The sequence below is a fragment of the Shewanella indica genome, from assembly GCF_002836975.1.
Lineage (GTDB): Bacteria > Pseudomonadota > Gammaproteobacteria > Enterobacterales > Shewanellaceae > Shewanella > Shewanella indica.
The window spans coordinates 1-57671 of the sequence record NZ_NIJK01000028.1; the positions used below are offsets into that span (position 1 = coordinate 1).

The window sequence follows — 57671 nt, forward strand, 5'->3', positions numbered from 1 at the left end:
CGCTCGACTTGCATGTGTTAGGCCTGCCGCCAGCGTTCAATCTGAGCCATGATCAAACTCTTCAATTAAAGTTTTGGTTGAACCCGAAGGTTCGACTCAATGAATTCTGTTCGTATGAACACTCTTCATCGAGTTAAATCGTTTTGTCGATTTCTCAATGCCTGTGAGTGTCCACACAGATTGCTTGATAGATTGTTAAAGAGCAGNTCGACTCAATGAATTCTGTTCGTATGAACACTCTTCATCGAGTTAAATCGTTTTGTCGATTTCTCAATGCCTGTGAGTGTCCACACAGATTGCTTGATAGATTGTTAAAGAGCAAAGGAAGCCAGCCAAACATCTTAGCTTAAAGCATTCGATGTTTGAACCTTTGACTTCCAGACCCTGTCGTGGGTCAGTGGTTGCGCATTATAGGGAGCCTGAATTTTTGCGCAACCCCTAAAAGGCGATTTTTCTTATCAAAGTCTTCAAGTGTTCACTATTGCGCCAAGGCGCGCACTAATCGACCAACTCAGGCCAATGATGCCAAGTATTTAGGTACATCGGCAATGCTATCCAGTACTACGCTCGCCTCATCCATAGCTTCCTGAGTCACCTCTTTACCACTTCTGACCAGGATCCGCACCGGGATCCCCGCCGCTTTGGCAGCGCGCATATCATCGGCCTTGTCACCGACCATTACACTGGCGGCAAGTTCCAGCTTAAGGAAACTGGCTGCACTGTTGATCATTCCCGCCTTGGGTTTACGACAGTCACAATCCTGTTTGTATTCACCTATGCCCTTCTCCGGGTGGTGCGGGCAGTAATAGATGCCATCGAGATCCACCCCCTTGTCGGCAAAGTTCCAATCCATCCATTCGGTGAGACTGGCAAACTGATCTTCAGTGTAGAGCCCACGGGCAATACCTGACTGATTGGTCACCACCACCAGCTTATAGCCTTGGCACTTCAACGCCAGGCAAGCATCGAAGACACCTTCAATATATTCAAAATCATCTATTTGATGTACATAGCCGTGATCGACATTGATTACACCATCTCTATCCAAAAAAACCGCTCGGTTCACTGTTTGCCTCCCAGAAAGCGAATGGCAATATTATTCCACTCATTGCGGCAAAATGCACTGTGAGAACAGGCTTATGTTGTGAGCTTGACGGCAGAGGATAAGAAAAACCGGGCATTGGAGCCCGGGATAGGTGCCTCGCCCGGATGTCTGATGCTCGGGAGCACGCCCGCAGGGAGGCATCAGACATCCAGACTCAGCATGACCATTCAAACGGGTCGTAATCAGCGAGCACTCTGGCATACTCAGGACTCAGACCATCGGTGGAGAAGTAATACCCCTTGCCATCGTTGCCTATGTCATAGCGTATGTCGTCATATTCCGGCATCGCCAATAACTGTTGTTGCAGCGCCTGCTGCGCTTCGGCATCCAAGCTATAAGGGGGATAGCCCAAAACCGAAGCCTCAAGCACAGCGGTATGGCGACAACTGGCTTCGCGTATCTGCTGCGCCAGGGTCGAGGCAACTTCCCCACGTTGCAGTGCCAACCAACGGTTGGCATAACTGTCTACCATGTAACGGTCTGAATAGAAGAAGTGTTCTCCCTCTGATACACGCATCTTCAGGTCCCTGTGTTCAGGCGCCAGAATCAAACGGATATACTCTTGCACCGCATCCACAGTCTTCTCTGAGTCATCCCCCGCCACAGCCAACAGCTGCGGCAGGGAAACCAGGCGTCCGTGCTGGCTGAACAACCGGATAAAGTCCACCAGTTCCAGCATGCTTTATCCCGGCAACAAGCCACGGGCCTCCAGCGCATCGGCTGCATAACCCAGGCCGAATTTTTCCAGGGTTGATCTCAGTGGTGCCCCGGTTTGCCTGTCCCAACCAAAATCGTCATAGAACATATCCAACGCCTTTTGAACATCGTCCCTGTCCATCTTGATGGTGCCTTCATCGCCGAAGGCCTTGTCGGGGTCCAGGTCGTAAACCCAATCGCAGAGCACATCGTGCTCATTGCGCATATTGATCTCATTCATTTGAATCATGGTCAGCGCCCGGTGCAGATGCAGTACCCGCTCGGCCATAAAGTCAAGCTCAGTCTCAGTCACTTCTTTACCTGTAACCAGAGAGAACATCTGGGATTCTATAGTGCTGTCTCCGCGGTAGTTACGATTCTTGTCCGGCGAAGCCAGCAAGGGGAACATCCAGTTACAGAGAGTCAATGAGTCGTGCAGCACGTTTTTCACCAAAGACCACTTGGCAAACTTAACCTTGGCCGGGTTTATTGGGGTATACCATTTCACCTTATCAAAAGCACCTTCGCCCCAGAATTCGGCGGCTATGGTTTCTATCATGTCCTGAGGCAAGCCACAGTTAACAATATTGATATGGGAGTGACACTGAGCATCGCGGTTGAACACCATATTGATCAGGGTGCCCACCTGCCCTGCGGTCTCACTGGCATGGTGCACAGCGGCGTTGGTCTTCTTATTGAAAATTTTCACCGAGGATTCTTTGTGGATATCCCAATAACCGAGATCCGGATTACGTCCATCCAGTTTCCAGCGCTCAATCAGATCCGACATGCCATCGGCCATATGGGCAATTTCCCCTTCGCGATAGGCGATACGGCGGTAAAAATCGATAAGAAACGCCGGATCTTTCTTGTCCCACAGATCCCATGGGATGCTGTCAAACTCCTCTTTAGGCAACAGATATTGGAACATATCGTGTTTTTTAAGATATTTGAACAGGTGCGAAATCAGACCATAGTTACACCAGATGCCATAATCGTCGATCAGGTTGCCCCCCAGAGCACCTGTCATCGCATGTTCTTCCGAGCCCTTCTTGGTATCCATCAGATACTGAGGCGCCAGGAATCCCATGCAGACGTTGGAGATATGTTCGCTCTTACGACCATATTTCTGTTTCAGCTCAGGCACCTTGAGTTCACAGAAGCAGCGAATGGGGCAGGCATGACAGCCACCGGTACGCTTCATCCATTTGTTGGCGTACTCTTCACCAAAGTACATCTCGGCCATTGAGGTACGGAAGCCTACCTTGTTACGTTCATTCCACGGCACCTCGCCCAGCTCAATCTGCTGATCCGACTGCCCCCATTTGAGCCCCGGACGCGCTTTCCAGCGGCTGATACCATTGGAATATTCGGCCCAGGATTGCGGAGTTGAAGGCACAACCCCTTGGTTGTTGGCACCTATTATCCCCAGAATATGGTCATCGAGCCGACGCATGTTGGCATTATCGGCGGCAATAGCCACAGCCCCTGTGCCTATGATGCCTATCCCTTTAAAATTCTTTGACCCGAGCACGGCACCATGCCCACCGGCAGAATGCCCTCCCTGAGTCATAATCACTGACAGCGGCACCTGATTCTCCCCCGCCTGGCCTATGGCAGCCACCTGGGCATTGGGGCCCATCATTTCGGCTATCATGGCGTGGGTATCAAAAATCCCCTTACCCCAGAGCGCGGCGGCTGATTCCAATGTAACTTTACCGTCTTCAACTCTGAGCCATACAGGTGCGGCGGCGCGACCTTCAATGGCGATGGCATCAAATCCGGCATATTTCATTGCCGGTGAAAAATGACCACCGAAATGTCCATCAGAAATCAGATGATCTTTAATCACCGGGCTGCGGGAAGTAATAGTTGTACGACCAGTACAAATCACCCCAGAACCGGTTAGCGGGCCGGCGGAGAATACAATAATATTTTCAGGATCTGTGGCCTTGATATTATCTTTATGGCCATCCCAAAGAATCTTATAGCCTATCCCCATACCACCAATATAATCATGATACTTATCTGTTGACTCTGTTGTAATATCACCGGTTGTTAAATTAACTCTTAATACTTTACCGGCCCATCCGCCAAGTTTATCTGTCATTTTCTATTACCTCATTAACCGATCAGGCCAGTATATTTTTCATATTGTTCGAGTGCAGCTTCCGCCTGTTCCCAGGTATAAAACTTAATCGCACCGGTTGGACAAACCTGGGCGCAAGCCGGTTCGCCCTGACACAGGTCGCATTTCACGGCTTTCATTTTGCTACGCACAACTTTGATCACTTGTTGCGGACATTTATCGGCACAATAACCACAGCCGACACAGCGCTTTTCATCTATCACTTTAGCGCCGGTTTCCGGATGAGTTGAAATAGCCTGCTGCGGACAGACCTCTGTACAAACCTCACAATGGCGACAAGTGGCCGGCACCACAGTGCGATCGCCGCACTCACCCCGCTGCTCTGTGTAATTGAATTGCACACCATGAGGCCCATAGTTCATGTTGTGTTCGACTTTGACCCTTGCCAGGGTTGGGCTGCAATCACCTTCATGGTTCCAGCCACAGGCGATTTCACAGCGACGGCAACTGACGCAGATAACCGGATTAACCACCATCAATCCACCGGGTAACACCTCAACCTTTTCATCGCTGTCGTTGTCGCTGCCACAACCGGTAAGAAAGCTGATAAGCGTTCCACCATAGACAGTGCCTACGGCAGCTCCCATACTCCCTTTCAGCATTCCTCGTCTGGTAATCATATTGCGTTCCTTAATTAGTTTAAGAAATATTATTTAAATATGCATACACCAAAAACCCGACGACTCATGCTAATTAAATCCAGACATTTTTTCCCAATCTGAGTCACATTTACTCACAGGTAAGCCAGCCAATCTCATTATCTAAAACCATAATCAAATATTAAAATTACAATCTTCTCAAAATAGAAAAATACAACTTAGACTGAATCTGCACTTATCAGTTATAGCTGGAACATATTGACGATGGTCACAGACAAATTATTCAAATCAAATAGATTAAGCCTCGCATACATTCCTAATTAGAAATCCCGACAGAATCTAAAAACTTAAAGGAATGGGAAATGATGAAATTCAAGCCTAAAAACGCCTGGTGGAAACTATCTCCACTGGTGGTTTGCTTATTGGCTGCATGTTCCGATGGCGATGACGGCCAGGTGGGTCCTCCGGGAGAAGTGGGGATCAATATTGCCAAAGCCAAATCACTGCAGGCCAATATCGAAGCCGTAACCATAGATGAGCAAACCCGGGTTTCGGTCGACTTTTTCTTAAGCGACGCCAACGGCGTTGCCGTGACCGGACTGGAACAACTGGAGCAGGTATCAGCCTTGGCCATGGGCATAGCCAAGCTGGGCAGCGCCCAGCCCATGTACGGCGATTCAAAGCCGGCAGAGGGGCGCTATGAGATAAGCCGCGCTCCCCAATGGATAAGCTATATCAATAAACTGGTTGAGCCGGGGACAGGTGCCACAGCCCAGGCCGCAGCGCAGTGGCAAGCCGGGATTGAGAGTGACTGCAAACTCGACTGCCTGCAGAGCCTGGGCCAGGGGCGTTACCGCTATCAATTCAGCAAGACGCTCAATCAATACCCAAGCTTTGAAGGGCTCGATACCCATTACGAGAGTGACAAGACTCACAGGGTCTATCTGGAACTCAAGCCCGCTGCCGACAGCTCACTGAGCAGCATGCTGATCAACAGTGTCTATGACTTTATTCCGGCAACCGGCCAAGCCGCCGCTACCGAAGACAGCCGGGTATTGATAGATCAGCAGCAGGCCTGCTATCGCTGCCACGGCAGTGACAGGGATAACAGTGAGGCGCGTTTGTTGATGCACGGCAGCAAGCGTTTTGCCTTTGAAGGCTGCGTCATGTGTCACACCAGTTACTCGGGCGACCCAGAAACCGGCTCGGCGCTTGATATGGCGACCCTGACTCACAAAATTCACCAAGGCGAGTACAAGGTCGTTGGCTATCAGGGCCATGAATATGACTACAGCCAATTGCACTATCCCGGTGATATCAAGGATTGTAACAGCTGTCATATTCCCGATGCGGCGCCGCAGGCCAACCAATACTTTATTCCCGGCAATAACAGCTGCCTGAGCTGCCACAGTAAAGATGCCCCGGATGACTGGAATGGCAGCGCCAGTGCTTTATTCCACGATAGAGAACTCTTCCCCAGAGGCTGGCAACAAAGCTGCTCAGGCTGCCATCCGGATGCCAGCAACCCAGAGGGCGCGGGTAAAATCCACCTGAGCCTTGGCAGGACAAGCAAACTCATCAAACAGGAGTACGCCTTTGCGATCTCCTCCGCCGCTATTGATGGCGACAAGCTGAGTATCAGCCTGGATTTTCGCAGTCAAGGCCGCCTGCCTGCAGACGATCCGGCCATTGAGTCTTTGTGGCTGACCGTCAGTGGCGATCCTGAGCCGCTTAATCGTCCGCTCAACAATGGTCAGCGCAAGATTTGGAATTTGACCAACCCTGGGGATGACGTCACCCTGGCCATGCAGGGGCACAGTCTCAACGCCGCCATAGGCCCGCTTCAGATAGCGGATTTCGGTGAGCCGGACAAGACTCAAGTTCGGGCAAAACTGGTTGTCTGTGCCGATCCCAATACAGGTTTTGCGGTGGCTTGCGATACCAGCTCTACCCGAATCGAAGTGATTGCCGCTAACCCCTTGTCGCTCATCGGCGCCCCGGCGAGCAGCAAAGCCATTGCCGATGAAACCGCTTGCCAGCGCTGTCATGACAACGATATGCAGCAGCGGGTTGTCAGTGCTCATACTCTGGCCAGTCATTTCCAGCCAGGTAATGACAGTTGCGGCAGTTGTCATGCGCCTCAAGGTGCCACGGCGCTGACCGACAAGAGCTGCAACGACTGCCACAACAATGACACCAATATGTACTTAAATGCCGGGCTGAAACACACTCCGGGCATGGAGCAGATAAAAGCTGTCCGTACCCTGAATAACAGCCTGAATTACAGGGAAATGGTGCATTCGCTGCACAGTGGTACCCGTACTGTGGCCGGTATGGGTGGCGATCGAGAAACAGCCACTTATCCCAAGCCAGCCAATGATTGCCGCGCCTGCCATAGCAAGGGTCAACTTACATTGGATGGACTGAGCCAGAGCGCCTCCGTGTTGGTCGCCACTCCCGGCGCCACCGAGAAAGGCCAAATAGCCGAGTATTCTCCCACAGTTGCAGCCTGTGGTGGTTGCCATGTCCAGGTGGACGATTGGGCCAGCCATGCCGAAGCCTTCGGTGGCGTTTTCCAAAAGGATGCCAGTGGTGGACCTGTATATCTGAGCGGCAGCGAAAGCTGCGCCATCTGTCATGCCGAGGGACGTAATAACGGTGTCGACAAGGTACACGGCCTCGGGGATTAAGCCTCATTGCCTTATCGGCCAAAACGGCGCTTCGGCGCCGTTTTTATATGCAGTTTTTATCAATTCAGGAGCTCAAACCTGCCAATCCGACACAGCTGCCATGATAGCGCCAACTGAGCACTGCTCTGCTCGAAATCCACCATCATCTTGATCGATGCAGAAACAGGAAGCCCTAGTGGTTTCCCTTTATTTATCTGAATATTCGCTGTAGTCTTAATCGGATCAAAACCGAATAACGTATACAAAGACGGGATCTATGAGTCGAACTACCCCCATCGTTCATAAAACGCGCACTCAGGTTGTGGTCGAAGTGTTGCGGGAAAAAATTCTTTCAGGGGAAATCGCAGCCGGTGAACCGTTGCGTCAAAGCGCCCTGGCAGAAGAGATGAATGTCAGCCGGATTCCGGTCAGGGAAGCCCTTTTGCAACTGGAAGCCGAGGGGTTGGTCAAGTTTGAAGCCCATAAAGGCGCCACGGCTACCGAACTATCGGTTGAACAAGTCAGCGAGTTATTTGAACTCAGAGCACTGATTGAAACTGATCTCCTTGCCAAAGCCATTCCAAACCTGCAGGATGAAGATCTGCGTCAGGCCGAAGCCGTACTGGACAAACTGGAATCCGCCTTTAAACAGGATGATGCCGTGGGCAGTTGGAGCGAACTCAACACAGAGTTCCACACAAGTTTGTACCGCGCCGCCAACCGTCCCCATACCATGGAAGTCGTACATGGTCTGAACACCAACTGTGATCGCTATATCCGCTTACAGTTGTTGCTGACAGGCGGGATCCCCCGAGCCGAACAGGATCACAGGGATCTACTGCAATTATGTCGGCAAAAGAAAATAGATGAGGCCGTGGTCCTGTTGAGGGCCCACATACTGCACGCTGCCAATGCCATTCGCGAATTGGTAGCCCAACAGGTGAGCTGAAAAATCACGACCCTTTCCAAGCAATAGCGCTTTAGTTGTCCAAAAGACAGATCTGGCTTCTGTCTTTTTATTTTGAGAGTAAATTCAATGCAGTACGCCACTATTACCGGCTGGGGAAAGTGCGTTCCCCCTGCCGTACTGACCAATCATGATCTGGCCACCTTTATCGATACTTCCGATGAATGGATTAAACCCAGAACAGGGATTAGCCAGCGTCATATAAGCCACGTCAACACTTCTGAATTGGCCACAGTCGCTGCCCAGCATGCACTGGCCGCCGCCGGCATAGAAGGTAGCGAACTGGACATGATTATCCTGGCCACCGCCAGCCCGGACACCCTGATCCCCAACATAGCCTCGACCGTGCAGGCCAATGTAGGCGCAACCTGTGCCGCCTTTGACATCAACGCCGCCTGCAGTGGCTTTCTCTATGGCGTAGGCCTGGCCACCGCCCAGATAAAGAGTGGTCAATGCAAGAAAGTCCTGGTTATCGGCGCCGAGCGTCTCAGCTTCTATCTCGACTGGTCAAGAAGAGAGACCGCAGTACTGTTCGGTGATGGTGCCGGTGCTGTGGTGCTGGAAGCAACAGACAGCCCATGTGGCGTACTGGGCTATGAGCTCAACAATGACCCAGGTGGCCGCGATATTTTGAAGGCCAGTTTCGGGACGGGTATGGATAGATTTGTCGCCGAGTCGCTGGACTTCTACATTCAGTTCGACGGCCAGGAGATTTTCAAACGTGCCATCAACGGTATGGGTAAACTCAGCGCCCAAGTATTGGATAAATGTGGCTTGGATAAAGAACAAGTCGATTGGGTAATCCCCCATCAGGCTAACGAGAGGATCATCGACACTCTGGTACACAGAATGAAGATCCCCAAAGAGAAGGCCTTCGTCAATATAGCCAACTATGGCAACACCTCGGCCGCGACCATTCCCATCGCTATCTGTGATGCGTTGGAAAAAGGCATGATCAAGCCAGGACAACACATTCTGTCCTGTGCCTTCGGCGCTGGCCTCACCAGCGCGGCCTTGCTGCTGAAATGGGGTGATAGAGTCACACCGCTGAAACAGAGCGATGCCGAGCTGCCGCCATGCGAGCAGACAGGTATTGAACTGGTAAAACGCGCAGTAGACTATTTCTGCCATCGCGATAAGGCTTAAACGAATTAAGCAGAACCCCAAACAAAATGCCGTTCACTTTCAATGAACGGCATTTTCGTTTTTAGATGCCATACTTGGCCAGGAATAACATGTCCGGTCGCAACAAAAAGTTGCGCTGACGAATATAGAGTAAAATGCTTGCCGAAATAAACTCACTCAATTATACCGCTTTCTAAAAAAGAGAAGGCCTCGAGGTCTTATTCGCACCTTCTCTTAGGTCAGTTCTTGGCCCTACTTGAGCGGTTTGCTTATCCGGATGACTACCCGACGGTTACGGACCCGTTCATCACTGGAATCATTGGATGCCACATGCCGCCGTTCGCCGTGTCCTTCAGTATGGATCCTGTCTCCCGGGATACCACGTGCGACAAAAAAATCTTTAACGGAATCAGCTCTCTGTTGTGAAACCTTCTGGTTAATGCTGCGGCCGCCATAACTATCGGTATAGGCATCAATCAGCACCAGCTCCACTTCAGGATCATAGGCCAGATACTCCTGCACCCGCGCCAGCTGCGCCTTGGAATAACGGGTCAACTCAGTACCGCCCATCTCATAGGTAAGCACGGTAAAGGCGATATCATCGAAACTGTAAGGCAGTAGATTGGCCAGACACTGCTTGAACTCGCGGTATTTCTGGGCAAAGTTGGCCGCGGAAAGGCCGACCGCCACCGTGTGGCTTTGGTTGTACCAATCGCTGTAGTAGAAAGTGGGTTCCATGCCGCGATCCAGCTCAGTCAGCATGGACCAGGCGGCCTGTTTCGGCACTTCGCCATTGAAGTATTTCTGGTAGCTCAACTCGGTAATCGCCTTTGATGTCACCCCGGGACGCCAGGCTGGCGCTTTGCTCATCAAGCGAGCATGAGTCACTGCATCAGGCTTTTGCCACATGTCCAGAGTAAACTGCAGATTCAGCTCTTTATCCGCATGACTGGAAAACACAGCTTTGCCGTAGGAGGGAATATCGTGCTCGAGGCTGCAACCTATGGGGGTGTTTTGCGCCACACGCCAATGAGAGTCGTCGAGAGACGCCACATAGTGCCTGAGATCCGCCATCGCCGACCACGGCAGACAAAGAGTCGACAGCAGAAACAGTTTACGCCACATAGAAATCTCTCTTTTCACACACCATGTTGTCTCTATCGGCAAAGAAATTAATTCCTTTAGCCTATAAAAACAACAATCGAACATGACACCCTGTTGATGTTTTAGCATAATAGCCGCTTCGTTATTTTCCAGGGGAAATGCATGACTCAGCCAAGCCTAGCCAACCAACTCAAGCACAGATTCAGGGGCTATTTCCCTGTGGTGATCGACGTGGAGACCGCTGGCTTCAATGCGCAGACAGACGCGCTGCTGGAGATTGCCGTCAGTCTGCTGAAGATGGATGCCGAGGGCAATCTGGGAATAGACAGAACCCTGCACTACCATATCGAACCTTTTGAAGGCGCCAACCTCGAGCCGGAGGCGCTGGCATTCAACGGCATAGATCCCAACAACCCCCTCAGGGGCGCCGTCAGCGAGAAAGAAGCTTTTCTGGAGATATTCAAGGCGGTGAAAAAAGCGCAGAAAGCAGCCGACTGCCACAGATCTATCATAGTGGCTCATAATGCCGCCTTCGATCACGGCTTTGTCAGCAAAGCAATCGAGCGCAATGATATCAAGCGCTCGCCGTTTCATCCCTTTGCTACTTTTGACACCGCCACGCTGGCCGGATTGGCCATAGGACACACAGTACTGGCCAAGGCCTGCAGCTTGGCCGGGATCCCCTTTGACAACAAAGAAGCCCATTCGGCGCTTTATGATACAGAGCGCACCGCCGAGCTGTTCTGCTACATAGTGAACCGCTGGAAAGCTCTTGGCGGCTGGCCTTTGCCTGCCACCGCCGAAACCGACACCCCGCAAGGGGATATCTAAACCGGCTCAGACATATAAGCCGACTAAAACCAGGGGATTGCCTGGCCTCAAGCCAAACTATTTGAGCATTTGGCTTGAGGGTGCATCAGCAACCACCGACCAGTGACCAGAAACCAAAGCCCCGGCTCAAAACCAAGGTCTTGAGCCTCATATTTAAAGCCCGGTGCGACTGTCGAGTTTAAGAGCCTTAATCAAATCGAACACTTCATGGATCTCTTTAAACACTTGCTCTATGTCTGCGCTGAGATCCAGCGGCTTGAGTAGATCAAGTTGCGGCTCAAAATAGCTATGCTGACAGGCTATTTTGACAAACAATCGCCCCTGTTTAAAACAGGCTTCCAGCTCACCTTGATAAAATCCTGATAGTGACAACAAACGTTCCATGGTCACTGTATTAAGCACATATCTGGCTTCGAGCTGATCGTCACTGTAAACTTCAAATCTACGCTCAAAGTCCGGGTCTTCCAGCTTTACCCGCGTGAGTTTGCTTCTAAACTGCGCCAAGCCATTGGCCATAAAACCTTTATCGCGGCGCACCTGGATGGTGGCGGAAAATCTCTTCGGCAGCTCGAACTCTATCACTATGCCATCGAACAGCGTCTTATATTGGGGACCATTATCGTTCTTGCCTGTGCGTTCGAGTAACGTCAGTTCCCTAAGCAGAAAAGGCACATTAAGATACTTGCCTCTGACTGAGTTTTGAAAATAACCTTTGTCATAGTCGGGAAATAGACCATAGTCTTTATAGCTTTCCAGTTCAGGCAATCCCGGAGGATTGAACGCAAAGCTTTTACCGAAATAACCCAGCAGTAAAGGATAAATCTCCTCAACTATCTGGGTACGCAGTTCACCTATCTCACTGCCTGCCCAGATATTGGCCAACACCACCAATCCCAGGGATACCACGGCGCCGCCAAAACCAATGAAAAACACCCCATCTTTAAAATCCAGCATGAAAGCGCCATAGAAACTCATGGCAAAAAACAGCAAAAATGCCGGAATGCCGATAAAGGTGAGAGGCGCAACTATCTTTCTACGCTCTTTATACCTGGCAGCGGCGGCCTCTCGCACCGACTCATAACGTCGGCACTTGGGGGCAATCTTTTTCCCGTAATACTGGCCGAAGGCCAGCTTGTCCTGCTCCGGGATCTCCAACTCCATTGAATTCATCCTGTTTTCTTTATTTTTGCCATTTTTGCCGAGCCAGCCCATGACTATCCGACAATAGTCTCTCAGCCTCAGACTAAGCAGTTGGCAAAATGCACAACGAACACTGAGACTAACACTTCCCCCATTTACCGCAGCAGTTCACCAAAGGTCTCTTTTATTCCGGTAACCCGGCGTGCTCCAGAGAACAAAAACGCTGTCGAATAAAACTATTCTTACGTAGGGCTTTAAAGAGACAAAAATCCGATGACTCTTGTCATCGGATAATATTTATTTCGATAATATTGACGGTATTACAGCTTTCCTTTTCAACAAGGAGCCACTGCGGGTTTTATACCCGGAACAACAACAAACTTGTCTCGCTACGCCGACAAAACTCAGGCGGCGATTCGTTGTTTCAGTTCTAACCAAGCGTTATCCACCAAACGATAGTCGGCATCTTCAAGCTCTTTGGCTGCCAGTTTCAGGCATTGCTGCATCCGCTCATTCAAGGCATCCGGCCCTTGCTCTGACTCGTTTTCCAGCTCGGCCAGCACCACGGCAAAATGCCCCTGCAGGTAACCACTGGCAAACAGGGCATCATCGTCACCGCCGGCCACTATCTCGCCAATCCACTGCTCCAATGCCTGTTCGTACTTCTCTAACATGCTCTACTCCGCTAAGTCTGGGTTGGCCACCTGATACATCACGTAATCCCGGTAACCTGTCACAATTCGATAATAGCCACTAAGTTCGCTATCCAATTTCTGGTCGCCACTATCCACGATAAGCGGCCTGCCTTCAAGTGCTTTTAGTTTGCTTTTGGTGGCAAGAATGATGATATTTTCCTTGCCAATGCGCCTGATAAGCTCGGGCGACAACTGCTGATTGCCACGGCCAAGAATGTGCCCTTGGCCGCCTATCAGGGTAATGACCAACTTAACCTTTTGATTTTCAGTGGCACTCAATAACTGCGCCGCATTAAGATCCGAGGCCAGCAGGGTCTTGTTCTGCACCAGATCTACCCCGAGCAAGGTGTTATCGAGCCCCAGCTCCTCCATCACGGCCGCCACTGTACTGCCGGAGCCCATAATGTAGAGCTCATCTTCCATATCGCCGACCACCTCGGCGGCAATATCCGCCAGCACTAGTTCATCCACCTCGCGGCCGCCCATCTTCACCGCCTGGATATATCGCGGCTCGGCAGGCACTGTCATTTCACCATAACGCCGCGCCCTGACCGTGCCTTGGCGGAAGGCCTCTTCATCTATATCCATCACATCGGCGCTCATCAGACTCACCAGGGCGCCTTCCAGCAGTTGCTTCAATACCAACCCGGATGCATGGGGAGTAATGCCGTAAACACCCGAATGAATTTTGACCCCGGCCGGTACACCGAGTACGGGGAAGTGCTCACCGACAACCCCATAGATATCCCTTGCCGTGCCATCGCCGCCGGCAAACAGCAGCAAGTCCAGCTCCTGCGCCATCAAGGCCTTGGCGGCAGCCTGGGTATCACTGCGACTGGTATCCGTCGCCGCCTGGTAACACACCTCGGTGCGAAAACCCAGCTTTTGCGCCAGGTCGGCGCCCATGTTACCCGAGGCGGTATAGATTTGCAGGCGCTCGGCAAAAGGCGTTATCACAGCCAAGGCCTGCTCCATTCGCAGCCCGGCCTTGGGGGTGGCGCCAAGGCTCAGCGCCTCTTTTGCCACACCGTCGCTGCCCTTGAGGGCCACACTGCCCCCAAGCCCGGCCAGCGGATTAATGATAAGGCCCAGTCGAAACATTTTACTCATAACTCTCTCCGGCAAATGATGCTCTGCTCTTGTAAGAAATCATCAGGCGTCAATGGGGTCACTCTGTGATTGACGCCTGGAGTCGCTACCCGGAATAGCCAGCACGGCCAACATGGACAGCAAGGCGCACGCGGCGGCAAATACCCAACACCAGAAGGCGCCACTGCCATCGCCCCAAATCAGGCCGCAGATCCAGGTGCCCAAAGCGCCGCCGACGCCAAAGCTCAAACTGGCGTAAAGTGCCTGGCCCTTGCTGCGGTGACTGATATCAAAATTACGGTGAACAAACTGGATGGATGCCGCATGGGTCAAACCGAAGGTAAAGGCATGCAGCAGTTGGCTGAGCCCCAAAAGCAACATGCTTTCGGCGCCAAAAGCCACCAGAAGCCAACGCAGCGCCGTCATGCCTATGCTCACCAGCAGCAGCGTCTTGACCCCATAGCGACCGAGTAACCTGGGCGCTATCATAAACATGAAGATTTCCGCCATTGCCCCGAGAGCCACAAAAATACCGGCGCTGGCCTCTGTGTAACCCACCTGCTTGAGATAAAGCACGAAAAAGCCGTAGAAAGGCCCGGCGCTGGCTTGAAGCAACATGGCAGACAGTAAAAACCACAGCAGCGGCCGCCCGAGTTTGAGTGCCGGCTTATTCTGCACGGCCCCCGCCGAGGCCCGATTCGATGGCAAGGGTAAGGCACAGCCCAGTAACCCAAGAAACAGACTCAGCCCCACATAAAGCAGCACCTCGGGGCCAAACTCCTTGATGGCCCAGCCTGTGCCCACCACCAGCACGATATAGCCGACACTGCCGAAACTGCGAATGAGGCCATACTTGTTGGCTTCAGCCCCCAGGGTTTCCAGGGTGATTACCTCAAGCTGCGCCAGAATCGCATTCCAGAAGAAGGTATAGAGGGCCAGACTCAGCGCCAGATAGAGAAAGCCACCATGATAAAAGAAACTCAGATAGGTCAAGGCGGCGGCAAAGGCGCCGAGCTTGATAAGCTCAGAGCGCATGCCGGTGCGATCCGCCACCAGCGCCCAGACATTGGGCGCGACTATGCGGGTTGCCATAAGTATGGCCAGCAGGAAGCCTATTTCGGCGGCGTCGAAACCACGGTTGTCAAAAAATACCCCCAGATAGGGCACCATGACACCGAGTATGCCAAAGAAGAAGAAATAGCAGGCAGAAAGCCAGGCGAGCTGTCCCCCTGCGGGAAACAGTCCGCGCATTTATCGCATTCCAAGTACAGGTGTAAGGCTGCTGACATCCTGGTTTTGGGCCCGATGACGCAACAAGTGATCCATCAAGACTATCGCCAACATGGCTTCGGCAATGGGCACGGCGCGGATCCCGACACAGGGGTCGTGCCGCCCCTTGGTCACCACTTCAGCCTCAGTGCCCTGCACTGTCATGCTCTTGCCTGGCACGCTGATACTGGAAGTGGGTTTCAGCGCCATATGCGCCACTATGGGTTGCCCGGAAGAGATACCCCCGAGCACGCCGCCGGCATGGTTGCTGTCAAACCCGGCTGGCGACATCAGATCTCTGTGCTCTGAGCCCTTTTGGTTGACGACGGCAAAGCCATCGCCGATTTCAACGCCCTTGACCGCATTAATTCCCATCAGCGCATGGGCAATATCGGCATCGAGACGGTCAAATACCGGCTCGCCAAGGCCGACCGGCACATTGGTGGCCACCACACTGACCTTGGCACCGATGGAATCACCGGATTTTTTCAGCTCGCGCATATAGTCATCCAGCGCTTCCAACTTGGAGGCATCGGGGAAGAAAAAGGGGTTCAGTTCCACCTGTGCCATATCCAGAGTGTCGGCGCAAATAGGCCCAAGCTGGGAGAGATAACCCTGGATCTCAATGCCGTGTACCGCCTTGAGGTATTTCTTCGCCACGGCCCCTGCCGCCACCCGCATGGCAGTTTCCCGCGCCGAGGAGCGGCCACCGCCGCGATAATCGCGCAGGCCATATTTTTGCTGATAGGTATAGTCGGCATGTCCGGGACGGAACAGATCTTTGATATTGGAGTAGTCCTGGCTGCGCTGATCGGTATTTTCAATCAACAGGCCGATGGAGGTGCCTGTGGTCTTGCCCTCAAACACGCCGGAGAGAATACGCACCTGATCCGGCTCGCGCCTGGCTGTGGTATAGCGGGAAGTACCCGGACGGCGACGGTCGAGATCCTGCTGCATATCGGCTTCGGTCAGCTCAAGCCCTGGCGGGCAGCCATCGATAATGCAGCCGAGTGCAAGCCCATGGCTTTCACCAAAAGTGGTGACGACAAAGTTCTGACCTATGCTGTTTCCCGACATCCGCTTAATTTCCCCCTAGAGATAAAGTGACCGGCCATAGAGGTTCGGCCATCCGAACCTCGGCTTTACAGGCCCATTGGCTAATGGGCCGCTTTATTATTCACTGTCTTTATAGATGGCGAACAGTGATTGATTTTCAACTAACTGATCTTTTGTCAGCACAAACACCCCATCGCCGCCATGTTCAAAGCTGACCCAGGTGAAAGGTACATCGGGGAAAAGCTCAATCAGATGCACCATGGAGTTGCCCACTTCCACCACCAGAATACCCTCATCTGTGAGGTAGTCGGCGGCGTTGGCCAGAATGCGCTTGGTGATATCCAGGCCGTCTCGACCGGACGCCAAACCAATTTCCGGCTCATGGCGATACTCATCCGGCATATCGGCAATATCTTCGGCATCGACATAAGGTGGGTTGGACACAATCAGATCGTACTGCGGCGCTCGTGGCACTGCGCTGAAAAGGTTGGACTGCATGGGAAACACCCTGTCCATCACACCGAGCGACTCAACGTTTATCTGTGCCACTTCCAGTGCATCCTCGCTGATATCCAGCGCATCGACCTCGGCTTCTTCAAACTGATAGGCACAGGCGATGGCAATACAGCCACTGCCGGTGCAAAGGTCGAGGATCCGTCTTACCGGCTTGTTGTACAGCCAGGGACCGAATCCGTTTTGGATCATCTCGGCAATCGGTGAACGCGGTACCAGAACCCTTTCATCCACATAGAAGTCCAGCCCGGCAAAACGGGCGGTGTTGGTCAGATAAGGCACGGGTAAACGCTCACGTACCCGGCGAATGATAAGCTCAACTATTTTGTGTTTTTCGCTGCTGGTGAGATTGGCGTGGATCACCTGCTGACCAATGTCATCGGGCAGATGCAGGGCGTGAAATACCAGGGAAACCGCTTCGTCCCACGCGTTATCTGTACCATGACCATAATAAACATTGGCGTCATTGAAACGGCTGACGGCCCAGCGCAACATGTCGCCTACCGTCCGCAATTCGGTGACGGCTTCATCCACAAAGATCTTATCCAAAATCTGACTCCGGCTTTATTCTTATTCCGCCCCCATTGTAACTGAAGTCTGTTCAGAAGAAACAGGATTCAATAAAATAGCCTAATGAACGAAGAAAACGACAAAGAAGGCCTGGCGGAATTTCAGGCGCTGGTATCCGGGATCACCCCGCTCGACCAGGATAAGCGCCATTTCCGCCCGCCGAGTAAAACCAAGAAGCAACTGGCTGAAAAAGAAGTTCAGATCCAGGCGGACAGTTATTTTTCAGACGTTTACCAGCCATTATTGCCAGTTAACGGCCCTATGCGTTGGTGTCGGGACGATGTAGACGCCATGGAAGTCAAACGTCTGCGTAGAGGCGATTATGTGCCTGACTTTCTTTTGGATCTGCATGGTTACCGCCAAACCGAAGCCAAGCTGGAACTGGCGGCCTTGATCCAGGCCTGTATCCGTGAACACAGCCCTTGCTGTAGTGTCATGCACGGCTACGGCACCGGCATTCTCAAACAACAGTTGCCCATGTGGCTGGCGCAGCACCCCAAGGTCAAAGCCTTTCATCAGGCCCCCAAAGAATGGGGCGGCGATGCGGCGCTGCTGATACTGATAGATATTGGCGAACATCCCCACCGACGCTAACCGCAGTTGAGCTGCCCCTTTACAGACTTAGCACTATAAATGCAAAGAACCCGGTCATGGCCGGGTTGCTTGTTTTGCTGATACTTTACCCAAGAGTCACCTTTTTAATCAGTTAAGGCGCTTGAGTTTAGGTTAATCGCCGCCCTGAAGGCAGCTTTAATCTGGAACCACTAGGCGATATTGTGCGGTCCTTGTTGCCACATCACACTTGCCTGCTGCCCATGCACATCGATAAGTGCCACTGACGAAGTCGCAAATAGCGGCGGCTCAATACCGGCCACCAATTCACTGACCATATAACCCAATAATGGCATGTGGCCTATCACCAACACCTTGTCTGCCTTAAATTGTTCGGCGTAAGCCTTAACCAGGCTGGCAGCCATTTCCGGGTCGGCCGATGGCACCAATTCATCCAATACCATCCATTTACGCGGTTCTGGAAAGTGTTTTCCCAGCTCCTGCCAGGTCTGCTGTGCTCTGAGATAAGGGCTCACCAGCACCAGATCAAAGGCAGAAACTGAATCATTCAGCCAGTTGCTCATCTGTATCGTATGGAGGCGTCCGGCATCAGTCAGTATTCGCTCCCGATCCGAGGGTGCGTCGAAACTGGCCTCACCATGGCGCATTAGAAAAAGCTGCATACATCACTCACTACAGAAAAAAGTTCTTATGGTTCTTTGTCAATTGTAGCCCTTTATAGCGCGGCAACAAACCGCACAGCTCTCAATCTTTAGTCGAAAAATCCAAGAGATATTTGCCAAAAAAGCATAAGGCTATCAATATATAACAATCTGTCTATACGGGAGTTATCCCTTGAGCACTTGCCAGTCTGTCATTTCCAGCCCCAATGACCACCGCAGCTATCGTCATCTGACTCTGACCAACGGCCTGCGGGTATTGCTGGTGCAAGATATGCATTCTGCCCAGGCCGCCGCATCCATGGCGGTTAATGTCGGCCACTTCGATGATCCCCAATCCCGCCCCGGAATGGCGCATTTTCTTGAACACATGTTGTTCTTGGGGACAGCCAAGTTTCCCGAGGCCGGAGGCTATCACAGTTTTATCAACCAACATGGTGGCAGCAATAATGCCTGGACGGGTACTGAGCACACCAACTTCTTCTTTGCCATAGATCCCTTGGTATTTGCCGAGGCGCTGGACAGATTCAGCCAGTTCTTTATTGCGCCGCTGTTCAATCAGGAATTGGTTGAAAGAGAAAGACACGCCATAGAATCTGAGTTCAGTCTCAAGCAGAAAGACGATATCCGCCGTATCTATCAGGTATTGAAAGAGACGGTTAATCCGGGACACCCTTTTTGCAAATTTTCCGTCGGGAATCTACAAACGCTGGGCGGAGACGAGCAACAGCTCAGGGAAGAACTGCTTGCCTTCTACAACAGCCATTACAGCGCCAACCTGATGACCCTGTGTCTGGTGGCTCCGATGGCAATTGATGAGCTGGAGCAGTATGCCAGACGCTATTTCTCGTCAATAAAAAATCATGACCTGCAAAAATCCTATCCCGAAGTGCCACTGTTCGCCAGTGAGCAACTGCAAAAGCAGATCCACATAGTGCCGCTTAAAGAGCAAAAGCGCCTGACCCTGAGCTTTGCCCTGCCCGCTATCGATCGCTTCTATCGCAGTAAACCACTGACCTTTATCAGTCACCTACTAGGAAGCGAGAGCCACGGCAGCCTGTTTTCCAAACTCAAGGACGCCGGCCTTATCAACGGACTATCTGCCGGTGGTGGCATCAACGGCTACAACTTCAAGGAATACAGCATCAGTATTCAGCTGACCGACAAAGGTTTGAACCAAACCGACAGGGTGGTTGCAGCCTGCTTCGGTTATATCAAACTCATTGCCGATAAGGGATTGGAAGATTGGCGCTATCAGGAAAGAGCCAATCTACTCAAACTGGCATTTCGCTACCAGGAACAGATAAAAGCACTGGATCTGGCTAGTCACCTAAGCATCAATATGCAGCACTATCAGGTTGAAGATACCGTCTATGGCGACTATCGCATGGATGGCCTGGATGTCGCTGAAGCCAGGGCACTGATGAGCCTGATGACTCCGGAAAATATGCGCCTGCAACTGGTGGCCCAGGATCTGGATACCGAACAACAGGCGGCCTGGTATCACACCCCGTATCAAATTAAGCCCATAGAAGACGCCAGGCTGGCACTGTGGCGCAGCGCCGAGGCTGAAACCGGAATGGAGCTGCCAAAACCCAATCCTTTCATCGTTGAAGACGCTATAGCCCGAAGTGAACCCAGTCGGCATCCTGAGCCGGTGATTGTCGCCGAAGGCGCCGGTTATCGTATCTGGCACAAGAAAGATGATGAATTCAATGTCCCCAAGGGGCATCTGTATCTGTCTCTCGATTCGGATCAGGCCAGCCCCACTCCAAGACATGCCGCCTTGACCCGGCTGTATGTGGAAATGCTGCTCGATCATCTGACCGAACACACCTACCAGGCGGAAGTGGCTGGCCTCAGCTACAACATCTACCCCCATCAAGGCGGACTGACCCTACATTTAACCGGTTTTACCGGCAATCAGGAAACCCTGCTGTCGCTGCTGATAAATAAGGCCCGGGAGCGCAGTTTTACCCAAGAGAGATTCAACCTTATCAAACGCCAGTTGCTACGCAGTTGGTATAACCATGCCCAGGCGAAACCCATCTCCCAGCTGTTCACAAGCTTGACGGTAACCCTGCAAAAACGCAGTTATGAACCACTGCGGATGGCAGAGTTATTGGAAGATATCACCCTGGACGATCTGCACGACCATGTGAGCGCCTTTTATGAAAAAATCTATCTGGAAGGCCTGGTCTATGGTGACTGGCTGGAGCAAGAAGCCCAGTCTCTGGGTAAACGTCTCAGCCATATTCTATCGCTGGTTTCCAAGCCCAGCCGTGAATCGGCAAGGGAATTGGTCAACCTTCAGGGTAAAGGCACCGTACTCAGGGAGCTGAACATAGCCCACCCGGACAGCGCCATCATAGTCTATTACCAATCCGTGTTTGCCACTCCGGAGAAAATGGCGTTGTTCAGCCTTTTGAATCACACCATGTCATCGACCTTCTTCCACGAGCTGCGAACCCAAAGGCAACTCGGTTATATGGTGGGCACTGGTTATCTGCCGCTGAACCGCCACCCGGGAATGATCTTCTATGTACAGTCACCGACCGCTGGGCCGCTGCAGTTATTGCAAGCCATAGATGAGTTTATCGCCGACTTTAATTACGCCGTGATGCAGATAACCAATGAACAGTGGGAAAGCACCAAGCAGGGATTGATCAACCAAGTCATGGAACATGACGCCAACCTCAAGACCCGCGGTCAACGTTATTGGGTCAGCATAGGCAATAAGGATTACCACTTTAATCAGCGCGAACTGGTGGTAGCACAAATCAAGCGCCAAACCCGGGCCGGGCTGATTAAGTTTATGATGGATAAAATGCGTACCAAACACAGTGACCGTCTGGTGCTGTTCAGCACAGGAGAGCAACACAGACACCTGGAACGCCTGCAAGCCGGCTCTTTGATCACTGATTTACGTGCCTTCAAACAGCAGGCTGAGCAGTTTAACCTTTAATCTCTGGGCTGCACTTGCTTAAACGGGGATTTTTTCATCCCCAATCGGTATCGCAGATTATCCCAAGAGTAAGTAAATCAGCAGCTGGAAACAAAAGGTATTATATTCAATATCAGCACAGCGTGCTTTTTAGCTGTCATTACAGTTCAATCTACCAACAGTAACATTGAACAAATTTGAGGTAAGCTTATGTGATAGAAAGGTTTAATTTTGACAATCAGGTAACTTTCTGAAAGAGTTATCACTCACGATACTGGCATCACTCATTATAAAATTTACTAAATTTATGCCTAATTTCCTGCTCTACCTCACAATGCTCTGGTGTTTGGTTATCGCCTTTGTCCCGGCTACAGTTGCAGCACTTCCTCTGATTGATACTCCCGCTCCGATCCTTCTAAAAGCAGAAACATACGGCGTTCCTGAAGGGCTCTCACAAAGCACAGTCACATCGATAACCGAGGATTCGGATGGTTATATCTGGGTAGGAACTCTCAATGGTCTTAACCGTTTCGATGGCAAGGAGTTCAAACAATATTTCGCCAATGACGGGACTGGTCTGAGAAGTTCATTCATCCAAAGTTTATACTCACACAAAGACCTTCTTTTAGTTGGCACCAACCATGGTCTCTATACCTATAATAAGGAAAAAAACACTTTTGTACCCATAAGCAGTATGAACAGTGCAGTTTGGTCTCTCCAACGAATGGAAGATTCAATATTAGTTGGTCTCAACGACAAAATAGCTAAAGTAGATCAGATAACTACTACAACCCCTAAAATCACATTATTGCAATCAGAAAATTTTCTTAATGTAAAACAGATTATCTCCTACAAAAATCTTTATATAACGCGCAATCACGATGGTTCTGTCTATCAGACAAATAAAGATTCGCAAGCAAGTAAATTAATATCAAAAGAGTCAATATCAATCAGCCAAGGAACGGAATGCATTTACATTTTAAAAGAAGATGGTATACACAGATGGAAAGATAATAAACTAACAAGCATATCTGTAGAAAAATACAATAACATATTCAGCTTGAGAAATGACTTATACGCCTTAAAAAATAACAAAGTATTCAACATTTCATCTAAAGGAGAAGAAAAGTTTCTAGGTCTAATCAAGGATGTGGCTCTCTCTACGTCAATGAGTTTCATTTATGCAGAAAAAGGCCGCATTTACATTCCATCTCTCAATAAAGGGTTTTCTGCGATAGATATTAAAAGCCAACTCGCTTCGACTCTTGCCAGTAATACTCAAAGCGTCTGGAATATACAAAAAAACCAGAAAAAAGACCTTCTAATATCAGATGACACACAAGTTCTTAAACTGCTGAATGAAGACCTCAACGTGATCTTATCTGTTGATACAGGACTAAAAGGCCCCAAAACAGCAGGACTTGTAAATGACACTATTTTCTACGGCTCTCTAAATGGATTGTATGCTATAAATGTCAATACTGGAACACGGTATCAAATAATTGATAGCCCTATAGTCGCATTAGCTGTCAATGAGGATGAAACACGAATTGCAATAAGTACTGCAAATTCCCTAATACATGAAGTTGATGTAAAAACACTCGGCATCGTCAGCCAATATGAAATAAGTGAAAAACCATCAATATTCAACATTGCTTACGAAAGCAATCAACTTTATATCGCAACTCAAGTTGGTGTCTTTACTGCCAGTAACACTACAGGCGTCAAACATATTTTTAGTGATGAGATCACTTACAGCATCGCACCAACAAAATCAGGCACATACTTAGGCACTGGGACAGGCCTAAAATTCTACAATAAAGCTACAAAAAAAATATCAACAACGTATATCGCCAACAGTCCCATTTACTCAATCGCAACTGATTCTGATGGTAATTATGTTGCCACATCCATCAGAAAAGTAATAATAGGAATCTCTGGTGAAACATATCTTTTAAATGAAGATTTCGGCAGTCAATATGAATACAATACACAAAGCGCTTCAACTTGGAGAAATGGATTCCTACTGGGAGGGATCTCCGGGTTAACCATTATTTCACCCAATGACATTGTTAACTTCAAAAATAGTCATGCGCCAAAAGCCAACCTCAATGAACTATTGATATTTAATATCCCCCAATTCGTCGATAATAGTAAACTCTCCTCAGTTCTTTCGCTGTCAAATGAGATCAAACTAAAATACTCCGATTACCCCTTCACTCTTAGATTCAATAGCCCAAAGTATTCTCATATTAAACTCGAGTACGAATACCGGCTACAAGGGCTTTCTGACGACTGGATCAGCTCCAAAGGCATTAATTCTGCAACCTATACCAATCTTTCTCCCGGAAGCTACACCTTTCAGCTCAGAGCAATAGATCCCATCACAGGTAAAAAAGGCCAAAATACCGAACTCCAAGTAGAAATAACCCCGCCTTGGTGGCTCTCCAACATTGCCAAGGCGCTCTATGTTTTGATAATGCTGCTAATACTGACGGTTATCACCAAAGCCGTGCTGCGCAAGAGAGAGATCCAGCGCCAAATAGCCTTGAGTGAGGAGAGGCTAAAGCTCTCCCTCTGGGGTAGCGGTGATGAGATGTGGGACTGGGATATAGAAACGGGTCAGATATACCGCTCCAATATCTGGGGCTCCCTCGAGTTTCCCCGCGACGGCCAGCGTTCCGGCCATCATGGTGAAGAGAGCAATATTCACCCTCAAGATAGAGAGCGGGTAAGAGAAGCGCTCAACAAACACTTTTACGGTGAAACAGATCATTTTGAAGCAACCTACAGGGTTAAAAGCAAAAATGGTGAATGGCTGTGGATCCTCGACAGAGCCAAAATTGTTGAGCGGGATGAGCATGACAATGCCCTGCGTATGACGGGAACCATCAAAAACATCAACAGTTTCAAGACAGCAGAAGAGCAGCTACGCCTATTCGAGCGGGCGATAGAGAATATCTCGGAAGGCATGTTTATTCTGGATGCCGATTTCCATTATGTTGAGGTTAACGAAGCCTGCTGTGAACTCACCCAACACAGCCGCAACCAGTTGCTCGGCACAACACTGCAATTCAGCCGTTATCCTGACAATTACAATCAACAAATAAAGCAGTTATTGCAGCAATACGGCCGCTGGAGTAACGATATAGAAGCCATTAAGGGCGACGGTTCAGAGTTCCTGATGGAGCTCACCATAGATGCGATTTACGATGAGCAAGGGATCCTGACCCATTATGTTGGGGTGTTTTCCGATATCTCCCGTCGTAAACAGCAGGAAGAAGAGCTGCGTAAGCTCACCAACAATGATCTCCTGACCGGTCTTCCCAACCGCTCCAACTTGCAAGTCACCCTGGGCAACCTGGTGAAGAAAGATCATCACCACACCCTGATGGTACTTGACCTGGATAATTTCAAAAAAATCAATGATTCACTTGGTCACCAGATAGGTGATGAGCTTTTGATCCTGGTTGCACAGAGGCTGCAGCAATCTATACCCGGACACACCAATCTTTATCGCCTAGGTGGGGATGAATTTGCCATTCTGGTGGACAAGAATCCGGACATAGGTTCCAGTGCAGTGATAGCCAGCCGGGTCATAGACGCCTTCGGTCAAGCCTTTGAACTGGTAGGCGAACAACTGGTTGTCGGCGTTAGTATAGGCATAGTGCTTTATCCCGAAGACGAGCAAAATGAGCAGGCACTGCTGAGAAAGGCCGATATTGCCATGTACCATGCCAAGTCTGCCGGAGGTAACCGCTATCAGTTCTACTCTGAATCCTTGAACCGCAATGCAATTAGGCAGTTGGAGGTAGAGAATCTCATCCGCGAAGGCCTGAAAGACGATCTGTTTGAAGTCTATTACCAGCCCAAAATAAATCTGCGTAGCGGTTTAGTGTCGGGTATGGAGGCCTTGGTCCGCTTGAATCATCCTCAGCATGGATTAATCCCACCCAATGACTTTATTCCGCTGGCAGAGGAAAATGGTCTAATTATTGAAATAGGCGACCTTGTTATGCGCAAGGCCTGCTTTGCCGCCCAGCAGTGGCGTGAACAGGGATTGTTTGATGGCCGTGTGGCTGTCAATTTGTCGTCGCGACAATTCGCCCTACCCGATCTGCAGCAAAGAATCGCGTCAATTTTACGTCTGACCCGCCTACCTGCTGCTAATCTGGAACTGGAAATCACTGAAGGGACTGTTATCAAGCATCCTGAAAAAGCCATTAAAGTCATGCAACAACTGGCAAAAATGGGAGTCTGTCTGGCACTTGATGACTTTGGCACCGGCTATTCGTCCCTGTCGTATCTGAAGCGATTCCCCATTCACAGCTTGAAAATAGATAAAGCCTTTGTTGACGATATCGATAAATCGGACAGAGATTTAAAGATGGTCGACTCCATCATCACCATAGCCCACAATATGGGGCTTTCCGTTGTGGGCGAAGGCGTAGAAGAACCCTCACAGCTGAGTATTTTAAAAGCATTAAATTGTGAAGAAATACAAGGATTTATTTATAGCAAGGCGGTTTCTGAGGCTGAATTTTCTGAATATTTGAAACAAAATATGCCTGAATTATCAAGTAAAAAGAACACAGTTTAGCAACCAAGCCAGAACAGCATAAAAACCAAAAAGTCACCAAAGAAAAACCAATTTAAAGTTAATACAACATTTCTGGCATGACTCCTGCTTTATCTCTCTCAGCGTCAAGAAGTTAACCGCTGACTGTTACCACTACCCTGAGAGAGATAAGATAATGATTAAATTTATAGTTGCTACCGCCGCCGTTGTTACCAGTTCACTGGCTTTTGCCGCTGCACCAAACGTCAAATTCAAACCTGTTGAACTTGCTGCCGCGCCTAATGTGAAGTTCAAGCCTGTCGAGCTGGCTGCTGCTCCGAACGTGAAATTCAAGCCTGTCGAGCTGGCTGCTGCTCCGAACGTAAAGTTCAAGCCTGTCGAGCTGGCTGCTGCTCCGAACGTAAAATTCAAGCCTGTTGAGCTGGCCGCAGCCCCGAACGTGAAGTTCAAACCTGTCGAGCTGGCTGCTGCTCCGAACGTGAAGTTCAAACCTGTCGAGCTGGCCGCCGCGCCTAATGTGAAGTTCAAACCTGTCGAGCTGGCCGCCGCCCCTAATGTGAAGTTCAAGCCTGTAGAGCTGGCCGCAGCTCCGAATGTGAAATTCAAGCCTGTCGAGCTGGCTGCCGCGCCTAATGTGAAATTCAAGCCTGTCGAGCTGGCCGCAGCCCCGAACGTGAAGTTCAAACCTGTCGAGCTGGCCGCCGCGCCTAATGTGAAATTTATATACGCCTGACCCCGGGCCTTGGAGGACTAATTATGATCATATCAATCAAAAAGTTATTGGGTCTGACCAAACCAGAGCGTAAAAGAGTGAAACTGCCGGAGGGTCTGTGTCACCTGGAAGTGGTGCCAGCCAGAGGCTGGTGGAACTAATGGAACAGCGAAAAAATAAGGGAGCATTTATGCTCCCTTTTGCTGTGATTTGGAATCAATAGACAACTCTAGAAAGCATGCTTGCTATCGCCGGGTCGAGTGGTTTTGCGGTGCGCCAATTGCCTATGTGCATTAAATAACAACATAGCGGCGGGTCCCAAAAACAACCCGGCAGCCACCCAACGTTTAACCCCCATTCCTGCCTTGAAAGCTGAATGTCCCAGAGTGTAAGCGGAGACGCCCATAGTCCCCGCCAAAGCCATCGCGCCTGCCAGTATCAGTGTCAACTCGCCTCACCTCACTTGTTGCAGCGCATCCCTTCACTGTCCAAAAGAAAGTCGGAATACTACCCCAGCAACGCTCAAAATAACAGCAAAAGGTCAGTAATTCGCCACCCGAGGCAGGCAAAAAAATGGTTCGACAAAATTGCCTGACAACCTACCCCCTGGCGCTACTCCAGCCTTAACAGCTCACCACAGGACTTTTGCAGCAGACTGCGACAACGCCACAAGCCAAGTAGTGCCACCAACAAGGCGCCACTGAGGGGAGCCAACAGCCACCATTGCCAGTGAGGACTGACTCTAAGTTCAAACACCTGAGTTTTCAAAAGCCAGAGCGCAAACTCCGCCACTGTGACCGCCAGAATGCCCGCCACGGCACCTAGCAGTGCAAACTCCAACGCCGTGGCAAGCTTAAGCAAGCTTCCCGGCGCGCCAAAGGTGCGTAGAACCGCCAGCTCTCGTTGGCGACTGGCCATGCCGGCTTCGGTCTGCGCTATCATCACCAGGGCACTGGCCAATACCACCAGCACCAACACCAGCGTCAGCGCCAAAGATACCTGGGCGACTATCTCTTTGAGCTGAGCCACCATGGCCCCCACATCTATGATAGAGACAGTGGGGAAATTACGGATAATCTCAAGCACAACGGCCTTTTGACCATCATCCAGATGAAAACTGGCCATTGAAGTATAAGCAAATGGCGCCAAGGCTTCCTGACTGAAAATCATAAAGAAGTTGGGTTGCAAAGTTTCCCACTGCACAGAACGAATACTGGCCACCTTGACAGTCAGCGTTTGGTTATCGATAACAAAACTCAGGCTGTCTCCGACAGTAATACCCAAACGCTCGGCCACCCCGGACTCCACTGACACCTCATCGGTTTGCCGATTAAAATGGCCGTCAAGGATCTCATTGTTGGGCGGCAAGGTATTTCGCCAGGTGAGATTCAGCTCCCTTGAAATCCCAAGGCGCCCTCTCTGCCCCTGTTCCTGCTCTTCGGCAGTAATCACCTCCTCACCATTGATGGCGCTGAGCCGACCGCGGATAACAGGATAGATATCTGTGGCAGCAATCTGGCGCTGAGCCATAAAGTCCGCCAGCGGCTCTACTTCGTCCGGGGCTATGTTAACCAGAAAATAGTTCGGCGCATCCTCAGGCAACTGCTTCTGCCATTCGCTGAGCAAGTCCTGACGCAACGCCATTATGGTCAGCAATAACACCAAGGCGCTGGAAAAGCCCACCAGTTGTACAGCGTTTTGTCTGGCGCGGCGCCGAAGGCCCGCCAGTGCCAGCGACAAGGGGTTGGTCGTGCGCATACCAACACTCTGCCCCAGGCGGATTAACAAAAAACCCATCAGGCTGAGCAGCCCCCCGAGCAACACCACACTGGCCACCACGGTCAGAGTTAAAGGCAAAGAGCGCGAGTAAAGCCAGCCGAGCAATCCCATAGCCGCCAAACTCAGCAGCAGATGCAACCACATACCCAGACGTATTCCTTCAAGCTGGCGTTGCAACACCCTGAGCGGCGGAATAGCCAGCAGCCGCATCAGCGGATAGGCACTGAACATAAAGGCGCTGATAAACCCTGTAGCCAGCCCCAAGAGAAGCGGTCTGAACATAGGCGGAGAATAGGCGGCAATTTCCGCAGGCAAGGCTCGGCTGATGAGATAATCCAGCACCAGACCACCGAAGATCCCCAAGATCACTCCAAGAAAGGTCACCAGCAGCAAGTGCAGACCGAACAATAAACGGATTTGTCTTGCACTGGCGCCAAAGGTTTTCAGCATGGCAACCACATCATAGTGACGCTGACAATAACGCTGGGCGGCAATGCCGATGGCGGCGCAGGCAAGGGCTATCCCCAATAAGCTCGCCAACAGCAAGAATCGCTCTGCCCGCTGCACCGCCCCGGCAATCGGCGAATCGCCGGATTGTACATCCACCCAACGTTGGCTACTGGTCAGCAGTGGCTTGGCATATTCTTCAAAACGGCTCAGCGCCTGGCTATCCCCGACAAACTGATAAAGATATGTCACCCGGCTGCCGGGCTGAATGACCCCGGTTGCCGCCACATCATCAAGGCGCATCAACACCAGGGGGGAAGAAGCAAATGGATTGAAACCGGCATCGGGCAGCCTGTCTATCTCCTTGGTCAACGCCATCTGGGCGTTACCCAGCTCAACACTCTTGGGATACCCCAGCAATCCCCCAAGACGCATTTCGAACCACAATTCACCAGGCTGCGGCAAGGTACTGGTTTCCCCTTGGCGCAAGACAATTTTGCCCTTGAGCGGATAGGCATTATCAACCGCTCTGACAGTGACCAACTGAAAGGCATCACCGCTGTAAACCATAGAGTTAAACTGCAAACTCTGCGATTGCTTCAGCCCTAACACATTGGCCTGCTGCAGTATGCCTGCATCTATGGGGATGGGTGAATTAATGATTCGATCGGCGGCAATGAATTTGGCCGCCTGGCCATTGATGGCGAGCTGCAATCTGTCACTGACCCGGGCCAGACCGGTCACAGACAACACCGCCAGGGTCAAGGCCAGCACTATCAATACCAACTGCCCTTGCTTGAGTTCGCGGCGAAACAGGCGCCATGCCAGCGTCCATTCCATCAGCGCCCCTCCTCTGCCATTACCTGTGCCGCCGGCACCTGGCTCTCTGTCTTGGCCTCATGCAAACCGGCCTCTTCCGGCAAGGTTTGCTGTCCCTGTTCATACAATCGCCCTTCATGCATCTCCAGCTGGCGCTCACAGCGACTGGCCAGTTGCATATCATGGGTCACCAAAATCAAGGTGGTCGAACTCTCGCGATTGAGCTCAAACAGCATATCGGCAACCCTGTCGGCGTTGTGTTTGTCCAGGTTGCCCGTGGGTTCATCGGCAAACAGCACCTTGGGTTCACTGATAAAGGCTCTGGCGATAGCGACCCGCTGCTGCTCACCACCGGAAAGCTGTTTCGGGTAATGATTGAGCCTGTGCCCAAGACCAACTCGCTCCAGCATGGCTTTGGCCCGCTCTCTGGCATCCCTGATACCCGCAAGTTCAGCCGGCAGCATGACGTTTTCCAGGGCATTGAGAGTATCAACCAACATAAAAGACTGAAAAATAAAGCTGACTTTTTGCTTACGCAGCGCAGCCTTCTGCTCTTCATTCAGCCCGGCCAGGGCACTGCCATCGAGCCAAATCTCACCGGACGAGGGGGTATCCAATGCAGCCAGTAGGCCCAGCAAGGTTGATTTTCCTGAACCTGAAGGCCCGAGAATGGCCACACTCTGGCCCGGCTTGACATCCAAATTGATGCCACTCAGGATAGTCAGGTCACCTTCCTGGGTAGTGACAGTTTTTACGAGATGGGAAACCTTAATGGCACTGTTCTTCAAAATTACTTCCTTATGCTTGCGTCAGCTGGCATTGATACCAGTCATATTCTTGTTCTCTGCGCTGCCCGTCAAGGCCGCTGATATACTGATCCTGGGTGACAGTCTGGGAGCCAGTTACGGCATGGCCGAGAAACAGGGTTGGGTCGAAGGGCTAAGACAAGCCCTGCCCGAGCATAACATTGTTAATGCCTCTGTCAGCGGCGAAACCACGGCTGGAGGCCTCAGAAGATTGCCTCAGTTGCTGGAGTCGGTAAAACCCTCGCTGCTGTTGGTGGAGCTAGGCGGCAATGATGGTCTCAGAGGCTTTTTGCCAACAGAGCTGAAAAACAATCTTACAAAAATCATTGCGTTGGCCCAGCAATCCGGCGCCAAAGTGCTGCTTTCCGAAGTCATGGTGCCGCCAAACTACGGCCCCAGATATGCCAACGCCTTCAGCGCCGTTTACAGTGAGCTGGCCAAGCAGCCCAACGTCACCCTGATGCCCTTCTTTATGACAGAGATAGCGCCCTTTCCCGAATTGATGCAGGCCGATGGGCTGCACCCGAACGAAAAGGCCCAGCCCAAGATCACCGCCTTTGTGCTGCCCTGGGTTGAATCGGCAATCGAAGCCATCAAAGCCCCCACCACAGACGCATCTGCGCCGGCAACAGGCGGATAAGGCAATCACCGGACATAATAGCAGCCGGACATAATAGCCGCAGGACGACATCGCTAAAAACGACTAAAGGCTGCAGCTGAATACCCTCACCTTGTGCCCCATCAGTTCACTTTCTTCCTGCGGCAGCATCCCTAACTTAAGGGCTATCGCTTCCGAGCCCAGGTTGCCATCCATGATCAGGGCTATCAACTCATCCACGGCGCAAATCGCTTTTATTTTTGGCAATGCATGGCTGGCGGCTTCATAACCCAGCCCCTGGCCCCAGTATTCAGGCAGATATCTGTATCCCAACTCAACCTTGCCGAACTCCGGCAGAAACTTAGGACCGCAAAAACCTATCACCTTGCCGTCGGCCTTATGCTCAACCGCCCAGCGACCATAACCATACTTGCGGTAGTCGGCAAAAATAACCTTTTCAAGCACCTGACTGGCCTCTTCAACATCCTTCAACGGCTCGCCGGGGATATATCTCAGGACTTCGGAAGTGCTGTTCATGGCGAATAAGGCCTGCTGATCACCATCACGGAACTGTCTCAAAATTAATCTGGGGCTTTCGATAATCAAGATTAATCACTCCTTGTGGTTCAGCTTGTTGCCTTAAGGTTGGCTAAATTTTATTAATGTTTAATAAATCATAACCATAGATTACACTAGGGCGGGCGCGATAAGTCTATAGCCGATCGGATTGAAAGTTGTTTTGTCGCAAAGAGAGTGCTGTGCAACCCGGCTAGTATGCCCATACCAGCGTGATAACATGAAACAAGGAAAGCATATGTCCCTGCAAAAAGTCTATATTCCCCTGGCCACCCGTACCAGCCAGTACATCATGGCTGAAATACTGATGACAGATGCGCTGCTCAGTCACTATGCCAGTTACGAAAACTGCTACCGCGAGATCAGCAAGTTGGTATTCCAGTTGGCAGAAAAGGAAGATCTGCACAACATTCATGTGATCGCCAATGACAAACTGCCTGTGGTGCGTTTTCACACCGAGGCCTACTGCTTCCAAACTGCCGAACAGATCCTGTTCTTTTACAACCCAGCCTACCATGAAGCCCAGAATCTTTTCTTCCAGCCGGACTACAAGGCCCGCAAGTTAAGACTGCTGTTTTTGGCTACAGGTAAGGAAATTCGCGCTAACGCCGCCAACTTCCACAACCGGGTTAACGCCGTACTGAATGGGGTGTTGGACAACCTGCCGGAGCAGGAGTTAAAGGTCAAAGTCCGCGATCACCAGCACATGGCCTACGATCTCTTCGCCCGTGCCAAGGGTGAGAAAAAGACCTATGGCTACAAACTAAGAGATATCTATCAGCGCTACAAGTCGCGCAGGTGCAAACTGCCGGAAGATCACAGCTCACTGGCCTATGTCACCGTCAGCCTGCCGTTGAGCCGCCGCCTGAAACAGAGCGTACTGGAAGAGGAGCATACCGAAGACTTCAGCCCGCTGTACCAGTTCCTTGAGGACAAGTTCCGCAGCGCGGCGGCAGGCAAGCAATTACACCGCACCGCCATGGTAGCCAATGGCTTGATGCCTTTGGTTCGCAACAGTAAGTTCGAGAAGGTGGAAAGCACTGCCGAAGCCCAGATGATAGGCTTTGATCCTGCGGCAACCGACACCCAGTTTGTCAGCCATTGGGATGGAGGTAACTTGGTGGAATCGGTGCACTTTTTGCTGGTCGCCGGTAAAGAGGATTACACAGAGCCAGGTTATGGCCGCTATATGAACCAGGTGGAAGCAGCTTTGAAAGACTTTGCCGAAGCCATAGGTTTGGATCCGGAGCGCCATGAACTGGTGCTGAGATTCCATCAGCACATCAGTTACAAGCGTTAAGACTCAAAAAAGCCGGGCTAGCCTGTACAATACCGCTCAGCCCGGCTTTTTACTTTGTTATTATGAGTGTGCTATGAATGAGTCCCCAGGGCTCGGCTATTTCCGCCCTGTGACCACATTGATTCTGGCAACATCCACCAGATCGCTCACCTGATACTTGTCGAACAGATCCAACAAAGCATCGCTGGCCTGCTCCAGTTTCAACATCATCTCTTCTTCATAAAGCGGCACCAGGCTATAAAAACTGATGCACTTGTCCTGGTCAATCTCCAAGGTGTGGAATGCATTATCAAGTAGCAGTGACGGCAGAACTATCATGCCGTTTTGACGGGTATTTTCGGCAAAGGGTTCGGCAGGATCACCATTGGGTATTGTGTGCCCCCAGCCCAGCCAGCTGTCGTATTTATGCGGAAAGCGCGCCAAAAACTTAAGCTGCCTTACAGGCCAGTACCACTTTTCATCGATAAAGGCTTCCTGACTTATCTGCCAATGCGCCGGCAAAGTGATCATCAGCTCCATAAACCTGGGGATATCCGCCCCTTCGGGGGTACTCATAGGCAAGTCACTCATGCCGGAAGTCACCAGAGTATGGAAAGGTCGCTCGTCTGTCGGTGCCACATAATGCACATCAATATGCACAGTATCCGAGATAACTTCATGAAAGACCCAGGTGACTTCACCAATATGGCGCTCAATATGTTCGCTTATCTGGACGATACACTCTTCACCCATAGGTGACTGCCATTCCTTTTCACCATCCGTGTATCTGAAAATGGGATCACCGGAAAGGCTGTATTCTTGTTCATCCTTACTCATGCCAACTCCTTTTGATTCTGACGCTTGAGGTTTTATCACTGCCTGCGAACGAAATCCAGAATAAATGATGAAAAACAAACTGTTGTTAAAATAGTGTTTATATATGGCGATAATGCCTCAATCTGTTATCTGCTGCTACTTGCATTATTTGACGCTAATTTGGCCGGATTTCACATTGTCAGTCGGGAAATGAATCGGGATCTTGTTAACGGAATAATAACAATTATCAGGAGAGATTATGTTCAACAAGAAAACCCCCCTGACTTTGGCGTTGCTGGCAGCCGGGTTAACCCTGGGACTCATTGCCTGCTCGGATGACGACAATACGTCTCAAACCACTGAACCACCGGTCGTGACGCCACCGCCGCTAACCAGCCCCTTCCCCGAAGGCGCCATCATGGTTGAAGCCGGAGACAATCTGACAACCCGAATTCAGGAAGCTCTGATCAACGCCCAGAGTGGTGCTGTGATCGTCTTGCCAAAGGGCCGATTTGAGATAGATGCCACCTTGTTGTTTGACGGCGATGTCGACGGTGACGGCAGCTATGCCAGCAATGTCACTGTCATGGGTTATGGCCGCGATGAAACCATTCTCGACTTTGCCAATGCCAACGCCGGTGACGGTATTTTTGTGCAAAACGCCCTCAATATCACCATCAAGGATCTGTCGGTCTATGAAGCCAAAAACAACGGCATCAAGCTGAAAAATACCAATGGCATCATACTGCGCAATGTCTCCGCCGTGTGGGAAGGTGAGCTGGATCAAGGCAATGGCGCCTACGGCCTTTACCCGGTGGAATGCGAGAATATTTTGATTGAAGACAGCTATGTCCGCGGCAGCGCCGATGCCGGTATCTATGTGGGCCAGTCTGAGTACATAGTCGTCAGACGCAATGTCGCCAAGGAAAACGTCGCCGGTATCGAAGTGGAAAACTCGCGCTTTGCCGATGTCTATAACAATGAGGCCATGGGCAATACCGGTGGTATTCTGGTGTTCGACCTTCCCATAGGCAACCACAAGTACGGCTCCAGCGTACGGGTATTCAACAACAAGGTTTATGACAACAATACCCACAACTTCGCCAACGCCTCTGCCAACCCGGCCGGAGTGCATATTGTTCCTCCCGGTACCGGGGTGATCATACTCTCCACCAGCGATGTGGAAGTGTTCAACAACCAGATCAGCAACCACGATACCCTGGCGGTCACTGTCTCCAGCTTCTTCATCGCCGAGCCGGATGTCTCCACCTTTGCCGCCAGCTATGCCCTGCCGGGTCAGGCCATTGAAGATGGCTGGCGCGCCACACCACGCAACATCTATATCCATGACAACCAGATAAGCGGTTTTGCCACCAAGCCCAACGGTTATCTTATCGAGGATATCATCAAGGCCTACATCTACAGCCATGGCCGCTTCCCGGGGATCCTCTACGATGGCCTGGGTGAACTGCTCGCCAATAATGGTACCGGCGCCTATCTCGGCTTTGGTGAACTCCCCTTCAACCCTGACGGCAGTGAAAATGTCTGTGCCAGCAACAATGGAGATGTCAGCGTTGGCCGGCTCTACGGCAACAGCAATACCGATGTCAGCATTCCCGATGTCATGTATGAAGCCAAGCAGCAGCAACTGTTGCAATGCTCTTTGGTCAGCCTACCTGTGCATACCGTCACTTTCGGCGAACAGATCTTCGGCTGCGGCGTGGATGATGATACTGAAGGTTGTGATGGCGGCGTGCTGGTCGGCGGTGGCGGTACTATAGGAGAAGGTGAAGGCGGCCTTGAAGGCGATGGCGACCAATCGCTGTGCAGCGCTCAAGGTTCTGGTGTGAACTGGGATGCTCTGACAGGTGCCAATTGCAGCAGCCTGGCACAGTACCGCCTGTTTGCCGACGCCTCTATGCCGGCGGCCATGTCAAACAGTGGCGGGATCCCTTACAAACTCAACACACCGCTGTTTACCGACTATGCCAGTAAGTATCGCTATGTGTTTGTGCCGGAAGGGAAACAAGCCAACTACAGCAGCAATGAGGCCTTTGACTTCCCGGTAGGCACAGTACTGGTGAAAACATTTGCCCTGCCCGCCGATACCGCAACCAGAGGCATGGACAATGAAACTCTGATTGAAACCCGGTTGTTGATCCACAGGGAGTCGGGCTGGACCGCCCTGCCCTATGTCTGGAATGCCGAGCAAACAGATGCCTCTTTGGCCAAGGCCGGTGCCATTCAAGGCAAGAGCGTGGTGCACAAGGGGCAACCCCTGAACTTTGACTACGTTGTCCCGTCAATGAATCAGTGCAAGCAGTGTCATCAGTTCAAGGCCGACAGCGCCAGCCAGGCGGTGTTTATGCCGATTGGTCCCAAGGCCCGCCATCTGAACCGTGACTACCCCTACCAGGATGGCAGCGCCAACCAACTGCTTCATTGGCAAAGCGCAGGTATTCTCAGCGGCCTGCCCCCCCTTACCAGCGTCGACAAGGTGCCAGCCTACGTGGATGGCGATGAAGCCACTTTGACTCAGCTCAGTGACAGCGAGCTGATGCAAACTGCCAAGGGTTACCTGGATATCAACTGCGCCCACTGCCACAGACCCGAAGGCAATGCCTCCAATACCGGGCTGAAACTGGAATACCAACGCAGCTATGATGAAGACAACGGCTTCAGCCACGGCACCTGTAAATCGCCTGTCGCCTATGGCGGCGGCACCCTGGGCTACGATGTGGTACCGGGTAATCCGGCCGAGTCCATCATGCATTTCCGGATGCAGAGCAATGAACCGGGCGACAGAATGCCCGAAATTGGCCGTAGCCTCAGCCACGATGAAGGAGTTGCGCTGATAAGCGAATGGATCAAACGCTTGCCTGCGGCCAGCTGTTCAAAATAAAGCTGAAGCCAAGCTGGCGTATAAAAAGTAAATCATAGATTAATTCGTATCCAGAAATGAAAACGGTTGAGAAGTTATTGGTTCGTTACCAAGTAACAAATACTAAGACTCCAGCCGTTTTTCTGTCTAATCTTTGTTCAAGCTTTGAAGTCATAGTCATAAATATGAATACTGCCCTCAAGTTAGCGCACCTGATGCCTTGTCTCAAAATAGCTATGCTCGGCTTGATATTATTGCCAAGTACAGCAGGGGCCATTGGCAATGCCGCTCTCAGGCAAACTTGTCGGTCTAAGTATGGATAACCTGGCCTACAGCTTACTCAAAACAACCGTAAGCTAACTGATAAACAGACGAGATACGAGGCAATAACCTTACAAAAACATAACTAAAGCAATATGGTTTTAGGTTGACCAAGCAGAACCTTGGGCCAATGCTGACAGCAAATGACTAATTGCCCTTGGTTGAGCTGTACCGAAAATCGATTAACAGGAGTGAGTAACAAAAACAAACTGCCGAAGCTAATGGGGGCATGGATAGCTGGATACCGCCTAATTTTTTTCGAAGTCAGAGTGGCGTTTTGAAAATCAAAGTGGCGTTCGCCGCAGATCCGCAATGAACCAAAAAAATGAAGCCCCTTACGGGGCTTCATTTGGCTGACATCGCATTAAAGTGAAACGTTATGGATCCGCGCTTTCTCTTTTATGTATGACAGGTAGCTAGTGGCGCTACGTGCTGTCTTGGAATCTTTTGAGGCCAATTCAGCACGGCGGTAAGCCGACTTATAGTCTTTCAGGTTCAGGTAGGCCAGTGCCAGCTCAAACTGAGCTTCACCAGGGTTTTCGAGCCCGGCATCCAGCGCTTGCTTGAATACTGGAATCGCTTCCTTGAACTGCTGATCCAAAGCCAGCAAACGACCTTGTTTCAGGTACAACTTACCATCATTACCGACAGCAGCAGCTTGACCATAATAGGCCGCGGCCTTCTTCAGCTCCTTGGCGTTGTGGAAGAAACCGGCCAACATAGACAGGTTTTTCTCACTTTTTTCGATAAGCCCTTGTTTCATGTGCTTCTCGAAAATCACCGCACCACGATAAGCGGAACCTTTGGACGCCAACAGTTGCGACAAACGAGTGATGTTATCAGCAGTTTCCAGGAAACCGTTCTGATAGGCCAGATCGTATGTCACTGTAGCCTTGTCGAAGTCCTCGGTCAGCAGATAGAGCTGAGCCAACTGAACCCAAAGACGCTTATCATCCTGAAACAGGGGTACCATAGTTTCCAGAACACCAACCGCCTTCTTGTACTGCTTGAGGTTGAAGTAAGCCTGGAACTTAAGCTGGTACAGGTTCTTGTCGGGCGTTTCGGCCAATGACAAACCTTTGTCCGCTGTTTTCAGCACGTTTGGATAGTCTTTCAGTTCTGTATAAGCAATACCGATACGGCGGTAGACCACAGGATCTTGCTTACAGGAGAAGTCCATCCACTTGTTGTAGTAGGTGATAGCTTCTTTAAACTTCTTCTCCTGCAGCAGCAGATCCGCATACAACTTAAGAGTTGCACTGTGGTCGGTTCCACCGAGGATATCGGCTTCTACTGCCTGCTTAAGGTACTTGATGGAAGTGCCCATCTGACCTTTTTCAGCGTAGAAGTTACCCAGCATACGGGCAATATAGGCCTTGTCGAAGTCATTACGGGCGTTGGCTTCCAGCAATACTGCGATTGCTTCGTCCAGATTACCGTCCTGATAGGCTTCAAAGGATCTCTGCACCTTTTTGGCAGCAGTTTGACCCACCGCCTTCGCCTGACGCTGGTCGATAGGACACTTCTCAGCGGCCTGGGCGATTGGCGCCATCAGTACTGCACTGCCTGACAAAGTCAACAGCATGGCTGCAGCAAGCTTATTCACTTTTTGCATCTTATCTGTCTCCTTGGTTCAGGGTGAAGTCCAGCTGAACTGTCATACCGGGTTGCTTCATCGGCTTACCGTCAACAATCTTCGGCTTGTACTTCCACTTCTTCAGTGCACGAACCGCTTCACGATCAAAGATCCTTCTTGGTTCAGCCTGGATAACTTCAACATCATCAACACCACCGAGTTCGTTGATGGTAAAGCGCAGTTGTACCCAACCTTCTTTACCGTCACGCGCCGCAGCAATGGGATACTGAGGTTCAATCCGCACTATAGGTGTTGCATCACCGTCGCGGGTCATCATGTTGCCCAGCTTAAAGCCTGTGCTTGGACCGCCTGCTTCTACTCCACCCATATTGAATGCCATATTGGTATCAATATCAGAAGAGCTATCCGGTGGCGTTTCCGCTGGCTTCGGTGGCTGCTCTGGTGGTGGGGGTGGCTTAGGTGTCACCCTTGGTTTCTTCTGTGCCTTCGAATCCTGCTTGTCCATTGTGATCTCGATAACTGGCGTTTCGGTTGAGGTGTCGCCACGTTGAGCGCCACCTCCGACCAGGAATGCCATAAACCAGAACAGACCAAAAGTCACAGCAGCACCAATAATGATAGATACTAGTGCTCTTAACATATCAGTCGTTCCCCGCAGATACCGAGACCTTATCAATACCAGCAGCCTTCACCTGATCCAGTACTTTAACAACCAAGCCGTGTTGGGCTTCTTTGTCTGCCTGGATCAGAACGGCGGCTTCTGGTGCCTCTGCCAACATACGTTCTACGTTAGCTGTTACTCGTTCAATATCAACCTGACGGTTTTCCATCATAATTACGCCTGTTTTACTGACGCCGATAAAGATGTTCGCCGAAGGTTTTGAAGTCGCTGTGGACGCCTTGGGTTTGTTGTAGTCCAAACCGGATGGCTTCACAAACGAGGTGGTCACAATGAAGAAGATCAGCATGATGAACACGATGTCGAGCATCGGGGTCATATCGATCTGTGCTTCCTCTTCTACACTGGAATGCTTCTTACGTGCCATGTTCAATCTCTCTCTAGTGGTGTGGCAGGCTGTCTTTCAGCTTTTCCAAGCTGATTTTCATCTTGGCGTCCAAACGAGTGCTGAAGAACACCCCGGACAATGCCGCGACCATACCAGCCATAGTAGGCATAGTGGCCATAGAAATACCAGCTGCCATCAGACGAGCATTACTCGTCCCCTGAACTGCCATAACATCGAACACTGAAATCATACCTGTCACAGTACCCAGCAGACCTATCATAGGACAGATGGCTACCAATGTTTTGATGATCAGCATACGTGCATTCATATCTTGCTTCGCTTGGGATACCCAAGCTTCACGGATACGGTGTGCATACCAGGAGGTGGTTTCCTCCCTGGCATTCCATGCAGTAATGATCTCTTTATGATTCTTAGGTGATACCCAGTTCAGATACCAGAATCTTTCAAGCATCAATACCCACATGAGAAACAGCACCGCCGCTACAAGCCAGAGGACGTCGCCTCCGGAGGCCATGAAGCCCCTGACGGAATCCCAAATGTCCATCAGGTATAGCATCATTAGTCAGCCCTCTTCTCTGCGTGTTCAGCAATAATACCGGCACTTTGCTCTTCAAGGATTTGAACAATAGACTTACTGCGAGCCACAACAATAGCATGACACAGCATCAGTGGCAGAGCCGCAATCAGACCCTGTACTGTCGTTACCAGTGCCATAGAGATACCACCGGCCATCAGTTTTGGATCACCCGTACCGAACAACTGGATGCTCTGGAAGGTTGCAATCATACCGGTTACGGTACCCAGCAGACCCATCATAGGAGCGATAGCCGCCAATACTTTGATGATGGAGATACGCGTTTCCAGCGCTGGTGTTTCTTTCAGGATGGCTTCATCCAGTTTCAACTCCAGAGTCTCAACGTCAACATCTTTGTTCTCTTGGTACACTTTCAGTACACGGCCCAGAGCGTTGTTACCTGGGTTGGCAACATTCTTGGCCTGAGACTTAACACGGGCACCGATAACAGTCAGAGTCACCAGACGCTCCAGCGAGATCAGCAGACCCAGAGCCAGCAAGGCGATGATGATGTAACCAATGGTACCACCGGCCTCAATACGGTCTTGGAAGCTGGCCTTCTGAGTGAAGATGTTCAGCAGAGTACCGCGGGCAGGGTCAACATACAGCTTGGCTGTACCTGAAGTGGCTTTTTCGAAGTCAGCGATAGGCTTAACCTGATAACCTTCCGGCTGCTGAGACAGCTCCTGGATCAGACCCAGCTCGTGGTTCAGAACCACATACTTGTTATCAGCCAACAGGTTAAAAGCACCGACACGATAGATGGTGGTGTTGTTCACGTTACCATCAATGTCAGTTACAGAACCTTCAAACTTAACGACTTTGCCGGATTCGGCCATTTCGAAAAGTTGCTCTTCCCAGAAGCGTTCCAGCTCTTCAATCTTAGGTAGTTGCTTACGGGCACCCAGGTCCTGAACGAACTTGTCACGTCCTGGATACTGGGCACTGACGTTGGAGTTGATCAGCTTACCGGCGAAATCGCCAGCTTCGCCTTTAACTACACCGAACATTTCACCCAAGTCGCCCTGAGCGGTTTTCAGGTCTTCTTCAAGTTGAGCAATTTTACGCTCGTTATCGAGGAAGGCCTGGTTCAGGTCTTTACCACGTTGAGTTTCAGCTGCCAGCGCATCTTTTTCACGCTTCAGCAGGGCGGCCTTGTCGCCACGCTCAGCTTGGAACTCTTGTTCACGCTTAGCATTGATTTTGCCTTGAGCGGCACGTTCAACTTTAACTTGCTGCAGCAGTTGATCAATCGTCTTAGGCGCCTCTGCGGCACTGGCCATACCGGCAGACAGTGAGAAACTGGCAGCAACGACGGCGGTAGTGATTAGCTTTTTCATTATTGTGCAGCCTCCGCAGCTGGAATTGGTAGTGCGAACAGATCCAGAGCCCCTTGTTTACGGGCGATACGAATACCCTTAGTGATGTCACGCAGATAGCTGTCATCCAGCTTATCCCAACCCTTGGTTTCAGAGTTGTACATCCAGGCAGTCTTCTGGTCCAGGCTCTGAGCATACAGAGCTACGCGGCCCAAGCGGAAGAAATCAACCAGCACTTCTTTACCATCAAGGTTCAGCTTACCGGTTTCAACGTCAACAAAGCTGCCGTACTCACGCTCGATGCTGTAAGCATCCAGGATCAAACGGAACTTTTCAGCCAGAGTCACTTCGGCAGTGTTAAGCAGGTCTTTGAGGTTTTTAACGCGCTGTGCACGGTCTTCAGATTTGAATGGCAGATCCAGAGCCACGAACTGCTCCAGGGCATCAACCATTTTAAACATCAAAGGAACAACACCTTGACGCAGTTTGTCTACGCCATTGATATCGTCCTGAATGGATTTCATTGTGGCTTCCTGGTCAGCGACCAGCCCAGCCAAATAATCATTGTAGGCTTTGAGAGATTCACGCTCGTCAGCAACGGCGGAATATTCGAAAAGCATATCTTGAGCCTGGTCAAAATACTTATCGATCTTCTTCTGTGACGCAACGGCGTCTGACTGCAGACGACCCGCGGCTTTTTGCGCGTCGGTAAGAGGATCTGCAACGACTAAGTTGCTGCTGGCGAGTGCCAGCGCGCCAACAAGCGCAGAAGCGATTTTTGTTCTATTGCTTACCTTGGACATAGTTCCCAACCAATTTGAAGTGATTAAAAAGGTTTAACTTTTCAGCAACAGCGCCCCGAATATCCCTATTTCAACGGCAGATGATGCTATCAAGTATGTCTTTCTCTTGTGATTGTTAGTTTTTTATCTTCCCTTTTCTATGCCCCTGAAGGCATAGACCCGCTGGCATCATTTCACAAAATGTTGACCTGTGTCAACATTTGAAATGAGACGAAAACGCTGGAAACTAAGGCTAACTGTGTGATTAATCATCAATGGCTTTTTTTTACATTTAGTGATCAAATATGTGTCGCCTTCCTGAACCAAGAATAACCGTAAAAACAGCACAAGCTAATATTTAACCTTATGATTTATTTATAATTAAAAAGCATAAGACTGTGCGTTATATTTTATAAATCTTCGAAGGAATCAATTCTGCAGACCGATGGCAATCCACTTTTTCCAAACGATTACCATCCAGGGGAAGCCAGTTTCGCTACAAACTCATTCGCCCTATTCACTGGTCAAAGAATCAATTGGCAACCGGGGCTTATTCCAGTTGTTACGTAATAGTGTTTTGTGAGTTTGGATGGATCCGCTACCTATATGTAGTATGAAAAACAAAAACCCCGGGTATCATCCCGGGGTTCATTCTTTGAAGCTAACTTAATTCATCCAAAGATGAAGTGTGTCATTAGAACTTCATGCTGGCACGAACGAAGAAGTAGCGGCCCAACATATCATAGGTATAAGGGTCGGTATTCGAGTCGTTATTACCAGTGTAGTACGGAGGCTCTTTGTCAAACAAGTTGTTAACACCGCCGGATACACGGATGCGGTCGGTGATATCGTAAGAACCTGACAGGTCATGGTAAACCACGCTGTCTACTGAAGGCGCGTAGCAGCTGCCATCATTTTTCTTACAAGCAAACGAGTCCATACCGTCGATGTAGCGAGCTTCATAAGTGACAGTCCAATCATCACCGGCAGCGGTAATGTTCAGGTTGCTCTTAAACTTGGCATAAGCACCCACGCCACCTGTAATATAGCCACGATAGTCAACTGCATTACCATCCGGGTCAAACTCTTCATACTCACTCAGGATAGAGCTGTCCCAGCCGGCCTTCCAGTCCAGACCGAAGGCATCGAATACGTAGGCAACGTTGATGTCGTAACCTGAGGTATTGGTAGCTCCTATGTTCTGCAAACCGTTGTCGAACTTGATACGACCGCTATTGTCGAGTTCAATGTTGGAAGACTGACACAGCGCAGTGCCTGTGTTGATCTTGTTACCACCGGCATCCAGACACTGGTTGGCAATATAGTTGTTGTCAACTGAAGTGATAGTGTTGGAGATCTCGATGTCATAGTAATCGACGGTCAGAGACAGACCTTCTACAAAGCTTGGTGAATACACCAGACCCAGAGTAGTGATATCAGCTTCTTCAGGAGTCAGCATTTCGTTACCACCAACAGTCACTTCAGCCTGATCCTGATCGGTAGCAGGGTGAACTATCTGCTCGAATGATGGTGACTTACCACCATACAGTTCATATACAGTTGGGGCACGGAAGGCTGTGGACATACCACCGCGGATCATCAGGTCATCATAAACACGCCAGGTCAGACCCAGTTTCCAGGTAGTATCATCACCGAAAGTGCTGTAATCGAAGTAACGCATAGCGGCGCTCAGATCCACTTGCTGCGCCAAAGGCAGCTCACTCAGCAGTGGGATTGCCAATTCTGCGTAAAATTCATTAACACTGAAGTCACCGGAGGTTGGCTCTACGCGAGGATCGTTTGCCAAGCCCTGGGAAGTCAGGGAATCCGGAGTATAATGAGCAGCCTCTTTACGATGCTCGTAACCCGCTGCAAAGCCCATTATACCGGCAGGCAGTTCAAACAAATCTCCGGACAGAGTCGCTGCAATAATATCCAACTCGCTGCCACCGCTGTTCACTTCGGTATATATGTATGGCTTGATGCTCTCACCTTCCCATGATGATTGCAGGAAAGGATCGAAAGTGCCCTCAAGAACCGCAGCGTTGATGGAGCCCAAGTTGTGCAGGTTAGCCAGAGTATCGGTTGAGTCGTTCTTACCTTTGTTGTAAGAAGCATCCCAGGTCCAGCCGTTTTCAAACTCACCTTCCAAGCCGACAACGATACGAATAGTGTCTACTACTTGGTCAAAGTCACGGGTACCGGACTCAACCATGCGACGGCCATAAGCCAGTGCTTCACCGGGTTGAACCCAAGGCAGCAGTTCATCGGTCATCCAGCCACCGGCTGACTTAGGATTGTAAACCCAAGCAGAGTTGTTCCAGATTGGCTGAGGCGCCATCTGCTGATTGGACCAGCGCTTGGAGTACATGGCTTCGGTGAAGAAACGAATCGATTCGGTCAGTTCATAAGTACCCGCCATGGACAGGTTCAAACGCTCCATTGGCGTCGACAGGTAACTGTCCTTGGCGTAGTTGTATCTGTCGGCATCGCTGAACTCATGATAAGTTCCACCCAAGCCGCTCAGATCCGCCTCAGACATGCCATCAAAGTATTGGAACTTAGGCTTGCCCTCACCGTTATCAACATATTCACCATAGTAGCCCTTGTCACCTATGGCATAAGCGCCTTCTGGTCCTGTGCCCACGATACCAAAGTTGTTGTCACCCCAGATGTGACCGCCTTGAGAATAGCTACTACCGCCGCAGTACAGGCTACGCTCACCCTTTGGACCTGTCTCCGCAATGGGGCACTTTGAGAAATCACGGTCAGCCTGGCTGGCATCACCACGCTTGGTGTATTGAGCATTAACAACGACATTACCTTTCTCAAAGGTGTTACCCAGTGTCATGTCGATGCTGGACTCGTCAGCGTCACCTTCACCGGAAAGGCCTGTTTGAACGTTGATTTCAAAGCCGTCGAAATCTCTTTTCAGAATGATGTTAACCACACCGGCAATCGCATCGGTACCATAAATGGCAGAAGCGCCATCTTTCAGTACTTCGACACGCTGGATCATAGATACCGGAATGGTGTTAAGGTCAACAGAAGATGCCGCACCGGTACCGGATGCAATCATACGGCGACCATTCACCAGAACCAGAGTGCGGTTATCACCCAAACCACGCAAGTTAATGCGCGAGTTACCGCCTGAGCCATTGTTGATACCGGCGTTGGTCATGGCACCACCGGCTGAGGTCATTTTTTGCAGAACGTCGTCAATATTCACTGCGCCTGACGCTATGATAGATGAAGCATCGATCACACTGACAGGGCTTGCGGTTTCCATATCGGTGCGCTTGATACGAGAGCCTGTAACCTGAATACGCTCTACATTGTCAGCACCTTCTTCGGCCGCCAAAACGGTTGGAGCGCTAAAAGCAGTCGCTGCAACACCACCAACCAATGCCAGACGCACTGCGTTGGTTAACGAATTATTCTTATACATACTTATCTCCCTTTCGACATCTTGTGTCTTGGTAACGGATCCAAATGCTTTGTCCGGATCCTTTAGTTGTTTGCAGGTATACACGAGTGACCAGCAACAATTTCACGCAAATAAAATCACATAACAAACATTTTATCAACATTTGAAACATTAATATTGCACATAAAACCAACAACAAAAGAGAGATAAGATTATTTCATTGAGTATGAATATAGTGTCTCTTACAGCAGTAACAGCTTATCTTAACCAGAATATCGTTATGTAAGACCATGAAGTAAATGGAGTTTATCAAAACCCGTCCCCACTCACCCAAACGTAACAAACCCGTTACACATCTCTTTCTGGTAAGCTGTGCCAACACTTTTTTTTCCAATAAAAAAGCGCCTTTCGGCGCTTTTTTAAACAGTTCTATTAACAATCAAAGGGTGTAACGAATACCAATAGCGATGCCATCATCCTCTGATAATGACATTCTGGCTTCTTGCGCTTTGTCGGCACTGGTAAAGTCGCTGTAATCTTTACGTGCTTCAACATAGAGAACCGTATTCAGATCCCAAACAAAGTGTAAACCTACAACCACAAACTGACGCTTGAACACATCGTTAGGATCGGCATTAAAGTTTGGTTGAATAACGTAGTCTTTCCCTGCATCCAGAATGTTATAAGACACAAAAGAACGTAGACCATTATCAAACTTGTAAGAAACTAAAGTTTCAACACCATAGGCATCTTTAATCAAGCGGCCGATGTTATCAGTATCATGGTTTTCTTCTTTGTGAACGTTTGCGGCAACATATAAGCCATTCTGGTCAAAATCACCCCAAGTCGCGCCCACACCATAGATTAAATCAACAGCTGTTTTTTGCTCACCTGTACCATAGACCACATCAAACTCACCACGGTTAACACCCGCCATTAAGCTGAATTTATCAGTAGCCTTGTAGGTCAAAGATGCACCATAGGTGTAATCGTAAGTAACTTGTTGCGCTTCTTTCTTACCTGCATTCCATTCTGCTTCACAGGCACTCTCAGTGATGTTTTCGATGTCGCAGGTATAGAAACTGCTATTTTTTAATTGTGCCTGGACCGCAAAGCTCACATCTCCGATGCTGTTACGGTATTGAACGACTTTATCACCACGACCAACACCGTTTACCGCGCCATCGTCTTTGTTGAAAGTGTATACACCAGCAGCATTACCATCCCATACAAAACCGTAGTTAGTGTTGTATACCACGTCATACCAAGCACCCCATTGTTTACCAATAGTAATAGTGCCATATTTATCATGGCTAATGCCTGCATAGCCCAGACGGTTGTAGAAGAACTCATCCTGCACCGATTCGAAGCGGTTGTTATAAACAATGTCGCTGCTGCCAACAGGGTTCACGCCCCATTCCAATTTGGCAAATGTGTTCCAACCGTGGGTTAACTCACGGCTAAAACCAAAATTAATCCTGGAAGCACCATTGACAACTTCCGTTTCACCCTGAGTATTGATTACTCGGACATCAACGAAACCGCCGATTGAGACTGCATTTTTCTGATCTTTGTAGATTTCAATAGCTTGAACCGATGGAACGGCCAAGAGTCCTGCCAGGACGGATGCGATGAGAGTCTTGTTCATTTGTTGTAACCTTAAGTGTTTTCAGTCTGCCTACCCCATTCCGTTGTTTTATTTCCTTCCAAGGGGAGCGAAGATTAGCAAAAGCTCAGTAAAGCGGCAAAGACAAAAATCACATTTTTTATTACTTTTGCCTTAAAAAAAACCATAAAGGCCGTAAAAATCCAGAAATAAAACCAACCATTAACTTTGTTAGCTTTTTGAAACAATTTTGGTATTAGATTAAACTCAACTGTCCCGTGCTGATAGAGGTAAAACTTTCTTTCATTATAGAAAGTATTGGATCGGCTATCGGCTTGATTTGTCTTTCAATATAGTAGTTATAATCAATGGCTGAACGTCTGAGGGAAACAGCTTCGGGGCCATTGATTGTGATCAGGTAGTCTATCCGGGTGCCCAAACGACCATAACGCGGATCACAGGTCTGCTCCAACAATTGTCTGGCCGCCTTGACATGGGGTGACGCCTTGGCCTGATAAGCATCCAATTTACGCCTTAGTCGCTTGGAGAAAATAAGCTCGTTATCATAATCGCCGCGTTTAAGCGCTTCTATTTCCGTAGCCAGAAAGCCCACCACATCCAAGCCATTGAACATACGCCGGTACAGCTCGTATTGAATCCGTCTGGCCAGAGGACTCCAATCACTGCGAACCTGCTCCATGCCTTTGAAAATAATATCCAATTGACCTTGACTATTGCGACTGGCACCGACATAGCGCTTTTTGGAGCCTTCTTCTGAATCCCTGAGAGTGGGCATCAGAAACTGTTCATAATGACGCTCAAACTCGAGTTCCAAATGACTTTGCAACTGAAAATCATCCGCCAAATGCTGTTGCCACTTGGCGGTTATCCTGGCGGCCAACTCTCTGCCGAAGGCTTGCGGCTCTGTGATGTCATGCTGTTGTCCCAGCCAAACAAATGTGGAATCTGTGTCGCCATAGATGACACTCATGCCTTCGTCCTCAATCCAACGTTTGGTCTGCTGCATTATCTCATGACCGCGCATAGTAATTGAGCTTGCCAACCGGGCATCGTGAAACACACAGCCCCGAGACCCCAGCACCCCATAAAGCGAATTCATGATGATCTTGATTGCCTGAGACAAAGGCGCATTGGCTTGGGCCTTGGCACTTTCCCGCTCTTGGGCCAACTTGGCGATAAGCGTTGGCAAGATAGCTTGTTTGCGGCTGAATCTGGCCCCGAGAAAGCCGGGTACTGTCTCGGCTTCGGGCTCACCCATACCCTGTACCAACCCCATGGGATCGATCAAAAAAGTGCGAATAATAGAAGGGTATAGACTCTTGAAGTCCAGTACCAGGATGTCCCGGTAAAGGCCCGGAATGGAGTCCATCACATAGCCGCCGGGGCTTTCCAGGCCATCACTGGCCGGTGCTGCCGGCGCCACAAATCCACCGCGGTGCAAGTGTGGCAGGTAGAGATGATTGAACGCCGCCACCGAAGCCCCTACCCGGCCAAACTCCAACCCGGTCAGCTGCGCCCGGGCCAGGGCAAAATTCAATAGATCGGTTTTATCGAAAATATCCAGCACCAGACGGCAATCGGTCAGATTGTAGTGGGCCAAGGCCAATTTATCCTCTTGAAAGAGCTGGCTTATCTCTTGGCCGCGATCTTCAACTTGATCTATCGCCTTGCCCTCACTCAAGAGTGCGCGGGAGACAAACTCGAGCGAATAGCGCTCAAACTGATAGAAGGCGGCCTTGAGCCAGTCTATGCCGTCCAATACCACTCTCCCGGGCAAAGAGAGGGTTTCCGGCCGATACTTGCCTTCCACCAACCAGGACATGGGCACGCCTCCGCGCCCAAGCCGTGCTTCAATACCATGATGGGCGTAGCGTCGGCTCAGCAGTGCCAGGTCAAAATTGACAACCGACCAACCTATGATAATGTCCGGGTCCCAGAGACAAAACCAGTCAATCAAAGCCTGCAACAAGGCTGCTTCATCCCTGACCCAGTGGATATAGTCTGGCCCGTCCTGGGCTTGACCTATCATGTACACGCGCTGAAACAGTGCTCCATTGCGGTCACGACCGTAGAGTCCGACGGAATAGAGCTCGCCCTGCATGCTGCATTCAAGATCGAGGGAAATAACAGCCAAACCTACATTGTTCAGCGAGGCTTTCCTGGCGCGGCTGGCAACAAACCGTGTCAGTGCGCCGCTTTCCTCGCTGAAATAACCGTAAAACTCGGCATCGAGCGCAATAAAGCGCTCAATCAAGAAACGCTGCTGGGGTTTAAGATCGGCTTCATACAAGGGCATTCCCTGATCCTGGGCCTGCTTTTGCAGTAACCGCATCTGTTGCCGACTGCGACTGTAAAGCGCCGCAACCTTCTCTTTAGCGAAGTTTCTCAGCGCCAGCGGCTGGGTCCGTACCTGGCTTAAACTTTGACATAAAGCCGCCGCATCCTTCTCTTTGGCAAAGCAAATCTGCTCCTGTCCCGGCACCTCAACCAACACAGGCCCCTGCTCGGTGGCCAGATAGTATTGCAGGCATAACCCCTCGTCTCTCTGAACCAGATGACGGGTAAGAATACGGCCTTTCAGGGTTTGCGGCGTGTTTTGGGGCATGAGTCGGGACAATCGTGTTTTAGAGGTTTATTAGCATAAGAAATTACTGGTATTATATACAGGATAATTTTCCAGAACCGAGTCTCATGCTAGCAGCCCATGTAAAGACCCAGATCCGCGAGATCTACAAGGACATTGCCTCCGCACTGCCCAACTTCCGTTCCCGCCGGGAGCAGAATTATATGGTGGCGGAGATCTCCAAGACACTTGCCGGTGAATACGACAAGCAGCGGCGCATCATGGTGATTGAAGCGGGCACAGGTATAGGTAAATCCCTGGCCTATATTCTGGGAACCATACCTCTGGCGCTGGCCAGCAAGAAAAAAGTCTGTATCGCCACCGCCACTGTGGCGCTGCAGGAGCAGTTGCTGCATAAAGATCTGCCGTTTTTTCTGCAACACTCCAAACTCAATTTCCGTTACGGTCTGGTCAAAGGGCGCCAGCGTTACGTGTGCCTGGCCAAGCTTGAGATGTTGGTAGGTGACGGCAACGGCAGCCAGATGGCCATGTGGCAAACCAAGCCGGATACCTCACAGGTTGAGCAGTTGCAGGCTTTGCTCAAAGACTATCAGGATGGCCGCTGGAATGGTGAACTTGATACCCTCAAAACGCCGCTGCCGGACCACCTGTGGCAACAGATAGCCTGTGACAAACACAGCTGTCATCGCCAACTGGCCAGTCACAGCCACTGCCCCTTCCACAAGGCCCGCGAAGATATTGATACCTGGGATGTGCTTATTGCCAACCATAGTTTGTTACTGGCCGACCTTGAACTGGGTGGCGGTGTGATTCTGCCGGATCCGGAAGAAGTCTATTACGTTATCGACGAAGCCCATCACCTGCCGAATGTAGCCAGGGATTTCTCCAGCGCCCAGGCTACGCTCAGAGGGGCCTGTGATTGGCTGGAGAAAGTCAGCAAGACCACGGCCAAACTGCAAAACCAAATAAAGAGCAACAATATTATTGCCCCGGCGCAGGCGATGCTGGATCGCATCGAAGAATTAACCGGCCTGCTGAATCAGGTTGCCCACTACTGTGATACCCAGCCCAAACTCTTTGCCAACCCGGAAAACCGCCTGCGGTTCGAACATGGCAAGCTGCCGGACGCCCTGTTGATTCAGGCAGAAAACTTGGCCACGGCCTCCAACGATGCCCTCAAGCAATTCAATAAGATGCAGGCTATCCTCAGCGAAAGCGTCAAGGATGGTGAATTACCAAGGCATCAGGCCGAAGCCCTATTGAGTGAAACCGGCTTTATGATGCAGCGCCTGGAAAACCTGCAAAAGCTCTGGAAAATGATGGCCAAGGAGGACAGCCCCAAAGGTGCCCCCACCGCCCGCTGGATTGAAGCCCTCAGCGGCAAGCAGCAGGACTACCTTTTCAGTGCATCGCCAATCGAAGTCGGCTATATGCTGGAACATATGTTGTGGGAAAAAGCTGCCGGTGTCGTGCTATGTAGCGCCACCCTCAGAGCGCTGAACCGCTTTGAGCATTTTGCCTATCAGGTTGGCCTGTCACTCAATGATGGCAGTCGCTACCTGGCGCTGCAGTCGCCTTTCGATTTTGAGAACAACGCCACTCTCTACCTGCCGAAAATGCGCACCGAGCCAACCGAAGACGCCTACACAGAAGAACTCGCCAGCCAGATAAAGCAGTTGGTAGAGGGTGAAATGGCCACTCTGGTGCTGTTTGCCTCCTACTGGCAGATGGAAAAGGTAGCCGATTTACTGCGCAACAAATTGGTATCCGAACCGCTGATCCAGGGCAGTGCCCCACGCCAGCACTTGCTCGAGCAACATAAGCAAAAATGTGACAAAGGTGAGCCCAGCATTATCTTTGGTACCGGCAGTTTTTCCGAGGGTCTCGACCTTCCCGGCGACTACCTGACTAACCTGATAGTAACCAAGCTGCCGTTTGCCGTGCCAACCTCGCCGGTAGAGCAGGCCCACGCAGAATATGTCAAAATGAAAGGCGGTAACCCGTTTTTACAATTGACTATTCCGGATGCGTCACGGAAACTCATCCAGAGTTGCGGCCGCCTGTTGCGAAAAGAGCAGGACTATGGCCGAATAACCATATTAGACAGGCGTTTGGTAACCAAAAGATACGGGTCGTCGCTGCTTGATGCCCTGCCGCCTTACCGTCGCGTTATCGAATGATGCGCTCAATCAGGATGTAAAGTGGATATTCTGCTCGAACCCAGCAGTTGGGCCATATTGGCCGCAGTCGGCCTGCTGGCCGGATTTATTGATGCCGTAGTCGGTGGTGGCGGTCTACTGTCCATTCCCGCCTTGCTGACAGTGGGCATGCCACCTCATCTGGCGCTGGGGACCAATAAACTGGCTGCCTGCTTCGGCTCCTCCATGGCGGCATTTACCTATTACCGCAAGCAGTTGCTGACCCCCAAGTTCTGGCTGTTCGCCTTTATTGCTACTGCCATAGGCGCCGTTATCGGCAGTATTGCCGTTTATCTCATCGACACCCGTTGGCTGGAAAAAATTCTGCCACTGCTTATTATCGCCATCGCGTTCTATTCGCTGTTTTCACCCGGAGCCATGGGCTGCAGCCAATGTAAACCCGTCACCGAAACGCCGGCCAAGCATAAACAGATACTTCAAGGGCTGGGGCTTGGCGCCTACGACGGCTTTGCCGGCCCGGGCATTGGCGCCTTTTGGGCCGTCAGCTCGACCGCGCTGTACCGCCTGCCCTTCCTGCACAGCAGTGCCTTGGCAAGGGCAATGACTTTTGTCAGCAATATCACGGCATTGATGATTTTCTTGCTGCTAGGTAAAGTGCACCTTTTGGTAGGCGTGGTGATGGGCTTGTGTATGATGCTGGGTTCTTATATCGGCGCCCACTCGGCTATCCGCTTCGGAATGCCGTTTATCAGGCCACTCTTTATTGCTATTGTGGTACTTATCGCCGCTAATCTAGCCTGGAGTGCCTGGTTTTGAACACCAATCAACTGGTACAACGTCTGCGGGAACAGCTCAGGCAGTTGGAGCAAGAAGTGCTGCAACATGATGCCTCTTTGCCAGCGGCACAGCGCAAACTACTGCAGGATACTGAACGCTTCAACAGCGAGTTGTTTATTCAGCATGGTGCCCAACTCTATCCCTGTGTGGAACAGCTGCACAAGAGCATAGATCAGTTGGAAAAACAGTTACGCCATCAGTTGGCCCAACACACTATCGCCTTAAGCTGCGAACGCATTCAGGACAGGTTTGTCGCCCTGAAACGGGCCTTGGGAACCACAGGTCTCAACGCCAGGATCCAAAAGCTGCAGCAGACCAGTAAGCGGCAAAGCTACCAACAACGTCAGGGCCGCCGACACCAGGAAAGTGGTTTTGGCTGGATAGCCGCGGGTGTTATGCAAAACAGCCATCAATTGTACGAAGAGCTGAACAAACATCTGAACTGGGCCAAAAAAATAGAACAAAAGATTGAACAATTGCAATCAAAGCTTGAAAACTGTCATAGTACTGACAAAATCCCCGTCCAGAATGACATCCTTTTGATGCATCGCCGCCTCGGTAAGTGCAGGCAGGCGATCAGCTATATTGAAGATCGCATTCAGGCATTCGAACGTCCGCATCAGAGTTACAATCGTTAAGGAGCAACAATGAAACTACGCTTGACCGCCTCGGCCATACTGGCCCTGCTCAGCACTTCCTCGGTATTTGCGGCCAATCTGACCATCCCTATGTCTTTTGAATATCTGGCTCTGGATGGCAAAGAAATTGAAACCAGCAACTTCAACCACAAATCTGAGCTGGCACTATCCGAAGGTGTCCACAAGATTGCTATTCGTTATCATGACATGGTCGATGATGAGTTTTCCGACAGTCAGAGCTTCGTTAAATCTTCTCCTTTCATTCTGACCCTGAAAGCCGAAGGCGACAACGAGTACATCCTTAAGCCTGCCGATGGTGACTACGTCAAGAAGCCCAAAGAGTTTGCCAAAACTCCCAAGGTCGTCATTACCCGCGCCGATAAGGGCCAGGTCAACTACCAGGTGGAACTGACTCAACTGAAAGAAACCAGTTTCCTGTCACAGCTATTCAATGGCAACAAGGGGCCAGATGTTGAAACCGCTGCTGCAGCCGTAACCTCAGGCAACATGGCCGCCAACCAACCTGTGGCACCTGTATCCCAGCCATCACCTGTCAGTGCCATGACAATGCCAGCGGCTTCCAAGGCCGGTAGCCAAGGGGGTGACAGTGCCGCCCATGCCCAGCAAATGCTGCAATACTGGTGGTTACAGGCCGATGAAGCAACTCGCAAAGAGTTCATGAGCTGGGCCATCAAACAGCTCTGATAAATGATCCCTTTGGTGTATCACGCCAGCTACTCCAAACTGGCGTTACCATCCCGGCACAGATTTCCCATCAGCAAATATCAACGCCTGTTTGAGTATCTGTGCCAAACTCCTTTTTCCGGGCAATTTAGCCTCTGCTCCCCAAAACCTGTAAAACAAATCGCTCTTGCCTCTGTGCATTGTCCTCAATATGTTGCCGGGTTTATTCACAACCAACTAGATCCCAAGGCAATGCGCCGCATAGGGTTTCCCTGGAGCGAGCATCTGCTGGCTCGGACACTGCACTCGGTCGCAGGCACCGAGCTTGCGGCACGAAAAGCACTTGAGCACGGCATAGCGCTGCATATCAGCGGCGGTTACCATCACGCTCACCAGGACTTTGGCAGCGGTTACTGTGTTTTCAACGATCTAGTCTACAGTGCCAGACGCATGATAAACCAAGGGCTGGCAGACAAGGTTCTGATTATCGACTGCGACGTCCATCAAGGTGACGGCACAGCCACCATGACAGCCGGCGATGCGAACATCATCAGCTGCTCAATACACTGCCGGCAAAACTTCCCTACCCGGAAGGCAGACTCTCACTATGATATCGAGCTTGAAAACGGCGCTGGTGATGACGAGTACCTCTCAACGCTGGAGCAGATACTGCCTTTGCTGATCTTGACTCATAGACCGGATCTCATTCTTTATGACGCCGGAGTCGATGTACATGCTGAAGATGAACTCGGCTTGTTGCGGCTCAGCCTTGAGGGCATATCCCGGCGGGATATGAGCGTATTGGGTCATGCCAGAGAAGCGGCAATACCAATAGCCTGTGTCACGGGAGGCGGATACTGCAAAGACCCTCTACAATTAACACTCAGACACAGTCAATTATTTCGCGCCGCGACTACGCTGTATCGCTAAAGGCTACGAACCAATTGTTACCAACCAAACCGAACACAGCAAAGAACTTTGGGAGCGTCACCTATGCAGCTGGAAATCCGCAACTACTACGAAGTGATGTTAATGGAAATCCTCGCTGAAGAGGGGTTGATGGATGAGCTGCCAACCGACTATGTGGCCGATCTGGCTTGTATCACGCTCAATCAACTACCAGTGCGCTACATTCACCATCTGGTGGACACCTATTTCTACGGCGACTATCAAGAACAAGATAGAATGCGCAACGAAATCTACCAGGCATTAGAGAAGTCACGGGCGTTTTTGAAATCCAAACTACCCCCGAAACTGGAAACCGATCAGCAAGCGCAGGGGTAACACAGGCATCTGCAATCAAGGAAGGTGCATTTCCTGAATCCAGGGCTCACCAAGAGAGCTTATATCTCTTGCGAACTGTGCTTCTGGAAAGTACATTTCCACCATCGCTCCGGGCCAGCTATTAACCCGATAAAAGTATCATCATAAAAAATCAGGACATCCTAAACATTTTACGGACCACCTGGAAGCATACCTTGCGGTCTCAATCTCTTATAAATGACGATGAATTATTCGAAGTAGACTCTCTGAGACGAGTAATCTGCGTGCTTCATACAAAAACAGCGGTTGCCAGGCGTGCTTGCAGCAGACTTAAGCCTGTTGCTGCAAAATCACCAAGGGTTTAAGGTTAATGGGGATGTATTGCTTGGCTTTGTTGCTTACCCCGGCACCATTTACCACCATATTTGGCCTTCATGGCACACATTGCATCCCATCGACCACTCACGCCACTGTACTGACGGCGAAACTCCTTGGCAGAAAAAAAATCAGGACATCCTAAACATTTTACGGACCACCTGGAAGCATACCTAGCGGTCTCAATCTCTTATAAATGACGATGAATTATTAGAAGTAGACTCTCTGAAACGAGTAATCTGCGTGCTTCATGCAAGAACTGCGATTGCCAGGCAGGCCAACGGCAGGCTTAAGCCTGTTTATGCAAAATCACCAAGGGGTTAAGGTTAATGGGGATGTATTGCTTGGCTTTGTTGCTTACCCCGGCACCATTTACCGCCATATTTGGCCTTCATGGCACACATTGCATCCCATCGGCCACTCATGCCACTGTACTGACGGCGAAACTCCTTGGCGGAAGTTATCCAGGCATCGTCACTGATACCAAGCTCAAGCAGCAGTTTGGGCCTCGAACAGGCAATATAGCCACGCTTGTCTTCCCGCACCGCCCGGCCTGTCCAATCAATCAGCTCCAGATAGTCGGCAAAGTGAAATGGGATACCGCTTTGTTCGGTGGCAGTGGCTGCACCATCAAATTGCAGCAGCGGCTTAAGTGAAGTGTTAGCAGTTGCTGGCTCAGCAACTTCTTCTATGCGCTCCTGAATGGATGTGTAATCAGAAGTTTGCAGCGAATCTGCAATACCTGCGCGAATGGGATTTAAATCCACGTACATCATGCAGGCCAGCAGCGCCTGTTCATCGAGCAGCGCCTGTGACTTAAAGCGCCCTTCCCAGAATACGCCCTTGCAACCATCTTCTCGATTGGCCTTGCGGGCGATATCTTCGTTTAAACAGCGCATAAACCAACTGATACTGCCAAGGCGTTCCTGCCAATCGCTAATCAGCGAATCCAGCAGTATTCGCTCACCTTCTGAGAGACTATCGCCCTTGAGGAACTTTGCCGCCACAGGATTACCACTAAAAAGCAATGTCCAACGCTCGATGACTTCAAATGGCGACAACGAATGTTGCGCTGCAAGGTCGATTTTGAGCACCAAATGGTAGTGATTACTCATGACCGCATAAGCGCAAACGTCGATGCAGAATATTGACGACAACTGCCTGATTTTATCCACTATCCAGCCACGTCTATGCTCGTAACTGCGCCCCGACAGTGCATCTTCACCACACAAAAATGCCCTTCTCACGCAACGGTTAATCACGTGGTAAAAGGGCGTACTTTCAGCATCTATCAACTGGCGACGGGCAGTGGTCATAACCAACCTCGACTGAGCTTTGATGGGTATTTCAAAGCCTAGTCAAGGCTGGGCGAAACATCAAAAAGATATGGCTGTCCTGTATTCTGTTTATC

General features: G+C 50.4%; 44 protein-coding genes and 1 rRNA gene (1 of these 45 running past the window's edge). 17 read left to right on the forward strand and 28 right to left on the reverse strand.

The features are described 5' to 3' along the window. The 5 genes from CX650_RS08725 to CX650_RS08745 form a co-directional block, all read right to left on the reverse strand. Positions 1-68: ribosomal RNA gene (locus CX650_RS08725) — 16S ribosomal RNA — on the reverse strand; the annotation flags it as partial. Positions 69-511: 443 nt separating this feature from the next. Then, positions 512-1066 carry a D-glycero-beta-D-manno-heptose 1,7-bisphosphate 7-phosphatase gene (gene gmhB, locus CX650_RS08730; protein WP_039035626.1) on the reverse strand — a complete coding sequence of 185 codons (555 nt, stop codon included), beginning with the start codon at positions 1064-1066 and terminating at the stop codon, positions 512-514. 193 nt (positions 1067-1259) lie between these two features. Next, the gene (locus CX650_RS08735) at positions 1260-1784 is read right to left on the reverse strand and encodes a hypothetical protein (protein ID WP_101095599.1); all 525 of its coding nucleotides are present in this window, start codon (positions 1782-1784) and stop codon (positions 1260-1262) included. 3 nt (positions 1785-1787) lie between these two features. After that, a complete protein-coding gene (locus CX650_RS08740) occupies positions 1788-3911 on the reverse strand; it encodes an aldehyde ferredoxin oxidoreductase (protein WP_101095600.1) in 2124 nt (707 codons plus the stop codon). A gap of 14 nt (positions 3912-3925) precedes the next feature. Continuing rightward, entirely contained in the window at positions 3926-4570 is a 645-nt protein-coding gene (locus CX650_RS08745) for a 4Fe-4S dicluster domain-containing protein (RefSeq protein WP_039035623.1), read from the reverse strand. A gap of 341 nt (positions 4571-4911) precedes the next feature. On the opposite strand from CX650_RS08745, the gene CX650_RS08750 reads away from it, so the two are divergent. The 3 genes from CX650_RS08750 (at position 4912) to CX650_RS08765 (ending at position 9331) form a co-directional block, all read left to right on the forward strand. Continuing rightward, a complete protein-coding gene (locus tag CX650_RS08750) occupies positions 4912-7239 on the forward strand; it encodes an OmcA/MtrC family decaheme c-type cytochrome (protein WP_101095601.1) in 2328 nt (775 codons plus the stop codon). A gap of 256 nt (positions 7240-7495) precedes the next feature. After that, positions 7496-8167, forward strand: coding sequence for a GntR family transcriptional regulator (locus CX650_RS08760; protein ID WP_039035620.1), 672 nt, complete (start codon positions 7496-7498; stop codon positions 8165-8167). A gap of 87 nt (positions 8168-8254) precedes the next feature. Next, positions 8255-9331, forward strand: a complete 1077-nt coding sequence (locus CX650_RS08765) for a ketoacyl-ACP synthase III (RefSeq protein WP_039035619.1) — start codon at positions 8255-8257, stop codon at positions 9329-9331. Between the two features lie 231 nt (positions 9332-9562). Here the strand turns inward: CX650_RS08765 and CX650_RS08770 are convergent, their stop codons facing one another. Then, the gene (locus CX650_RS08770; RefSeq protein WP_101095602.1) at positions 9563-10435 is read right to left on the reverse strand and encodes a flagellar protein MotY; all 873 of its coding nucleotides are present in this window, start codon (positions 10433-10435) and stop codon (positions 9563-9565) included. A gap of 141 nt (positions 10436-10576) precedes the next feature. Between CX650_RS08770 and rnt the strand changes: the two genes are divergently transcribed. Beyond that, the gene (rnt, locus tag CX650_RS08775; protein WP_039035617.1) at positions 10577-11245 is read left to right on the forward strand and encodes a ribonuclease T; all 669 of its coding nucleotides are present in this window, start codon (positions 10577-10579) and stop codon (positions 11243-11245) included. 153 nt (positions 11246-11398) lie between these two features. Here rnt and CX650_RS08780 read toward each other — a convergent pair whose 3' ends face one another. The 6 genes from CX650_RS08780 to prmB form a co-directional block, all read right to left on the reverse strand. Next, positions 11399-12415, reverse strand: a complete 1017-nt coding sequence (locus CX650_RS08780; RefSeq protein ID WP_101095615.1) for a DUF3137 domain-containing protein — start codon at positions 12413-12415, stop codon at positions 11399-11401. 374 nt (positions 12416-12789) lie between these two features. Then, on the reverse strand, positions 12790-13059 hold the full coding sequence (locus CX650_RS08785) for a YfcL family protein (RefSeq protein ID WP_101095603.1): 270 nt from the start codon (positions 13057-13059) through the stop codon (positions 12790-12792). Between the two features lie 3 nt (positions 13060-13062). Then, a complete protein-coding gene (locus CX650_RS08790) occupies positions 13063-14190 on the reverse strand; it encodes an ATP-NAD kinase family protein (RefSeq protein ID WP_071476167.1) in 1128 nt (375 codons plus the stop codon). 42 nt (positions 14191-14232) lie between these two features. Further along, entirely contained in the window at positions 14233-15420 is a 1188-nt protein-coding gene (locus tag CX650_RS08795; protein WP_101095604.1) for an MFS transporter, read from the reverse strand. Continuing rightward, on the reverse strand, positions 15421-16515 hold the full coding sequence (aroC, locus tag CX650_RS08800) for a chorismate synthase (protein WP_100142790.1): 1095 nt from the start codon (positions 16513-16515) through the stop codon (positions 15421-15423). A 96-nt stretch (positions 16516-16611) separates the two neighbouring features. Next, positions 16612-17556, reverse strand: a complete 945-nt coding sequence (gene prmB / locus CX650_RS08805; RefSeq protein WP_039035611.1) for a 50S ribosomal protein L3 N(5)-glutamine methyltransferase — start codon at positions 17554-17556, stop codon at positions 16612-16614. 84 nt (positions 17557-17640) lie between these two features. Here prmB and smrB point away from each other — a divergent pair, with 84 nt between their 5' ends. After that, the gene (gene smrB, locus CX650_RS08810; protein WP_039035610.1) at positions 17641-18171 is read left to right on the forward strand and encodes an endonuclease SmrB; all 531 of its coding nucleotides are present in this window, start codon (positions 17641-17643) and stop codon (positions 18169-18171) included. Positions 18172-18341: 170 nt separating this feature from the next. Here smrB and sixA read toward each other — a convergent pair whose 3' ends face one another. Next, the gene (gene sixA, locus CX650_RS08815; protein WP_039035609.1) at positions 18342-18812 is read right to left on the reverse strand and encodes a phosphohistidine phosphatase SixA; all 471 of its coding nucleotides are present in this window, start codon (positions 18810-18812) and stop codon (positions 18342-18344) included. Positions 18813-18984: 172 nt separating this feature from the next. Here sixA and CX650_RS08820 point away from each other — a divergent pair, with 172 nt between their 5' ends. From CX650_RS08820 to CX650_RS08830, 3 genes are all read left to right on the forward strand, one after another. Then, on the forward strand, positions 18985-21774 hold the full coding sequence (locus CX650_RS08820) for an insulinase family protein (RefSeq protein ID WP_101095605.1): 2790 nt from the start codon (positions 18985-18987) through the stop codon (positions 21772-21774). 286 nt (positions 21775-22060) lie between these two features. After that, positions 22061-26353, forward strand: a complete 4293-nt coding sequence (locus tag CX650_RS08825) for an EAL domain-containing protein (RefSeq protein WP_071476163.1) — start codon at positions 22061-22063, stop codon at positions 26351-26353. 154 nt (positions 26354-26507) lie between these two features. After that, entirely contained in the window at positions 26508-27065 is a 558-nt protein-coding gene (locus CX650_RS08830) for a hypothetical protein (protein ID WP_101095606.1), read from the forward strand. A 591-nt stretch (positions 27066-27656) separates the two neighbouring features. On the opposite strand, the gene CX650_RS08840 is transcribed toward CX650_RS08830, so the two are convergent. Both CX650_RS08840 and CX650_RS08845 read right to left on the reverse strand, forming a co-directional pair. Next, on the reverse strand, positions 27657-30110 hold the full coding sequence (locus CX650_RS08840) for an ABC transporter permease (protein WP_101095607.1): 2454 nt from the start codon (positions 30108-30110) through the stop codon (positions 27657-27659). Beyond that, the gene (locus CX650_RS08845; protein ID WP_101095608.1) at positions 30110-30880 is read right to left on the reverse strand and encodes an ABC transporter ATP-binding protein; all 771 of its coding nucleotides are present in this window, start codon (positions 30878-30880) and stop codon (positions 30110-30112) included. The genes CX650_RS08840 and CX650_RS08845 overlap by 1 nt, the downstream gene beginning before the upstream one ends. Between CX650_RS08845 and CX650_RS08850 the strand changes: the two genes are divergently transcribed. Then, on the forward strand, positions 30861-31535 hold the full coding sequence (locus tag CX650_RS08850; RefSeq protein ID WP_101095616.1) for an arylesterase: 675 nt from the start codon (positions 30861-30863) through the stop codon (positions 31533-31535). The two genes, CX650_RS08845 and CX650_RS08850, sit on opposite strands and share 20 nt — an antisense overlap. Before the next feature lie 63 nt (positions 31536-31598). Here the strand turns inward: CX650_RS08850 and CX650_RS08855 are convergent, their stop codons facing one another. Next, complete coding sequence (locus CX650_RS08855; protein WP_167388634.1) at positions 31599-32099, reverse strand: GNAT family N-acetyltransferase; 501 nt, start codon at positions 32097-32099, stop codon at positions 31599-31601. Positions 32100-32307: 208 nt separating this feature from the next. Here CX650_RS08855 and CX650_RS08860 point away from each other — a divergent pair, with 208 nt between their 5' ends. Continuing rightward, the gene (locus CX650_RS08860) at positions 32308-33369 is read left to right on the forward strand and encodes a DUF3083 family protein (RefSeq protein WP_039035604.1); all 1062 of its coding nucleotides are present in this window, start codon (positions 32308-32310) and stop codon (positions 33367-33369) included. A 96-nt stretch (positions 33370-33465) separates the two neighbouring features. Here the strand turns inward: CX650_RS08860 and CX650_RS08865 are convergent, their stop codons facing one another. Beyond that, positions 33466-34185, reverse strand: a complete 720-nt coding sequence (locus CX650_RS08865; protein ID WP_101095610.1) for a suppressor of fused domain protein — start codon at positions 34183-34185, stop codon at positions 33466-33468. Positions 34186-34423: 238 nt separating this feature from the next. Here CX650_RS08865 and CX650_RS08870 point away from each other — a divergent pair, with 238 nt between their 5' ends. After that, complete coding sequence (locus CX650_RS08870; protein WP_101095611.1) at positions 34424-37066, forward strand: SO2930 family diheme c-type cytochrome; 2643 nt, start codon at positions 34424-34426, stop codon at positions 37064-37066. Between the two features lie 664 nt (positions 37067-37730). Here CX650_RS08870 and CX650_RS08875 read toward each other — a convergent pair. The 9 genes from CX650_RS08875 to CX650_RS08915 all read right to left on the reverse strand — a co-directional run bounded on the left by CX650_RS08875 (position 37731) and on the right by CX650_RS08915 (position 50325). Further along, positions 37731-38981, reverse strand: a complete 1251-nt coding sequence (locus CX650_RS08875; protein ID WP_039035601.1) for a tetratricopeptide repeat protein — start codon at positions 38979-38981, stop codon at positions 37731-37733. A gap of 1 nt (position 38982) precedes the next feature. After that, a complete protein-coding gene (locus CX650_RS08880; protein ID WP_039035600.1) occupies positions 38983-39603 on the reverse strand; it encodes an energy transducer TonB in 621 nt (206 codons plus the stop codon). Position 39604: 1 nt separating this feature from the next. Continuing rightward, the gene (locus tag CX650_RS08885) at positions 39605-40009 is read right to left on the reverse strand and encodes an ExbD/TolR family protein (RefSeq protein ID WP_025011238.1); all 405 of its coding nucleotides are present in this window, start codon (positions 40007-40009) and stop codon (positions 39605-39607) included. A 13-nt stretch (positions 40010-40022) separates the two neighbouring features. Further along, entirely contained in the window at positions 40023-40550 is a 528-nt protein-coding gene (locus CX650_RS08890; RefSeq protein ID WP_082014355.1) for a MotA/TolQ/ExbB proton channel family protein, read from the reverse strand. Beyond that, positions 40550-41905, reverse strand: coding sequence for a MotA/TolQ/ExbB proton channel family protein (locus CX650_RS08895; protein WP_039035599.1), 1356 nt, complete (start codon positions 41903-41905; stop codon positions 40550-40552). Before CX650_RS08895 ends, CX650_RS08890 begins: the two co-directional genes overlap by 1 nt. Further along, positions 41905-42687: a DUF3450 domain-containing protein gene (locus tag CX650_RS08900; RefSeq protein ID WP_039035598.1), complete on the reverse strand. Its 783-nt coding sequence runs from the start codon at positions 42685-42687 to the stop codon at positions 41905-41907. The genes CX650_RS08895 and CX650_RS08900 overlap by 1 nt, the downstream gene beginning before the upstream one ends. Before the next feature lie 673 nt (positions 42688-43360). Next, positions 43361-46114, reverse strand: a complete 2754-nt coding sequence (locus CX650_RS08905) for a TonB-dependent receptor (protein ID WP_101053414.1) — start codon at positions 46112-46114, stop codon at positions 43361-43363. Positions 46115-46532: 418 nt separating this feature from the next. Next, positions 46533-47741 (reverse strand): porin, encoded by a 1209-nt coding sequence (locus CX650_RS08910; RefSeq protein WP_039035597.1) that lies wholly within the window; start codon positions 47739-47741, stop codon positions 46533-46535. Positions 47742-47955: 214 nt separating this feature from the next. Beyond that, positions 47956-50325 (reverse strand): DNA polymerase II, encoded by a 2370-nt coding sequence (locus CX650_RS08915; protein ID WP_101095612.1) that lies wholly within the window; start codon positions 50323-50325, stop codon positions 47956-47958. Positions 50326-50411: 86 nt separating this feature from the next. On the opposite strand from CX650_RS08915, the gene dinG reads away from it, so the two are divergent. The 6 genes from dinG (at position 50412) to CX650_RS08945 (ending at position 55906) form a co-directional block, all read left to right on the forward strand. Next, positions 50412-52484 (forward strand): ATP-dependent DNA helicase DinG, encoded by a 2073-nt coding sequence (gene dinG, locus CX650_RS08920; protein WP_039035595.1) that lies wholly within the window; start codon positions 50412-50414, stop codon positions 52482-52484. Between the two features lie 21 nt (positions 52485-52505). Beyond that, complete coding sequence (locus CX650_RS08925) at positions 52506-53279, forward strand: TSUP family transporter (protein ID WP_039035594.1); 774 nt, start codon at positions 52506-52508, stop codon at positions 53277-53279. After that, positions 53276-53938, forward strand: a complete 663-nt coding sequence (locus tag CX650_RS08930; RefSeq protein WP_039035593.1) for a primosomal replication protein — start codon at positions 53276-53278, stop codon at positions 53936-53938. Before CX650_RS08925 ends, CX650_RS08930 begins: the two co-directional genes overlap by 4 nt. A gap of 9 nt (positions 53939-53947) precedes the next feature. Then, positions 53948-54643 (forward strand): DUF2057 domain-containing protein, encoded by a 696-nt coding sequence (locus tag CX650_RS08935; RefSeq protein ID WP_071476156.1) that lies wholly within the window; start codon positions 53948-53950, stop codon positions 54641-54643. A gap of 3 nt (positions 54644-54646) precedes the next feature. Beyond that, the gene (locus tag CX650_RS08940) at positions 54647-55552 is read left to right on the forward strand and encodes a histone deacetylase family protein (protein WP_071476155.1); all 906 of its coding nucleotides are present in this window, start codon (positions 54647-54649) and stop codon (positions 55550-55552) included. A 63-nt stretch (positions 55553-55615) separates the two neighbouring features. Beyond that, positions 55616-55906 (forward strand): late competence development ComFB family protein, encoded by a 291-nt coding sequence (locus CX650_RS08945; protein WP_039036194.1) that lies wholly within the window; start codon positions 55616-55618, stop codon positions 55904-55906. 680 nt (positions 55907-56586) lie between these two features. Here CX650_RS08945 and CX650_RS08955 read toward each other — a convergent pair. Both CX650_RS08955 and CX650_RS08960 read right to left on the reverse strand, forming a co-directional pair. Beyond that, the gene (locus CX650_RS08955) at positions 56587-57576 is read right to left on the reverse strand and encodes a transposase (protein ID WP_101095613.1); all 990 of its coding nucleotides are present in this window, start codon (positions 57574-57576) and stop codon (positions 56587-56589) included. 38 nt (positions 57577-57614) lie between these two features. Further along, positions 57615-57671, reverse strand: the 3' end of a protein-coding gene (locus CX650_RS08960; protein WP_101095614.1) for a sialidase family protein. Its footprint extends 387 nt past the window's final position; 57 of the gene's 444 nt are visible here — the last part of the coding sequence; the start codon falls outside the window, past its right edge; its stop codon occupies positions 57615-57617.

Bases quoted from the DNA above. Each gene is read 5' to 3' on its own strand.
- CX650_RS08735 (WP_101095599.1), bottom strand. From the start codon at position 1,784: ATGCTGGAACTGGTGGACTTTATCCGGTTGTTCAGCCAGCACGGACGC.
- CX650_RS08740 (WP_101095600.1), bottom strand. From the start codon at position 3,911: ATGACAGATAAACTTGGCGGATGGGCCGGTAAAGTATTAAGAGTTAAT.
- CX650_RS08745 (WP_039035623.1), bottom strand. From the start codon at position 4,570: ATGATTACCAGACGAGGAATGCTGAAAGGGAGTATGGGAGCTGCCGTA.
- CX650_RS08750 (WP_101095601.1), top strand. From the start codon at position 4,912: ATGATGAAATTCAAGCCTAAAAACGCCTGGTGGAAACTATCTCCACTG.
- CX650_RS08760 (WP_039035620.1), top strand. From the start codon at position 7,496: ATGAGTCGAACTACCCCCATCGTTCATAAAACGCGCACTCAGGTTGTG.
- CX650_RS08765 (WP_039035619.1), top strand. From the start codon at position 8,255: ATGCAGTACGCCACTATTACCGGCTGGGGAAAGTGCGTTCCCCCTGCC.
- CX650_RS08770 (WP_101095602.1), bottom strand. From the start codon at position 10,435: ATGTGGCGTAAACTGTTTCTGCTGTCGACTCTTTGTCTGCCGTGGTCG.
- rnt (WP_039035617.1), top strand. From the start codon at position 10,577: ATGACTCAGCCAAGCCTAGCCAACCAACTCAAGCACAGATTCAGGGGC.
- CX650_RS08780 (WP_101095615.1), bottom strand. From the start codon at position 12,415: ATGAATTCAATGGAGTTGGAGATCCCGGAGCAGGACAAGCTGGCCTTC.
- CX650_RS08785 (WP_101095603.1), bottom strand. From the start codon at position 13,059: ATGTTAGAGAAGTACGAACAGGCATTGGAGCAGTGGATTGGCGAGATA.
- CX650_RS08790 (WP_071476167.1), bottom strand. From the start codon at position 14,190: ATGAGTAAAATGTTTCGACTGGGCCTTATCATTAATCCGCTGGCCGGG.
- CX650_RS08795 (WP_101095604.1), bottom strand. From the start codon at position 15,420: ATGCGCGGACTGTTTCCCGCAGGGGGACAGCTCGCCTGGCTTTCTGCC.
- aroC (WP_100142790.1), bottom strand. From the start codon at position 16,515: ATGTCGGGAAACAGCATAGGTCAGAACTTTGTCGTCACCACTTTTGGT.
- smrB (WP_039035610.1), top strand. From the start codon at position 17,641: ATGAACGAAGAAAACGACAAAGAAGGCCTGGCGGAATTTCAGGCGCTG.
- sixA (WP_039035609.1), bottom strand. From the start codon at position 18,812: ATGCAGCTTTTTCTAATGCGCCATGGTGAGGCCAGTTTCGACGCACCC.
- CX650_RS08825 (WP_071476163.1), top strand. From the start codon at position 22,061: ATGCCTAATTTCCTGCTCTACCTCACAATGCTCTGGTGTTTGGTTATC.
- CX650_RS08830 (WP_101095606.1), top strand. From the start codon at position 26,508: ATGATTAAATTTATAGTTGCTACCGCCGCCGTTGTTACCAGTTCACTG.
- CX650_RS08840 (WP_101095607.1), bottom strand. From the start codon at position 30,110: ATGGAATGGACGCTGGCATGGCGCCTGTTTCGCCGCGAACTCAAGCAA.
- CX650_RS08850 (WP_101095616.1), top strand. From the start codon at position 30,861: ATGGCACTGTTCTTCAAAATTACTTCCTTATGCTTGCGTCAGCTGGCA.
- CX650_RS08860 (WP_039035604.1), top strand. From the start codon at position 32,308: ATGTCCCTGCAAAAAGTCTATATTCCCCTGGCCACCCGTACCAGCCAG.
- CX650_RS08865 (WP_101095610.1), bottom strand. From the start codon at position 34,185: ATGAGTAAGGATGAACAAGAATACAGCCTTTCCGGTGATCCCATTTTC.
- CX650_RS08870 (WP_101095611.1), top strand. From the start codon at position 34,424: ATGTTCAACAAGAAAACCCCCCTGACTTTGGCGTTGCTGGCAGCCGGG.
- CX650_RS08875 (WP_039035601.1), bottom strand. From the start codon at position 38,981: ATGCAAAAAGTGAATAAGCTTGCTGCAGCCATGCTGTTGACTTTGTCA.
- CX650_RS08880 (WP_039035600.1), bottom strand. From the start codon at position 39,603: ATGTTAAGAGCACTAGTATCTATCATTATTGGTGCTGCTGTGACTTTT.
- CX650_RS08885 (WP_025011238.1), bottom strand. From the start codon at position 40,009: ATGGCACGTAAGAAGCATTCCAGTGTAGAAGAGGAAGCACAGATCGAT.
- CX650_RS08890 (WP_082014355.1), bottom strand. From the start codon at position 40,550: ATGATGCTATACCTGATGGACATTTGGGATTCCGTCAGGGGCTTCATG.
- CX650_RS08895 (WP_039035599.1), bottom strand. From the start codon at position 41,905: ATGAAAAAGCTAATCACTACCGCCGTCGTTGCTGCCAGTTTCTCACTG.
- CX650_RS08900 (WP_039035598.1), bottom strand. From the start codon at position 42,687: ATGTCCAAGGTAAGCAATAGAACAAAAATCGCTTCTGCGCTTGTTGGC.
- CX650_RS08905 (WP_101053414.1), bottom strand. From the start codon at position 46,114: ATGTATAAGAATAATTCGTTAACCAACGCAGTGCGTCTGGCATTGGTT.
- CX650_RS08910 (WP_039035597.1), bottom strand. From the start codon at position 47,741: ATGAACAAGACTCTCATCGCATCCGTCCTGGCAGGACTCTTGGCCGTT.
- CX650_RS08915 (WP_101095612.1), bottom strand. From the start codon at position 50,325: ATGCCCCAAAACACGCCGCAAACCCTGAAAGGCCGTATTCTTACCCGT.
- dinG (WP_039035595.1), top strand. From the start codon at position 50,412: ATGCTAGCAGCCCATGTAAAGACCCAGATCCGCGAGATCTACAAGGAC.
- CX650_RS08935 (WP_071476156.1), top strand. From the start codon at position 53,948: ATGAAACTACGCTTGACCGCCTCGGCCATACTGGCCCTGCTCAGCACT.
- CX650_RS08940 (WP_071476155.1), top strand. From the start codon at position 54,647: ATGATCCCTTTGGTGTATCACGCCAGCTACTCCAAACTGGCGTTACCA.
- CX650_RS08945 (WP_039036194.1), top strand. From the start codon at position 55,616: ATGCAGCTGGAAATCCGCAACTACTACGAAGTGATGTTAATGGAAATC.
- CX650_RS08955 (WP_101095613.1), bottom strand. From the start codon at position 57,576: ATGACCACTGCCCGTCGCCAGTTGATAGATGCTGAAAGTACGCCCTTT.